General features: G+C 72.6%; 50 protein-coding genes (2 of these 50 only partly in view). 22 read left to right on the top strand and 28 right to left on the bottom strand.

Annotated features, from left to right (window positions below; all coding sequences use genetic code 11):
• Positions 1–1,019: the 3' portion of an acyltransferase gene (locus ASG05_RS06590; protein ID WP_056259075.1), read on the top strand. Its footprint begins 151 nt before the window's first position; only the last 1,019 of its 1,170 coding nucleotides appear in the window; its start codon lies beyond the left edge, outside the window; it ends in the stop codon at positions 1,017–1,019.
• A 49-nt stretch (positions 1,020–1,068) separates the two neighbouring features.
• Here ASG05_RS06590 and epsC read toward each other — a convergent pair whose 3' ends face one another.
• From epsC to ASG05_RS06560, 6 genes are all read right to left on the bottom strand, one after another.
• Complete coding sequence (gene epsC / locus ASG05_RS06585) at positions 1,069–1,620, bottom strand: serine O-acetyltransferase EpsC (RefSeq protein ID WP_056259072.1); 552 nt, start codon at positions 1,618–1,620, stop codon at positions 1,069–1,071.
• Position 1,621: 1 nt separating this feature from the next.
• Positions 1,622–2,560 carry a cysteine synthase A gene (cysK, locus tag ASG05_RS06580; protein WP_056259070.1) on the bottom strand — a complete coding sequence of 313 codons (939 nt, stop codon included), beginning with the start codon at positions 2,558–2,560 and terminating at the stop codon, positions 1,622–1,624.
• 169 nt (positions 2,561–2,729) lie between these two features.
• Positions 2,730–3,392 carry a hypothetical protein gene (locus ASG05_RS06575; RefSeq protein WP_157490107.1) on the bottom strand — a complete coding sequence of 221 codons (663 nt, stop codon included), beginning with the start codon at positions 3,390–3,392 and terminating at the stop codon, positions 2,730–2,732.
• 616 nt (positions 3,393–4,008) lie between these two features.
• A complete protein-coding gene (locus ASG05_RS06570) occupies positions 4,009–5,706 on the bottom strand; it encodes an FAD-binding oxidoreductase (RefSeq protein ID WP_369814043.1) in 1,698 nt (565 codons plus the stop codon).
• A complete protein-coding gene (locus tag ASG05_RS06565) occupies positions 5,703–6,683 on the bottom strand; it encodes a lysophospholipid acyltransferase family protein (protein WP_082486511.1) in 981 nt (326 codons plus the stop codon). Before ASG05_RS06565 ends, ASG05_RS06570 begins: the two co-directional genes overlap by 4 nt.
• Positions 6,680–7,459, bottom strand: coding sequence for an SDR family oxidoreductase (locus tag ASG05_RS06560; RefSeq protein ID WP_056259065.1), 780 nt, complete (start codon positions 7,457–7,459; stop codon positions 6,680–6,682). Before ASG05_RS06560 ends, ASG05_RS06565 begins: the two co-directional genes overlap by 4 nt.
• 98 nt (positions 7,460–7,557) lie before the next feature.
• Here ASG05_RS06560 and ASG05_RS06555 point away from each other — a divergent pair, with 98 nt between their 5' ends.
• From ASG05_RS06555 to ASG05_RS06540, 4 genes are read left to right on the top strand one after another with little or no spacing between them, the layout of a single operon-like run.
• Positions 7,558–8,379, top strand: coding sequence for a hypothetical protein (locus ASG05_RS06555; protein ID WP_056259061.1), 822 nt, complete (start codon positions 7,558–7,560; stop codon positions 8,377–8,379).
• The gene (locus tag ASG05_RS06550; RefSeq protein WP_056259058.1) at positions 8,376–10,709 is read left to right on the top strand and encodes an SDR family oxidoreductase; all 2,334 of its coding nucleotides are present in this window, start codon (positions 8,376–8,378) and stop codon (positions 10,707–10,709) included. The genes ASG05_RS06555 and ASG05_RS06550 overlap by 4 nt, the downstream gene beginning before the upstream one ends.
• Positions 10,710–10,730: 21 nt before the next feature.
• Complete coding sequence (locus tag ASG05_RS06545; RefSeq protein WP_056259055.1) at positions 10,731–11,558, top strand: hypothetical protein; 828 nt, start codon at positions 10,731–10,733, stop codon at positions 11,556–11,558.
• A complete protein-coding gene (locus ASG05_RS06540) occupies positions 11,555–11,902 on the top strand; it encodes a LysR family transcriptional regulator (RefSeq protein ID WP_056259049.1) in 348 nt (115 codons plus the stop codon). Before ASG05_RS06545 ends, ASG05_RS06540 begins: the two co-directional genes overlap by 4 nt.
• Positions 11,903–11,957: 55 nt before the next feature.
• Here the strand turns inward: ASG05_RS06540 and ASG05_RS06535 are convergent, their stop codons facing one another.
• The 6 genes from ASG05_RS06535 to ASG05_RS06510 form a co-directional block, all read right to left on the bottom strand.
• The gene (locus ASG05_RS06535; RefSeq protein ID WP_056259225.1) at positions 11,958–12,296 is read right to left on the bottom strand and encodes a hypothetical protein; all 339 of its coding nucleotides are present in this window, start codon (positions 12,294–12,296) and stop codon (positions 11,958–11,960) included.
• A gap of 42 nt (positions 12,297–12,338) precedes the next feature.
• On the bottom strand, positions 12,339–13,505 hold the full coding sequence (locus tag ASG05_RS06530; RefSeq protein ID WP_056259048.1) for an RtcB family protein: 1,167 nt from the start codon (positions 13,503–13,505) through the stop codon (positions 12,339–12,341).
• A 430-nt stretch (positions 13,506–13,935) separates the two neighbouring features.
• Positions 13,936–15,144: a GAF domain-containing protein gene (locus ASG05_RS06525; protein ID WP_056259047.1), complete on the bottom strand. Its 1,209-nt coding sequence runs from the start codon at positions 15,142–15,144 to the stop codon at positions 13,936–13,938.
• A gap of 130 nt (positions 15,145–15,274) precedes the next feature.
• The gene (locus ASG05_RS06520) at positions 15,275–15,874 is read right to left on the bottom strand and encodes a hypothetical protein (RefSeq protein ID WP_056259044.1); all 600 of its coding nucleotides are present in this window, start codon (positions 15,872–15,874) and stop codon (positions 15,275–15,277) included.
• Between the two features lie 142 nt (positions 15,875–16,016).
• Complete coding sequence (locus ASG05_RS06515; RefSeq protein ID WP_056259042.1) at positions 16,017–16,583, bottom strand: type 1 glutamine amidotransferase domain-containing protein; 567 nt, start codon at positions 16,581–16,583, stop codon at positions 16,017–16,019.
• Positions 16,584–16,702: 119 nt separating this feature from the next.
• A complete protein-coding gene (locus ASG05_RS06510; protein ID WP_235491431.1) occupies positions 16,703–17,602 on the bottom strand; it encodes a sugar-binding transcriptional regulator in 900 nt (299 codons plus the stop codon).
• Positions 17,603–17,792: 190 nt separating this feature from the next.
• Between ASG05_RS06510 and ASG05_RS06505 the strand changes: the two genes are divergently transcribed.
• Together ASG05_RS06505 and ASG05_RS06500 are read left to right on the top strand one after the other, a co-directional pair.
• Entirely contained in the window at positions 17,793–19,541 is a 1,749-nt protein-coding gene (locus ASG05_RS06505) for a glycerol-3-phosphate dehydrogenase/oxidase (RefSeq protein ID WP_056259036.1), read from the top strand.
• A gap of 215 nt (positions 19,542–19,756) precedes the next feature.
• On the top strand, positions 19,757–20,416 hold the full coding sequence (locus tag ASG05_RS06500; protein WP_056259032.1) for a GntR family transcriptional regulator: 660 nt from the start codon (positions 19,757–19,759) through the stop codon (positions 20,414–20,416).
• A gap of 38 nt (positions 20,417–20,454) precedes the next feature.
• Here the strand turns inward: ASG05_RS06500 and ASG05_RS06495 are convergent, their stop codons facing one another.
• The 11 genes from ASG05_RS06495 to hxlB all read right to left on the bottom strand — a co-directional run bounded on the left by ASG05_RS06495 (position 20,455) and on the right by hxlB (position 33,595).
• A complete protein-coding gene (locus ASG05_RS06495; protein ID WP_056259031.1) occupies positions 20,455–21,495 on the bottom strand; it encodes a CNNM domain-containing protein in 1,041 nt (346 codons plus the stop codon).
• On the bottom strand, positions 21,492–22,874 hold the full coding sequence (locus ASG05_RS06490; RefSeq protein WP_056259028.1) for a hemolysin family protein: 1,383 nt from the start codon (positions 22,872–22,874) through the stop codon (positions 21,492–21,494). Before ASG05_RS06490 ends, ASG05_RS06495 begins: the two co-directional genes overlap by 4 nt.
• 195 nt (positions 22,875–23,069) lie before the next feature.
• Positions 23,070–23,846 (bottom strand): GntR family transcriptional regulator, encoded by a 777-nt coding sequence (locus ASG05_RS06485; protein WP_235491427.1) that lies wholly within the window; start codon positions 23,844–23,846, stop codon positions 23,070–23,072.
• On the bottom strand, positions 23,827–25,491 hold the full coding sequence (locus ASG05_RS06480; RefSeq protein ID WP_056259026.1) for an ABC transporter ATP-binding protein: 1,665 nt from the start codon (positions 25,489–25,491) through the stop codon (positions 23,827–23,829). Before ASG05_RS06480 ends, ASG05_RS06485 begins: the two co-directional genes overlap by 20 nt.
• Entirely contained in the window at positions 25,475–27,418 is a 1,944-nt protein-coding gene (locus ASG05_RS06475) for a gamma-glutamyltransferase family protein (RefSeq protein ID WP_056259017.1), read from the bottom strand. Before ASG05_RS06475 ends, ASG05_RS06480 begins: the two co-directional genes overlap by 17 nt.
• A 7-nt stretch (positions 27,419–27,425) precedes the next feature.
• Positions 27,426–28,313, bottom strand: a complete 888-nt coding sequence (locus tag ASG05_RS06470; protein ID WP_235491426.1) for an ABC transporter permease — start codon at positions 28,311–28,313, stop codon at positions 27,426–27,428.
• Positions 28,310–29,263 carry an ABC transporter permease gene (locus ASG05_RS06465; protein ID WP_056259014.1) on the bottom strand — a complete coding sequence of 318 codons (954 nt, stop codon included), beginning with the start codon at positions 29,261–29,263 and terminating at the stop codon, positions 28,310–28,312. Before ASG05_RS06465 ends, ASG05_RS06470 begins: the two co-directional genes overlap by 4 nt.
• Before the next feature lie 4 nt (positions 29,264–29,267).
• Complete coding sequence (locus ASG05_RS06460) at positions 29,268–30,983, bottom strand: ABC transporter substrate-binding protein (protein WP_082486508.1); 1,716 nt, start codon at positions 30,981–30,983, stop codon at positions 29,268–29,270.
• A gap of 192 nt (positions 30,984–31,175) precedes the next feature.
• Positions 31,176–32,123, bottom strand: a complete 948-nt coding sequence (locus ASG05_RS06455) for a hypothetical protein (protein WP_056259010.1) — start codon at positions 32,121–32,123, stop codon at positions 31,176–31,178.
• Between the two features lie 151 nt (positions 32,124–32,274).
• Complete coding sequence (gene hxlA, locus ASG05_RS06450; RefSeq protein WP_043597635.1) at positions 32,275–32,898, bottom strand: 3-hexulose-6-phosphate synthase; 624 nt, start codon at positions 32,896–32,898, stop codon at positions 32,275–32,277.
• A gap of 79 nt (positions 32,899–32,977) precedes the next feature.
• On the bottom strand, positions 32,978–33,595 hold the full coding sequence (hxlB, locus tag ASG05_RS06445; protein WP_056259007.1) for a 6-phospho-3-hexuloisomerase: 618 nt from the start codon (positions 33,593–33,595) through the stop codon (positions 32,978–32,980).
• Positions 33,596–33,775: 180 nt separating this feature from the next.
• Here hxlB and ASG05_RS06440 point away from each other — a divergent pair, with 180 nt between their 5' ends.
• Positions 33,776–35,632, top strand: coding sequence for a GAF domain-containing protein (locus ASG05_RS06440; protein ID WP_157490106.1), 1,857 nt, complete (start codon positions 33,776–33,778; stop codon positions 35,630–35,632).
• Between the two features lie 84 nt (positions 35,633–35,716).
• Here ASG05_RS06440 and ASG05_RS06435 read toward each other — a convergent pair whose 3' ends face one another.
• Positions 35,717–36,550: a DUF817 domain-containing protein gene (locus ASG05_RS06435; protein WP_200936772.1), complete on the bottom strand. Its 834-nt coding sequence runs from the start codon at positions 36,548–36,550 to the stop codon at positions 35,717–35,719.
• Between the two features lie 538 nt (positions 36,551–37,088).
• The gene (locus tag ASG05_RS06430) at positions 37,089–37,403 is read right to left on the bottom strand and encodes a hypothetical protein (RefSeq protein WP_056259003.1); all 315 of its coding nucleotides are present in this window, start codon (positions 37,401–37,403) and stop codon (positions 37,089–37,091) included.
• Between the two features lie 334 nt (positions 37,404–37,737).
• Between ASG05_RS06430 and ASG05_RS06425 the strand changes: the two genes are divergently transcribed.
• From ASG05_RS06425 to ASG05_RS06400, 6 genes are all read left to right on the top strand, one after another.
• The gene (locus tag ASG05_RS06425; protein ID WP_056259000.1) at positions 37,738–38,526 is read left to right on the top strand and encodes a DeoR/GlpR family DNA-binding transcription regulator; all 789 of its coding nucleotides are present in this window, start codon (positions 37,738–37,740) and stop codon (positions 38,524–38,526) included.
• A gap of 71 nt (positions 38,527–38,597) precedes the next feature.
• Positions 38,598–39,566, top strand: coding sequence for a 1-phosphofructokinase family hexose kinase (locus ASG05_RS06420; RefSeq protein ID WP_056259208.1), 969 nt, complete (start codon positions 38,598–38,600; stop codon positions 39,564–39,566).
• Positions 39,567–39,599: 33 nt separating this feature from the next.
• Positions 39,600–41,681 carry a fructose-specific PTS transporter subunit EIIC gene (locus tag ASG05_RS06415; protein WP_056258998.1) on the top strand — a complete coding sequence of 694 codons (2,082 nt, stop codon included), beginning with the start codon at positions 39,600–39,602 and terminating at the stop codon, positions 41,679–41,681.
• A gap of 137 nt (positions 41,682–41,818) precedes the next feature.
• Positions 41,819–42,586, top strand: a complete 768-nt coding sequence (locus ASG05_RS06410; RefSeq protein ID WP_157490105.1) for a hypothetical protein — start codon at positions 41,819–41,821, stop codon at positions 42,584–42,586.
• Positions 42,587–42,760: 174 nt separating this feature from the next.
• Positions 42,761–43,498: a gamma-glutamyl-gamma-aminobutyrate hydrolase family protein gene (locus ASG05_RS06405; RefSeq protein WP_056258993.1), complete on the top strand. Its 738-nt coding sequence runs from the start codon at positions 42,761–42,763 to the stop codon at positions 43,496–43,498.
• 39 nt (positions 43,499–43,537) lie between these two features.
• Positions 43,538–44,737: a Fic family protein gene (locus ASG05_RS06400; RefSeq protein WP_056258990.1), complete on the top strand. Its 1,200-nt coding sequence runs from the start codon at positions 43,538–43,540 to the stop codon at positions 44,735–44,737.
• 147 nt (positions 44,738–44,884) lie between these two features.
• Here the strand turns inward: ASG05_RS06400 and ASG05_RS06395 are convergent, their stop codons facing one another.
• The 3 genes from ASG05_RS06395 to pdxA form a co-directional block, all read right to left on the bottom strand.
• Positions 44,885–45,679: an SDR family oxidoreductase gene (locus tag ASG05_RS06395; RefSeq protein ID WP_056259205.1), complete on the bottom strand. Its 795-nt coding sequence runs from the start codon at positions 45,677–45,679 to the stop codon at positions 44,885–44,887.
• A gap of 283 nt (positions 45,680–45,962) precedes the next feature.
• Entirely contained in the window at positions 45,963–46,739 is a 777-nt protein-coding gene (locus ASG05_RS06390; RefSeq protein ID WP_056258987.1) for a DeoR/GlpR family DNA-binding transcription regulator, read from the bottom strand.
• A gap of 29 nt (positions 46,740–46,768) precedes the next feature.
• On the bottom strand, positions 46,769–49,084 hold the full coding sequence (gene pdxA / locus ASG05_RS06385) for a 4-hydroxythreonine-4-phosphate dehydrogenase PdxA (RefSeq protein ID WP_056258985.1): 2,316 nt from the start codon (positions 49,082–49,084) through the stop codon (positions 46,769–46,771).
• Between the two features lie 157 nt (positions 49,085–49,241).
• Between pdxA and ASG05_RS06380 the strand changes: the two genes are divergently transcribed.
• From ASG05_RS06380 to ASG05_RS06345, 8 genes are all read left to right on the top strand, one after another.
• The gene (locus tag ASG05_RS06380; RefSeq protein ID WP_157490104.1) at positions 49,242–50,819 is read left to right on the top strand and encodes an ABC transporter substrate-binding protein; all 1,578 of its coding nucleotides are present in this window, start codon (positions 49,242–49,244) and stop codon (positions 50,817–50,819) included.
• A 2-nt stretch (positions 50,820–50,821) separates the two neighbouring features.
• Positions 50,822–51,757, top strand: a complete 936-nt coding sequence (locus ASG05_RS06375; protein ID WP_056258983.1) for an ABC transporter permease — start codon at positions 50,822–50,824, stop codon at positions 51,755–51,757.
• Positions 51,754–52,791 carry an ABC transporter permease gene (locus ASG05_RS06370; protein ID WP_082486507.1) on the top strand — a complete coding sequence of 346 codons (1,038 nt, stop codon included), beginning with the start codon at positions 51,754–51,756 and terminating at the stop codon, positions 52,789–52,791. The genes ASG05_RS06375 and ASG05_RS06370 overlap by 4 nt, the downstream gene beginning before the upstream one ends.
• The gene (locus ASG05_RS06365) at positions 52,788–53,672 is read left to right on the top strand and encodes an ABC transporter ATP-binding protein (RefSeq protein WP_056258981.1); all 885 of its coding nucleotides are present in this window, start codon (positions 52,788–52,790) and stop codon (positions 53,670–53,672) included. Before ASG05_RS06370 ends, ASG05_RS06365 begins: the two co-directional genes overlap by 4 nt.
• Positions 53,665–54,495 carry a dipeptide/oligopeptide/nickel ABC transporter ATP-binding protein gene (locus ASG05_RS06360; protein WP_056258978.1) on the top strand — a complete coding sequence of 277 codons (831 nt, stop codon included), beginning with the start codon at positions 53,665–53,667 and terminating at the stop codon, positions 54,493–54,495. The genes ASG05_RS06365 and ASG05_RS06360 overlap by 8 nt, the downstream gene beginning before the upstream one ends.
• On the top strand, positions 54,492–55,541 hold the full coding sequence (locus ASG05_RS06355; protein ID WP_082486506.1) for an aldo/keto reductase: 1,050 nt from the start codon (positions 54,492–54,494) through the stop codon (positions 55,539–55,541). The genes ASG05_RS06360 and ASG05_RS06355 overlap by 4 nt, the downstream gene beginning before the upstream one ends.
• 117 nt (positions 55,542–55,658) lie before the next feature.
• Positions 55,659–56,453 (top strand): HpcH/HpaI aldolase/citrate lyase family protein, encoded by a 795-nt coding sequence (locus ASG05_RS06350; protein WP_056258975.1) that lies wholly within the window; start codon positions 55,659–55,661, stop codon positions 56,451–56,453.
• On the top strand, positions 56,450–57,516 hold the 5' portion of the coding sequence (locus tag ASG05_RS06345) for an exo-alpha-sialidase (protein WP_369814042.1). Its footprint extends 313 nt past the window's final position; only the first 1,067 of its 1,380 coding nucleotides appear in the window; the start codon lies at positions 56,450–56,452; the stop codon falls past the right edge of the window. The genes ASG05_RS06350 and ASG05_RS06345 overlap by 4 nt, the downstream gene beginning before the upstream one ends.

Here is a 57,516-nt window from a genome sequence, read left to right as displayed (position 1 = left end):
TCGTGGGCGTCAACGTCTTCTTCGTCCTGTCGGGCTACCTGATCACCACGCTGCTGCTGCGTGAGCACGCGTCGACCGGCCGCATCCGGCTGGGTCGCTTCTGGGTGCGTCGCCTGCTGCGGCTGTACCCGACGCTGCTCGCCGTCGTGGTCGTCGGCGTCGCGCTGTGGTGGCTGGTCGGGGACTACCAGGGGTCGACCCTCGGCCCGATCGGAGCCGCCCTCATCGCCCTGACGTACACCGGCAACCTCGCCCGGGCGTTCTTCGACACCTCGCAGGGCGTCTTCGCCCCGATGTGGAGCCTCTCGATGGAGGAGCAGTTCTACCTCGTCTGGCCGCCCGTCCTCGTGCTGCTGCTCGCCCTGGCGGCGCGCCGCAAGGCCTTGGTCGCCGGCCTGTCGACCGTCGTCGTCGCATCCGCCGTGGCCACCTGGTTCCTCTACGACCGCCCGTCCGGAGGCGCGACCCCCGACATCTACTTCAGCCCGGTCCTCAACGTGGCCCCGTTGCTGATGGGCTGCGTCCTGGCCGTCGTGCTGCGGTCCGAGCGCGTCCGCTCGGCCCTGGCCGGCCGCTGGGGAGCCCTCGCCACCTGGCTCGGCCTCGCCGGGGTCGTCGCGTCACTCGTCGTGATCGGCTCGGGATGGCAGCAGAACGTCCTGACCTTCGCGGTCGCCCTGCCTGCCGTGGGCCTGGCCTCGATGCTGCTGATCGGCGGGCTCGTCGTGGCGTCGTCGCCCGTCGCCTGGGTGTTGTCGCTCGCACCGGTCGCCTGGTTCGGTCGTGCGATCTCGTACCCGCTGTACCTCTGGCACGTCGTGTTCATCGCCCTGATCGAGCCGTTCGTCCAGGGCGCCCTCGGCATCGTCCTCGTGCTCGCCGCCGCGATCGGGACGTCCGTCCTGTCGCACCACTTCGTGGAGAAGCCGGCCCTCAAGCTCAAGGGGCGCTTCGAGCCCCGCGAACCGCGCCGCGCCTCCTCGACGACCGACCGCGAGCCCGAGCTCACCCACGCCTGACCCGGTGTGCCGGTGCCGGTCCCGGGAGCAGACCCGGAACGTGACCCGGTCAGTCGGAGCGGGGCCTGGCCACCGCGGGCACGCCCACGGCGACCGACCTGGGCGGGACGTCTTTCGTCACGACCGCGTTGGCCCCGACGACGCTGCCGTCACCCACCGTGACGCCGCCGAGCACGGCGGCCCCGGCACCGATCATCACGCCGTCACCGACGGTGGGGTGTCGGCGGCCGAGCGCGCCTCCTCGTCCCTTGCCGCCGAGGGTCACGCCATGGAAGATCGTGCAGTCGTCGCCGACCACCGCGGTCTCGCCGATGACGACGCCCATGCCGTGGTCGATGAACAGGCGGGCGCCGAGGCGGGCCCCCGGGTGGATCTCGACGCCGGTCAGCGACCGCACGAGCTGCGAGAGCAGCCGCGCGACGAACCGCGAGCCGAGGAGGCGCGGCGTCGGCCCCGCGCGCCACAGTCGCGAGGTCACGCGGTGCGCCCACACCGCGTGCAGGCCCGAGTAGACCAGGGCGGTCTCGACGCGGCCCCGAGCCGCCGGGTCGCGCCTCGTGACGGTGTCGAGGTCCTCCCGCAGGCGGGCGACCAGTCGCACCTCAGGCGTCCGCGAGGTCCTGGAAGAGCACCGTCGACAGGTACCGCTCGCCCGTGTCGCAGACGATCGCGACGATGCGCTTGCCGGCGTTCTCGGGCCGCTTCGCGATCTCGAGGGCGGCGTGGACGATGGCACCCGACGAGATGCCCGAGAGGATGCCCTCCTTCGTGGCGAGGTCGCGGGCGACGCGCAGGGCGTCGTCGAGCTGCACGGGGAACACCTCGTCGATCTGCGAGCGGTCGAGCACCTCGGGCACGAAGTTCGCCCCGATGCCCTGGATCTTGTGCGGCCCGGCCTTGCCCTCGCTGAGCAGGGGCGAGTCGGCGGGCTCGACGGCCACCACCTTCACGCCGGGGACCTGCTCGTGCAGCACCTGGCCGACCCCGGTGATGGTGCCCCCGGTGCCGACGCCGGCGACGAAGAAGTCGATCGCGCCGTCGGTGTCGCGCAGGATCTCGGGCGCCGTGGTGCGCCGGTGGATCTCGGCGTTGGCCTGCGTCTCGAACTGTTGCGCCCAGATCGCGTTCTCGGTCTCGGCGGCGATCTGCTTCGCCCGCTCGACGGCGCCCTTCATGCCCTCGGGGCCGGGGGTCAGCACGATCTCGGCACCGTAGGCCTTCATGACGGTGCGCCGTTCGACGCTCATCGTCTCGGGCATCGTGACGATCACCCGGTAGCCACGCGCGGCACCGACGAGGGCGAGCGAGATGCCGGTGTTGCCGCTCGACCCCTCGACGATCGTGCCGCCGGGCTTCAGGTCGCCCGAGGCCTCGGCCGCGTCGACGATGGCGACGCCCAGGCGGTCCTTGACGCTGGCGCCCGGGTTGTAGAACTCGAGCTTGGCCAGCACCTCGGCCCCGCCCTCGACGGGCAACGAGTTGAGCTTGACGAGCGGGGTGTTGCCGAAGGCCGAGGTGATGTCGGCGTGGATTCCGGGCATGCGCGGGTCTCTTCCGTGAGCGGGTTCTGTGCGGACGAATCGATGCACATCCTATGCAGCCCCGCTGCGCCGCCCCCCTGTGTGTCGCCCGGCGACGCCCACCCGCCCCGCGCCGCCCCGCCCCGCCCCTCGCTCGCCACCACGCCAGGATGTGGGCACAGCACCATGCCTAAACCTGGCGGTGTGCCCACATCGTGGCGTTGTGTCGCGGCCTGAGCTCGAGGTCGAGGTCTCGGAGGGTTCTGGCGAGCGGAAGGCGACGGGCGACGTCGTCGGCGTCACATCGACCGATCGCGCGGATGCCACCGGACCGCAGCAGCCGCCGTTCACGGTCTTTCTCAGCCTTCACCACCGCCGACGGAACCTCGCCTGCGCGCATCGCCGCGTCGTCGTACTTCACCTTGCCGTCGAACTCGAGCGCCGCGTCACCGATCACGAAGTCGCAGCGACCCGCCAGCCCCTGCCCGTCGAAGAACTCGACCTGCATCGCGGGCTCCGGGGTCCCGAGCTCGAGGAGCGCCAGGCGACACAGCGACTCACCGCCGTTCTCGGCCCACGGTGTGGCGAACAGCGCGACCCGCCGAGCCGTGGAGAGTCCCCGCGTGCCGGGTGCCCGGGCCAGCCGTTCGACCAGCAGCTGACGCGCGTCCTCGGCCACGTCCTCCACGCGCGACCGATGTCGGGCGGCCGACGTCGGGTCTCGTCGAGCGGCCGAGGCGAAGCAACCGGCCCGGATCGCCGCGCGCCGCAGGACGGCATCGACGCAGAGCACGCCGTCGGCGAACGACGCCGTCCTGGACCTGTCGGCGGCCGTCCGTACGTCGTTCGTCACGGGGAGCCCGTCGACCTCGACGACGTCCTGAGCGTCGACTGGTCCGGGATGACGAACGACACGGTCGGTCACGTGCATCCGGTCGCGCGACGGATCGATCACATGGACCGGCCCGCGCGGCCAGCCCGCGCTCGGGAGCCCGTGCAGGGCGACCGCCGACGCGTGCGACACCACGGCACCCGTGGACAATCCCGCGAGGACGGCTCGCACCGTCAGGACGTGTTGTTGACGCGGGTCGAGCCGCACCCAGTCCGCCGTCACGACGTAGGCCCCTGGATGAACACGATGGAACACCCCGTGCCTGGCGTCACGACGGAGGGCGGAGCCGTGTCTGCTCTGCGAACCGTGAGTGGCCGCGAAGACGAGGGGCGGAAGGGAGGTGGGCACGAGGCCACCGTGACCGACCGGTCGCGTCCTCGGGGCGTGACCCGCGCCTCCTTGTGGATGCACGATCGGGGCGTTGGTCCTGTGCACGAGGTGATGCATCACGCACGACGCCACGAGATGGGCACAACACCACGACTAATCGTGGTGCTGTGCCCATCTCGTGGCGGGGTGCAGACCGGCGGCGGCGGCGGCAGGCCGGCAGCAGCGGCGCAGGAGGCGCGGCGCGGGACTACGCGCCGGTCACCTTGCCGGGGTTGAACACGCGCCCCGGGTCGGCCGAGTCGAACAGCCCCTGCATGACGGCCACGCCCTCGGCCGAGACGTCCTGGGCGAGCCAGGGCTGGTGCTCGAGGCCGACGCCGTGGTGGTGCGAGACGGTCGCGCCGGTGTCGATGAACGCCTGCTGGATGGCGTGCTTGACGACGTCGTACTCGGCCTCGGCGTCGGAGCCGTGCTCGAACGCGAAGGTGAAGTAGAGGCACGCGCCCGAGTGGTAGGAGTGCGACAGGTGGCCCATGATCCAGCCCTGCTTGCCGATCGAGTCGAAGGCCTGGTTCGCCGCGGCGTAGACGCGCGACGAGACGAGGCGCAGCTTCGACCAGGGTGCGGCGGTCTCGGAGACGTCCGCCGCGCCTCCGTGGTCCATGAAGAAGTCGCGCAGGTAGGGCGTGTCGAACTTCTTCTGGTCGTAGAGCTTGCCCGGCCCCTTGCCGACGCTCATGCCCTTGTTCGCCTTGACGATCTTGCCGACCGCCTTCTGCGTGTGGGCGACGTGCTCGGGGGTGCCCTCGTAGCCGATGAACGACAGGCACATCGCGTCGACGTCCCAGCCCTTCGCCTTGAGGATCGTCGGCAGCAGGTCGGTGACCTTCTGCGAGATGCCCTTGCCGGGCTTCGAGGTGGCGAACGAGAACGCCGTCTCGTGCGCGTCGCTGACGCGCGTGACCGACGGGCGTGCGTCGCTCTCGGCGATCGCCTGCATGGCGGCGAGGCCGTCGTGCCACGACGGGAACAGGTAGGCGAGGATCTCGCGCTTCTCGGGCAGGCGGTGCACCTGGGCCGTGACCTCGGTGATGACGCCGAGGCGCCCTTCGCTGCCGATGATCATCTCGCGCAGCGACGGGCCGGTCGAGGCGCTCGGCACGGCGCGGATCGACAGCACGCCGCCCGGGCGGACGACGCGCAGGCCCTTGGTGATGTCGGCGATGTCGCCGTACTTGTCGCTCTGCATGCCCGACGAGCGGGTGGCGACCCAGCCGCCGAGCGTCGAGTGGGTGAAGCTGTCGGGGAAGTGCCCGAGGGTCCAGCCGCGGGCGTTCAGCTGCTCTTCGAGGTCGGGGCCCTGGCCGCCGGCCTGGATGCGGGCGAGGCCGCCGTCCTCGTCGATGTCGAGCACCTGGTCGAGGCGGCCCATGTCGAGCGAGACGATCGTGCGCTCCTCCGTCGGCAGCGGTTCGAGGCTGCCCACGATGTTGCTGCCGCCGCCGAACGGGATCAGCACGAGGTCGCTGGCCACGGCCAGGTCGACGATGCGCTGGATCTCGTCCTCGTCGGCCGGGTAGACGACGACGTCCGGCACGCGGTCGAGACGGCCGGCGCGGATGCGGATCAGGTCGCGGATGCTCTTGCCGTAGGTGTGCACGACGCGGTCGTGGTCGTCGGTGACGACCTGTCCGTCGCCCACGATCTGGACGAGCGAGTCGAGCACCTCGGTGCCGACGCGCGAGGCGGGCACGTCGAGGTCGTCGAACGAGAGCCCGGTGTCGTGCCCCTGCGACAGCTCGACGCCGACGATCTTCTTGACGAAGGGCGCGAAGGCGGGCTTGTCGTCGTGGTGGAAGGCGACGCCCTCGACGCCCCAGCCCCACCACTTCATGTGCTTGACGCCGTCGACGGCGGGGCTCTTCTTCTGCTTGACGTCGGTCACGGGCGTTCTCCTTCGAGCGGGTCTGACGAGCCCAGGATGCGGGCGGTGTTGGCGTCCTTCAGACGCAGGATCTCGGTGCGCACGCGCGTCGAGAAGTCGGTGACGGACTCGCCGTCGTGGGGCCGCATCGGGTCGCCGAACGCGACGCCGACGGGCAGCCGCCCGGGCCGGGGCCAGCTGCGACCCCGGGGTTGTGCGATGTTCGCGCCGATCAGGGCGAGCGGCACGACGGGCACGCCGCAGGCCGACGCGAGTGCGGCGGCGCCGGGCTTGAACGTCGCCACGGTGCCGTCCTTCGAGCGGGTGCCCTCGGGGAACACCAGCACGGGGTAGCCGCGCTGCAGCAGCGACCGTGCGCTGACGGTGGGCTGACCCTGGCGCCCCCGGGCGGCCGCCTTGGCCGCGGCCCGCCGACGGGCCGAGCTCTGCGGCGTCGACCCCGCCGAGGCCCCGGACGAGGAGGCGCGGGTCGCGTCGGCCGCGGACGCCGCCGTCCCCGAGCCCCGCTGCACCGGGAACGCGTTGAAGAACAGCTCGGTCAGCTGTCGCCGCCACGGCACGTCGAAGAAGTAGTCCGCCGCGGCCCCGGTCGCGAGGTAGCGCGCGAGCTTGCGGGGCAGGGCGCCGAGGATGAGCGGGGCGTCGAGGTGGCTCGAGTGGTTGGCGACCACGATGAACCCGCCCGTGAGGCCCTCGACGCGATCGCGGTCGATGACCGTCACGTCGGTGATCGACCAGATGGTCGGCTTGAGCACCATGCGCTGGGCGACGTAGCGCGCCATCGCGTGGCGTCGCGAGCTGAACCGGTCGCGCACGTCGCTGGCCACGCCGCCGGCGCGCTGGGCCACGTCGCCCGCGCGCTGGGCGACGTCGCCGGCCCGCTGGGCCACGTCGGCGCGGACGTCGTCGACGCGCTGCGCGACGGCGTCGAGGCGGGCGTGATCGCGACGCCCGTCGCGGTCGTGCCGCACGCTCACCGACCCACCGGCTTGCGACGGCTCGACGAGATCGCCCCGGACGCGGCACGGACGGCGCCCTTCGGGGCGTGCCGGACCAATCCCATCAGCACCTTGTACCGAAGCGTGGGCATGGAGATCACCTTGCCTTTGTCGACGTCGCGCAGGCACGCGACGACCAGTTGTTCGGTGCTGAGCCACAGGGCGTTGGGTATCGACGACGACTTTATGCCGGCACGTTGATGGAACTCGGTCCGCACCCAGCCCGGCAGCAGGGCCGTGACGCCCACGCCGGTGCCCTTGAGCTCGACCGAGAGGCCCTCGCTGTAGGAGGTGACCCAGGCCTTGATCGCCGAGTAGCTGCCCATCGCCATGAGGCCTGCGGTGCTCGAGACGTTGACGACGTGCCCGTGCCCGCGCTCGCGCATCGACCGTGCCGCGGCACCCGAGAGCACGAGCACCGTGCGGCACATGACCTCGAACGCGAGGTCGTGGGCGGCGACGTCCGTCGAGGTCAGCGGGGTGTGCATGCCGAAACCGGCATTGTTCACGAGCAGGTCGACGGGACGGGCCGGATCGGCCAGCCGGTCGGCGACGCGGTCGACGTCCGAGCGGTCGCCGAGGTCGGCGGCGAGGACCTCGACGTCACGGCCGAGGGCGCGCAGCGCGGTCGCCGTCTCGTCGAGTCGGGTGAGGTCACGGGCGACCAGGACGATGTCCCAGCCGCGCGTGGCGAGTTGGCGGGCGAATTCGGCTCCGATGCCGGACGTGCCCCCGGTGACGAGCGCTACAGCCATGCCGCTTACGATACGGTGCTGAGAGCAGACTGCGCGCATCGAGACACGTTCGAGGCCCTTCTCGCCTCGTCCTTTTCTGCCCCGGAGGTCCACCCGTCATGACGACCAGAGATGACCCGCGCGCCGACCTCGACTTCGACATCCGCGAGTTCACCAAGACGGCCCAGGGCAACTGGCGTCCCGACCTCGACCTGTCCGGCTTCGCCGCCGCCCCCCTCGGTGCCGACGCCCTGCGCCTCGTCCGTCATCTCGGCCGGCTCGAGAGCGCCACGATGGAGAACCTCCGCAACCTGCTCGTCACGGCCACCCACAAAGACACCCGGGTCACCGCGTTCCTGGTGACGTGGGCCTTCGAGAAGTTCTGGCTGGCCGACGCCCTCGACGCCGTCCTCGAGGCCCACGACGAACCCCGCAACCGTGACGTCCCCGAGGGGGCGAAGCGTCACGCCGCCTCCGAGGCGACCGAACGCCGTGGGCCCATCACGCGGGCCCTCCAGGCCGTCACCGTCGGCTCGCCGATCGTGGCCGTCCACACGACGACCGGCGCCGTCGACGAATGGGTGCTCCGAGAGGCATACGATCGGCTCGACGAGCTCGGCGCCCACCCGACGCTGACGACCGTGGTCGAGCGAGCACGGGTCGTCAAGGCCCGTCACGAACGCTTCTTCGCGAGCGAGGCCGACTGGCGCCTGCGTGACTCGCGCCGCGCGGTCAAGATGACCCGCGCCTCCTTGCTGACGGCCGTCTGGCCGGTCGGCGCCGTCGAGCGCGCCGACTCCGAGCGCACCTTCTTCGACGCCACCGTGTTCGGCGGGGCCGAGGGCCACGTGCGCGCCGACCGCGTGGGCGCCCTCGTCGCCGACCTGCCGGGCATGGACCCCGCCGTCGCGGCGGCCGTGACCAGAAAGCTGACCGCATGAGCTCCACCCCCGGCCTCGCCCTGCCCGACCGGACCCCCGGTGCCACGCGGGTCGACCTCGGCGACGCGCACGTCCTGCTGACCGGCGGCACCGGCTTCGTCGGCCAGGCGATCCTCGAGCGACTGCTCGCGTCGCACCACGGCACGACCGTGACCCTGCTGATCCGCCCCAAGGCGGGCACCTCGGCCGAGGGGCGCCTCCGACACCTGCTGAAGAAGCCGGTCTTCTCGTCGTGGCGCGACGCCGTGGGACCCGAGGGCGTCGAGAAGGCCCTCACCGAGCGGCTCCGGGTGATCGAGAGCGGTCTGGGCGACCTGCCCGACCTGCCCGGCGACCTCGACGTCGTCATCCACAGCGCCTCGACGGTGTCGTTCGACCCGCCGATCGACCAGGCCTTCGAGACCAACGTGGGCGGAGCGGTCGGGCTGTACGAGGCCCTGGCGAAGACCGGCACCGACCCGCACGTCGTGCACGTGTCGACGGCCTACGTCGGGGGCATCCGCAAGGGGGTCTTCCCCGAGGCGTCGCTCGGCCACGTCGTCGACTGGCGTGCCGAACGGGCCGCCGCCGCCGACGCCCGTGCCCGGGTCGAGGCCGCCTCGCGCCAGCCCGAGACGTTGCGCGGGTTCCTCGCGCAGGGCCGTGCGGCGCACGGCAAGACCGGACCGCAGGCGGTCGCGGCCGCCGCCGAGGAGGCGCGGGTCGCCTGGGTCAAGGCGCGCCTGGTCGACTACGGGCGCACCCGGGCCGAGACCCTCGGCTGGACCGACGTGTACACGTTGACCAAGGCGTTCGCCGAGCGGGCCGCCGAAGAGCTCTGGGCCGACGCGGGGCACCGCCTGTCGGTCGTCCGACCGGCGATCGTCGAGAGCGCCCACCGCCACCCGTACCCCGGCTGGATCGACGGCTTCAAGGTCGCCGACCCGCTGATCATGTCGTACGCGCGTGGCCTGCTGCCCGAGTTCCCCGGGGTGCCCGACAGCGTGCTCGACGTCATCCCGGTCGACTACGTGGTGAACGTGATCCTCGCCGTCGCGGCCAACCCGGTCGAGGCCGGCAGCCCCCAGTACTTCCACGCCAGCTCGGGCGGCAGCAACCCGTTCTCGATCCTGCGCATGTTCGAGAACCTCAAGACCTTCTTCACCGCGAACCCGCTGCCGCGCGACGAGCACTCGTCGATCGAGGCCCCGCACTGGAACTTCCCCGGGGTGCGCAAGGTCGAGGGAGCCATCCGCACCGCCAACCGCGTGAACGACGTGCGCGAGGCCGTGCTGAGCCGCCTGCCGAGCACGCTGCGCACCCGGACGGCCCTGGCCACGGTGCAGACCCGTCGGGCCGACCTCGAGTCGTTGCAGAGCCTCACCGACCTCTACCGCCACTACGTGCAGTCCGAGATCATCTTCGACGACCGCCGCACGAGGGCGCTGCACGCCGGGTTGCCCGAGGGGTCGCCCGCCGACATCGGCTTCGACGTGACCGACGTCGACTGGGAGGCCTACTTCCAAGAGGTGCACTTCCCGTCGATCACCTCGATGACGCGGGCCTTCTCGGTGCGCCCCGCCGCGGCGGCCGTGGTCGCCGACACCCGGGCGCTGCCTCGACGCGACGACGTCGTGGCCGTGTTCGACCTCGAGGGCACGGTGCTCGCCAGCAACATCGTCGAGCAGTACCTCTGGGTGCGCTCGGCCGGCTTCCGCAAAGCCGCGTGGCCCGGCGAGGTCGCGAGCCTGCTCACCTCGCTGCCGCGGTACCTGCGCGCCGAGGGCCGCGACCGGGGCGAGTTCATCCGCACCTTCTCGCGCCGCTACGAGGGCATGCCGGTCGCCCGCCTCTCGGGCGTCGTGCGGTCGAAGGGCTACGCCGACACCGTCCTGCGCCACACCCTGCCCGACGCCCTGGCGCGCCTCGCCGAGCACCGCGCCGCGGGGCACCGCACGGTGCTGGTCACGGGCTCGATCGACACCCTGACGACGCCCCTGGCGCATCTGTTCGACGAGGTCGTCGCCAGCACGATGCACCAGCGCGGCGGGGTCTACACCGGCTACCTCGCGCAGCCGCCGCTGGTCGACGAGGCCCGTGCCGCCTGGCTGCGGCAGTACGCCCAGGCGAACGACATCGATCTCTCGGGGTCGTACGGTTATGGTGACTCGTTCGCCGACCTCGCCTGGCTCGAGATGGTCGGACACCCGAACGCGGTCAACCCCGACAGCAATCTGGCACGCGAGGCGCTCCGAAGAAGATGGAGCATCCGCGACTGGACGCGCGGCGGCACCAGCAGCACGAGCGGCACCAGCGGCACCACAGCGAAAGGAGACGGAGGCAGGGCCTGAGCCCGCGCCTCCTGACATCACATGGCCTTCGACATCGACAAGTTCGCCGCGACCTCCGAACGACTGAGCTGGGACGACCTCGACCTCGACCACTTCCGCAAGAACCCGCTGTCGGCCGACTCGCTGCGGACCCTGCGCTACATGGCCGACGTCGAGTACCACACGGTCTGCTACACCCGTGACCTGTTGACGACTCCGTCTCACAAAGAGAACGAGATGACGACGTTCATGACGATGTGGAACCGCGAGGAGTTCTGGCACGGGGAGGCCCTCGCCGCCATCCTCGAGGTGCACGGCATCACCGTCGACTACGACCAGTTGCGGGCGAACCGCCTGAAGCTCGGCTGGCGCGAGCGCCTCGACCCGGTGAAGCAGGGCCTGCTCGGCAAGATCGTCGGCTCGGACTTCGTCGCCGTCCACATGTCGTGGGGCGCCGCCAACGAGTACTCGGCCGTCTCGGCCTACAAGCGCATGGCCGAGCTCGAACAAGACCCGGTGCTCGCCGAGCTGCTGAAGCGCATCGCCAAGCAAGAGGCCCGCCACGTGGCGTTCTACGTCTCGCAGGCCCGTGAACGTCTGCTCGCGAGCAAGAAGGCGCAGAAGCTGACGCGCTTCCTGCTGTCGAAGGTCTGGGCCCCGGTCGGCTCGTCGATCATGGAGGTCGACGACGTCAAGTTCGTCTTCGGCCAGCTGATGAGCGGCGAAGAGGGTCGCAAGGCGGCCGTCAAGCTCGACCAGAACATCTCGAACCTGCCCGGCATGAGCGGCCTGACGATCTTCCAGAAGGCCCTCGACGGTCTCGGCATCCGTGCCGACTCCCCCGCCGGCGGTTCGGTCGCCACGGCGTGAAGACCAGCCACCTGCGGCACTTCCTGGTCGCCGCCGAGGTGCTGCACTTCCCCGTGGCAGCCGACAAGCTCGGCATCTCACGCCAGAAGCTCGAGTCGTCGATCGAGGCGCTCGAGCTCGAGTTCGGGGCCAAGCTCTTCGACCGTGACGTCGCGCCGTACCGGTTGACGAAGGCCGGCAAGGCTGCGGTCGTCGTCGCCGAAGACGAGCTCGCGAGCCCGTCGACCCCGACGCCGCCGCCTCCCCCGCCCGCCGGCGGCAAGGCCAAGGCGTCCAAAGGCAAGGGGCGCACGCCCGCCGTCAAGGGTCAGCCGAAGCCGTTCAAGAAGCGCCAGGGCCGCTAGGCCCGCAGCCCGCCACGAAATAAACACTGCGCCATCGGATTGCGTGGCGCGGTCTTTAGTTCGTGGCGGCGTCAGGCCCGACCGTGGCGAACCAGTCGGCGTACCGCGTGTTCCGTGCCATGCGGCGGGTCTCGTCGGGAGCGTCGTCGTCCCACCACACCGGGCCGCGTTCGCCGAGCGAGGTCTTCGCCGCGTCGACCCGGGCCCGGGCGGCCTCGACGGCGGCAGCGTCGTCGTCGGCCAGCGCCGTCTTCTTCGCACGCCGCGCCTCCATCAGTTCGTGGACGATGGAGGCGCGGGTCGCCTCGTCGAGGCGAGGGTCCGTCCGTCGCCACAACCGGCCGCGCACCACGAGGTACCGCCCGTCGGGCGTGACCAGCGGTGCAGCACTCATGGTCCGAGTCTGCACCGCCGGCCCCGCCCCCGGGCGCCGGTGTCAGTCGCCCTTGACGTTGACGATCTGCCGCAGCGTGTGGCGGATCGTCACGAGCGACGCGGCGTCGGCCATCACCTGGTCGATCGGCTTGTACGCCGCGGGGATCTCGTCGAGGAACGCGTCGGTGTCGCGGTACTCGATGCCCGTCATGGCCTCGCGCAGCTGCTCGTGCGTGAAGGTCTTCCGGGCGGCGCTCCGCGAGTAGGCACGACCCGCACCGTGCGGGGACGACTGCAGGGCGACCGGGTCGCCCCGGCCCTCGACCACGTACGACGCGGTGCCCATCGACCCCGGGATCAGCCCCGGCTCACCGGCGCGGGCCGAGATGGCGCCCTTCCGCGACAGCCAGACGTCCTTGCCGAAGTGCCGCTCCTGCTGCGTGAAGTTGTGGTGGCAGTTGATGCGCTCCTGCTCGTCGACGGGTGCTCCGACCCAGTCGGCGAACTGCCGCACGACGCGGTCCATCATCTCCTCACGGTTCAGCAGCGCGAACCGCTGGGCCCACCGCAGCTCGTCGACGTACCGGTCGAACTCGGGCGTGCCCTCGACGAGGTAGGCGAGGTCGGGGTCGGGCAGCGTGATCCACCACCGCTTCATGGCCGCCTGGGCGACCTTGATGTGCGTCTGGGCGATCTTGTTGCCGACTCCCCGGCTGCCGGAGTGCAAGAAGAGCCACACGGCGTCGGCCTCGTCGAGGCTGACCTCGATGAAGTGGTTGCCCGAGCCGAGCGTGCCCAGCTGCAACTGCCACGTCTTCGCGTACGACGACGGGTCGAAACCCGCGGCCTCGGCCAGGGCGGTCAGCTCGGCGACGCGCGGCTCGGCCGTCGCCACGATCTTCGCGTTGGCGCGACCGGCGGACGTCGGCACGGCGCGCTCGATCGCCTCGCGCAGGGGCTTCCGGTCGGCGGGCAGGTCACCCGCGACGAACTGCGTCTTCACGGCGATCATGCCGCAGCCGATGTCGACCCCGACGGCGGCCGGCATGACGGCGCCGAGCGTCGGGATGACCGACCCGACGGTGGCGCCCAGCCCGAGGTGGGCGTCGGGCATCAGGGCGAGGTGCGGGTAGATGAACGGCATCGTCGACGTCGTCCGTGCCTGCTGCTCGGTGTTCGCCTCGAGCAGGCTTGCCCAGCTGAACAGCCGGGACGTGATCTTCTCCATGGTCCTTTCGATTCTGTGAGGGGGTCGTCGTCCGGGGCGGGCGGACGTTCCCTCGTGCCGCGGCCGTCGAGCCTGCGGTGTCGAAGAGACGGAGAACGCCCCGGGCCTCGTGGGCTCGGGGCGTCGGGTGACGTCGTCGGGCCTAGCGGAGGGGGTCGAGAGAGAGCCAGCGTCGCCCGCGGAGGGGCGTGCCCTCGACGGGCTTGCCGTCGCATGGCTGCTGGTTCAGGAGGCGCGGCGTGCGTTCGTACGACATCGCGGCCTCCTCTCGTGCTCTGTCTCGTCGTTCCGACGTCTCCGCACCGTCGATCGGCGCGGAAGACCGAACTTACATCCCGGGCGTGTCGCGTGTCCAGTGCCCGTCAGCCTCGAGCGGTCGACCGGTGCTGCCGGACGAGCAGAAGATGTACATCTTCGTGTACATCGAAGGTCAGGCGCGGGCGACGACCTGCCGGGCGAGTTCGCGCTGCACGCTGAGGGCGAGTTCGCGCAGCATGACGAGGTCGACGCTCTCGATCGTGCGGGGCTCGGGGTCGGCGACGCAGAGGGCGCCGATGCGGACGCCGTCGGGGCTCTCGACCGGGTAGCCGGCGTAGAACCGCGCCGGCGCCTCGACGCCGAAGCGCTCGTCCGCCCAGGCGTCCTCGACGACGAACGGCTGACCGCCGGCCACCGTGTGGGCGCAGAACGACAGGGCGGCCGGCATCTCGCGGTCACCGCCGCCGACCAGCGCCTTGTTCCACGTGCGGTCCGCCGTGACGAGCGAGAACGCGGCCCCGCTCGCGCAGAGCAGGGTCCGTGCCCGCTCGACGATGTCGTCGAAGCGCTCCTCGGGGTCGGTGTCGAGCAGGCCGAGCGCCCGGATCGCCTCGACGCGGTCGACCTCGGCCTGGGGGGCGTGTCGGCGTGCCCGTGCCACCCCGCCGCCGGCGGACATCTGGGCGTCGAGCATGGGCGCGAGCAGCTCGGCCTGCGCCTCGCCCCAGCGCGCGTACTTCGCGATCAGCTGGTCGCGGTCGTCGTGGCCCGAGAGCGGCGACGGCGGCATGAGGACGTGCACGCGGGGATGCGTCGAGCAGACGTCGCGGATGACCTCGTTCAGTGCGGCCGCGTGTCGGTCCACCAGACCCCCGCAGGCGATGCGGAACACGGTGACCTCGCTGGGGGCCTGGATGCCCGTCACCAGCACGGGGCTGCTGGCGCCGCCGGTCTCGGTCTCGATGTGCACGAGCAGGTCGACGAAGGCCCGTCGCCACTTCGTGAGGTCGGTCATCTCGAGGGCGTCGTTGATGCCGGTCACCACGACCACGGCGTCGTAGCGCGTGAGGTCGCGGTCGGCGAGCACGCGGCGGGCGGTGGGCGTGCGCATGGCCGGGTCGGCGAGCACGTCGACGTCGACGCCCCGGCCCGTCGACTGCGAGACGGCGCGTGCGAGGTGCCCGGCGAGGCCGAGGTCGTGGCTGCGGACGCCCCACCCCACGGCGGGTCCGCTGCCGAACAGCAGGACGCGGTCGGGGCTGACTCCCGGCGCGTGCGCCCGGGCGACGCCCTCGGGCTTCGGCAGCCCGAGCCGACGGTCGAACCACCGGTTGCGCTGCCGGATCACCCCGTGCAACGCGAAGGTCACGAAACGGTTCATGCCGGGCTCCTCCCACGACGGTGGCCTGATCGACGAGGGCTCTGCGTGGTGAGGGCCGAGCGGTGTCGTTCCATGGTGGTCGTCGCCGTGGCGGGCGGCCAGCCCCAGGTCGGGGGCCGATGCGCGGGCGTCAGAACGACCGCGGCGCGTCGGACCCCGGAGGGGGCTGAGCGAGCAGGCGCGCGATGTCCTCGTCGACGAGGGCCCGGAGGCGCTGGTCGCGTTCGTCGTGGTACGCCGGGTCGACCGCCTCGACCGCCGACACCTTCGTGACGATGACGGCACCGACGTCGCCCCATGCCCGCTCGACGGCCGCGGCGACGATGCCGCCGACGAACTCGTCGTCGGACTGCAGGTCGTCGAGCCTCTCGGCCACGGCCGTGTAGGTCTTCTCGCGGAACCACAGCGTGTCGTCGTCGCCCCGCCGGTAGTCGTGCTGGTGGCGAGACCGGCCCTTGGCCTTCAGAGCCTTGGCCCGCTCGCCGCCGATGCGCTCGTTCTGCTCGCGCTGCTCGGCGGAGAGCCGCCCGAGGATCGTCCGCACGGCCTCGCGGGTGCGCTCGTGGTCGAAGTGCTCGTGGTCGCGCAGGGCGCGGATCACGATCGAGTTGGCGACCGACACGACCGCGGCCGCCCGTGAGATCAGGACGCCCTCGGACACGGCACGCTCGAGGGCGACGGGGTCGGGCGTCGCGGGTTCCGAGGGGGTGGCGCGCGTCTTGCCGAACATCGTCGCGCCCCTTTCTCGACCGGTCGGTCGCCGCGGCGACCGGGTGCGGGCCGACGACCGGCCCGAACCCCCATTAAAGACCCGTGCGAGTGCCCGTCGTCCCCCGGGGCACGACGGGCACCCGCACGCAGCGGGACGGACCCTAAGCGGTCTCGGCCAGGGCGGTCGAGACCTCGCGGACGAAGTCGTCGAGGTCGTCGGGGTCGCGCGAGGTCACGAGCGTGAAACCCTGCTCGACGTCGGTCACGACCGAGCGGTCGACCCAGGTGCCGCCCGCGTTGCGGACGTCGGTCTGCAACGACGCGAACGACGTGAGCTCCTTGCCCTCGACGAGTCCGGCCTCGATCAGCGCCCACGGGCCGTGGCAGATGGCCGCGATGGGCTTGCCGGCCGCCGCGAACGCCTTGACGAGGTCGACGGCGTCGCTCTCGGTGCGGAGGGTGTCGGCGTTGATGGTGCCGCCGGGCACGAGCAACAGGTCGTGGTCGGCCGCGTCGGCCTCGGCGATCGTCGTGTCGGGCCGGACGGACTGGCCGGGGTCCTTGTCGCCGACGAGGGTCTCGACCGGCTCGGTCGACACGCCGGCGACGACGACGGTCGCGCCCTGCTCGCGCAGCTTCGCGACGGGGACGACGAGCTCGTCCTGCTCGACGCCGTAGTTGGTGACGATCGCGAGGACGCGACGTCCGGTGAGTTCGGTGCTTGCCATGGTGATGCTCCTCTCGGGGCCCCGCGTCGGGGCCCGGTGTGCGACCGCTCCCGTCTACGCGTGCGGGCTGGGTCGCGGCTGGCCCGCTGTACCCCGACCGCGCCTCCTGCCCTCGAGCGTCAGCTCGCGAGGAGGGCCCGGGCCGTCCCCTCGTCGAGGATGAGGTCGGTGACCAGGCCCGCGGCGAGGGCCCCCCGGACGCTCACGACCTTCGCCTCGCCGGCGACGACGCAGACGCGCCGCGGCGTCCGCCGGATGGTCGCCAGGTCGGGCCCGGTCGCCCGCTGGTTCAGCTCGATGTCGGCCGACGAGCCGTCCTCGCGGAAGAACACCGTCGCGACGTCGCCGACGACGTGGTCGTGGACGAGGCTGTCGTGGTCGCTCTGCTCGAGGTAGCCCCCCGAGTAGACGTGGCTCGGCACGTGCGCCTCGCGCGAGCCGACGCCGAACACGACGAGGTCCATCTCGCCCTGCAGCGACAGGACGCGGCGGGTGCTGCGCTCGCTCCACAGCGCGCGCTTGGTGGCGGGGTCGTCGAAGAACGCCGGCACCGGGAACTGCTGGATCAGCGCGCCGTACGCGTGCCCGAAGCGGCGGAGGATCTCGCTCGCGTACTCGATGCCGGTGGTGCGGGTGTTGGCCGCTCCGTTCAGCTGCACGAAGACCGTGTTGTGCGTCGTCTTGGGCACCAGGTACCGGCTCACCGCACTCACGGTCGAGCCCCACGCGACGCCCACCACCATGTTCGAGTCGACGTACTGCGTGAGCGTTCGTGCAGCCGACAGCGCCACCCGGTCGAGGCGGTCCACGTCGCTCGTCTGGTCGGGCACCGGGACGACGTGGGCGACCACGCCGAACCGGCGGTGCAGGCCGTCTCCGACCGAGGTGGGCTGGTCGAGGGGGGACTTGATCTGGATGTCGACGAGACCGGTCTCGCGAGCCGACTTCAGGAGGCGCGACACCGACGACCGGGACGTCTGCAGCTCGTGCGCGATGGCCTCCATCGTGAGGTCCTGCATGTAGTAGAGATGCGCCGCGCGCAGCGCCTCCTGCGTGCGTTCGGACTGATCGCCAGCGACCACGGAGACCTCCTTGCACGTTCGTGCAGATACGTTGCACCTTGTGTGCATCGGGACGACGATGAATCTACCGGCCCGCACGACGAGTCGGCCACCACCACCAGACATCGCATCGAAAGAAGCAGTGACCATGTCGAAGAAGACAGACACCATCCGTCCCAACGTGCAGCGCATCGTCGACCGCCCGACGGCACAGGTGCTCGTCGTCGGCGGTGGCATCAACGGCATCGCGACCTTCCGCGACCTCGCCCTGCAGGGCGTCGACGTCGTGCTCGTCGAGCGCGCCGACTACGCCTCGGGTGCGTCCGCGGCCTCGTCGCACATGATCCACGGCGGCATCCGCTACCTCGAGAACGGCGAGTTCCGCCTCGTCCGCGAGAGCGTCGAAGAGCGCAACGGGCTGCTCAAGATCGCCCCGCACTACGTCAAGCCGCTGCAGACCACGATGCCGATCTTCTCGACGTTCAGCGGCATCATGAACGCCCCGCTGCGCATGCTCACGCACAAGCAGCGCTCCACGAAGGAGCGCGGCGCGCTGCTCATCAAGGTGGGCATGACCATGTACGACTCGTTCTCGCGCGACGGCGGCTCGGTGCCCCGGCACAAGTTCCTCGGGCGCAAGAAGGCCCTGGCCGAGATGCCCCACCTGAACAAGTCGCTCAAGTACACCGGCACCTACTACGACGCCTCGGTCCACGAGCCCGAGCGCCTGGCCCTCGACGTGCTGAAGGACGGCCTGGCCGCCGGCGACAACGCCCGCAGCGCCAACTACCTCGAGGCCGTCGGCACCGCCGACGGCGGCGTCACCCTGCGCGACGTCGTCACCGGAACCGAGTTCACCGTGAAGGCCGACGTGGTCGTCAACGCCTCGGGCCCCTGGACCGACCTCACCAACAAGGCCTTCGGCGCCGAGTCCCAGTACATGGGCGGCACCAAGGGCTCGCACATCGTCGTCGACAGCCCCGAGCTGCTCGAGGCCACCAACGGCCGCGAGATCTTCTTCGAGAACAACGACGGCCGCATCGTGCTGATCTACCCGCTGAAGGGCCGCGTGCTGATCGGCACCACCGACCTCGAGGCCGACATGGCCGAACCCGCCGTCTGCACCGAAGAAGAGGTCGACTACTTCTTCGACCTGGTGAAGCACGTCTACCCCGACATCGAGCTGAACCGCGACCACATCGTGTACCGGTACTCGGGCGTGCGCCCGCTGCCGAAGCACGACGACCTCGCCGCCGGCTTCGTGTCGCGCGACTACCGCATCGTCGAGACCGAGGTCGCCGAGCTGCCCGGCACGACGGTGCTCAGCCTCGTCGGCGGCAAGTGGACGACCTTCCGGGCACTGTCGGCCCACCTCTCCACCGAGGCGACGACGAAGCTCGGCGTGACCCGGTCCGTCGACACGACGGGCATGGCGATCGGCGGCGGCAAGGGGTTCCCGACCACCGACGGCGCCCGCACCACCTGGATCGCCGCCCACGCCGACGGACTCGACCGCGACCAGGTCGACCGCCTGCTGACCCGCTACGGCACCCGCGCCTCCGAGGTCATCGAGGTGCTGCTCGACCAGCCGTCGCAGGCCCTCGAGGCCGAGCCGACGCTCACCACGGCCGAGATCGCGTACTTCGCCGAGCACGAGGACGCCGTGCACCTGGCCGACGTCGTCCTGCGCCGCACGAACCTCGCGTTCGTGGGCGGCGTGACGATCGAGCTGCTGACCGAGATCGCGGACGTCATGGCCGACTCGCTCGGCTGGACGCCCGAGCAGCGCGACGACGAGATCGAGCAGACCGTGACGACGCTGCGCGACGCCCACGGCGTCGAGGTCGCCTCACAGCACGTGCCGGTGGCGGCGCCCGCCACGGTGGCCGCCGAGTAACGACGCCGACCCGAGCCCCGAAGCCCCGCCCCTCCACCGAGGGGCGGGGCTTCGTCGCCCCGGCTTCGTCGACCTGGCTCGCCCCCCCTGGCTCGCCCTCCTGGCTGCCGGGAGGCAGAATTGACATTCCACTGTCGCTGCCCATCGGGCAACGAAAGCCGAAAACGTATTAGTATGTCGGCTGGGCACCCCGCCCCAGACCACCAGGAGGCCGCATGCCGATCCCCGTCTCTCCCCCAGCCGCCGAGCGGCAGCTCTTGCGCGACACGGTCCGCAGCCGCATCCGTGACGCGATCATCGACGGCACGCTCGAGCCGGGCGAGCGACTGCACGACGACGAGCTGATCGCCTGGCTGCAGGTCTCACGCACCCCCATCCGAGAGGCCCTCGGTGACCTCGTCCGTGCCGGGCTCGTCGAGATGGCCCCGAACCGCTACACGAAGGTCGCCACCCCCAAGGCCGAAGAGGCCGTCGAGGCGGTGCAGACCCTGGGCGTGCTCTTCGCGGGTGCCGTCCGTCTCGCCGTGCCGAACCTGACGCCCGAGGTCACGGACGACATCGTGCGGGCGATCGACGTCTGCCTCGACGACCTCGCCCGCGAGGACGGCCCGGCCCTCAACGCCCACGCCGTCGCCCTGTTCTCGACCTACGTCGAGCACTGCGGCAACCCGGCCCTCGTCAAGGTCTGCTCCGACGTCACCGACGGCCTCGCCTACAAGCTGCGGGTGCCGAACATCGTGCAGGTGCTGCACTGGGACTCGATGGCCACGTCCTTCGTGGCCCTCCGCCGGGCGACCGAGGCGGGCGACCCGGTCGCGGCCGAGGCGGCAGCGGCCGAGCTGCACGCCCTGCCCGGCCCGCACACCCTCACCTGAGACGGCACCGGCACCGGCACCGGCACCGGCACCGTCGATCAGGTCACGGTGACGTCGTCGACCTCTCCGACGAGCTCCTCGATGATGTCCTCCAAGAACAGCACCCCGGTGGTGACGCCGTCGGGCGAGACCGATCGGGCCACGTGGGCGCCGACCCGGCGCATCGAGGCGAGGGCGTCCTCGAGGTCGGTGTCGCGGCCGACCGCGCCGAGGCGACGGATGCGCTTCTCGGGCACGGGCGACCCGAACGACTCGTCGTCGGTGAGGTCCATGACGTCCTTGAGGTGCAGGTAGCCGGTGGGCTGACCCTCGCCGTCGGTCAGCACGTAGCGCGAGTACCCCCGGGCCGCCACGGCCCGCTGCACGTCCGCCGGGGTCGACCCCGGTGCCAGGTGCACCATCTCGTCGAGGGGCACCTCGACGTCGCGCACCTTGCGGGTGGTGAACTCGAACGCGGCCGACAGGGTGCCCGACGAGTCGGTCAGGGTGCCCTCTCGCGTCGACTGCAGCACGATCGTCGCGACCTCGTCGAGGGTGTACGAGCTCGTCGCCTCGTCCTTCGGCTCGACCCGGAAGAGCCTGAGCACGCCGTTGGCGACGGCGTTCAGCGACCAGATGACCGGCTTGAAGACGGTCGCCACGAAGACGAGCGGCGGTGCCAGGATCAGCGCGGCCCGGTCGGGCACCGAGAACGACAGGTTCTTCGGGATCATCTCGCCGACGACCACGTGCAAGAACGTGACGAGCACGAGCGCCACGACGAAGGCGACCACGCCGATCGCCTCGGCCGAGAGGCTGGTGAGTCCGAGCGGGATCTCGAGCAGGTGGTGGATCGCCGGCTCCGAGACGTTCAAGATGACGAGCGAGCAGACGGTGATGCCCAGTTGGCTGGTGGCCAGCATGAGCGTCGCGTGCTCCATCGCCCAGAGCGTCTTCGCCGCCGCCTTGCTGCCGGCCTCCGCACGCGGCTCGATCTGCGAGCGGCGGGCCGAGATGACGGCGAACTCGGCGCCGACGAAGAACCCGTTGACGACCAGCAGCACGACGAGCCAGACGATGCCGGGCAGGTACTCGCTCATCGGGTGACCCCTTCTCTCAGTGAGGCGACCACGCGGTCGTGCTCGGTGGTGGGCGCGACGGCGTCGAGGCCGCCCGCGGGGTCGGGCGCCGGGACGAAGCGCAGGCGCTCGAGGCGCCCCTGCGCGACGCGCTCGACCCGCAGGCTGCCGCTGCCGCTCTCGAGGGCGACCTCGTCGCCGACCTCGGGCAGTCGGTCGAGCCGGTCGATGACGAAGCCGGCGACGGTCTCGTAGTCGCCGTCGTCGGGAACGCGGATGCCCGCCCGGTCGGCCAGTTCGTCGGGCCGCAGGGCACCGTCGAAGAGCACGGTGCCGGCCTGGCGCACGATGCCCACGCGGGCGCGGTCGTGCTCGTCCTCGAGCTCGCCGACGAGCTCTTCGACGACGTCCTCGAGGGTGACGAGCCCGGCGGTCCCGCCGAACTCGTCACGGACGACCGCGAGCTGCAGGCCGCCGTGGCGCAGCAGGCCGAGCAGCGAGTCGGTGCCCATGCTCTCGGGCACGAACCGCGCCTCCTGCATCAGCGAGGTCGAGCCGACGGAGGCGCGCTCGGCGAGCGGGACGGCGAACGCGTGCTTCACGTGCACGACGCCGACGATGTCGTCGCTGTCGTCGCCGATCACCGGGAACCTCGAGAACCCCGAGGCGAGGGCGGCCTCGACGACGTCGGCGGCCGTGCCGGTCGCGGCGACGGTCGTCATGCGGACGCGAGGGGTCATCACCTCGGAGGCGTCGTGCTGCGAGAAGCGCAGGGTGCGGCCGAGCAGGGTCGCGTGGTCCTGGTCGAGCCGGCCCTCGAGCGCCGACCGACGCACGAGCGAACTGAGCTCTTCGGCCGAGCGGGCCCCCGACAGTTCTTCCTTCGGCTCGATGCCCATCGCGCGGATGGCGGCGTTGGCCGTGTCGTTGAACAGCACGATGAGCGGCTTGAACACCGTCGTGAACACCACCTGGAACGGGACGACGGCCTTGGCCGTGGCCAGGGGCAGCGCGAGGGCGAAGTTCTTCGGCACGAGCTCGCCGACCACCATCGAGAAGAGGGTGGCGAGCACGATGCCCGCGACGCTGCCCACGACCGGCACGGCCCCGGCGGGCACGCCCACGGCGTCGAGCGGGCCGCTCAGCAGCGAGCTGATGGCCGGCTCGAAGGTGTACCCGGTCAGCAGCGTGGTGAGCGTGATGCCGAGCTGCGCACCCGAGAGGTGCGTCGAGGTGATGCGCAACGCACCGATCGTGGGACCGAGGCGTTTCTCGCCCCGGTCGCGCCGCGCCTCCAGCTCGCTCCGGTCGAGGTTGACCAGCGAGAACTCGGACGCGACGAAGAAGCCGGTGCCGACGGTGAGCACGAGGCCGATGCCGACCATGACCCACTCATTCATGTCGCCCCTCCCCGTCTGTGACGACCGCACGAGCGGTCAGGCGCGGGAGAGGCCAGGGCATGTGAGAGGGAGGTTCGTCCATGACCGAGAACAGTAAGCAGCGACGCCGCCCGTCACCTGAGAACGTGCAGCCCGTGCACGCCCGGGCTCCAACGGCCTCGATCGACGACCGGCGGCGAGCCGGGGAGGCGCGGGTCAGGTCGTCGAGGACGCCGGCGCCGTGCTGGCCGACGCCGCGATCGTCGGCGGCAGGGCGGGCGGGGTGGCCCGCAGGTCGGCCACGCGGTCGGCGGGTTCGGTGCGGGCGAGGAACCCGATGCGCGACTCGCGGACGTGCCAGCCCATCAGCTCGGCGGCCGCCGCCTCGTCGCCCGCGTCGATCGCCGCGAGGATGCGGCGGTGGTCGGGCCACAGCCGCTTGCCGCGCGAGAACGTGTCGAGGGCGTAGAGCCACTCGATCTTGTTCGAGAGCTGGCGCAGCAGGGTGCCGAGCGTGGCGCTGCCGCTCAGGCGCGCGACGCCGACGTGGAACCGGTCGTTGAGCTCGACCAGCCGGTCGAGGTCGCCCGCCTCGACGGCCTCGTCACCGTCGTCGAGCAGCTGTCCGAGCTCGCGGCGGGTGCGCCACCAGTCCTCGGGCGGGCTGGGCTCGCCGAACAGCTCGCGGGCCCGCAGTGCGGCCCGCCGCGCGGTCGAGATCTCGAGCGCCTCGCGCACCGCGAAGAGGTCGTCGGCCTCGTCGACCGGGATCGCCGCGACCCGACTGCCCACGTTCGGCGTCGACACGACGAAGCCCTCGGCCTCGAGCGCGCGCAGCGCCTCGCGCACCGGCACCCGCGAGACCCCGTGACGGCGGGCGACCGACGCCTCGGTGATGCGGGTGCCCGGCACGAGGCGGCCGTCGACGATCTCTCGGCGGAGGGCGTCGACGAGCACGACGGGGGGCGTGCCCTCAGAGGGCGAGGCTGGCACCGGGGATGGCTCCCAACAGTTCGGTCGTGTACTCGGCACGGGGCGACAGGAAGATGTCGTCGACGCTACCCCGCTCGACCACGGCACCCTTGCGCATCACCACCACGTCGTGGGCGATCTGCCGCACGACCGCGAGGTCGTGGGTGATGAACAGGTAGCTCAGGCCGAGTCGTCGCTGCAGGTCGCCGAGCAGCTCGAGGATCTGCTCCTGCACGAGCACGTCGAGGGCCGAGACGGCCTCGTCGCAGATCAGCAGCTCGGGCTCGAGGGCGAGCGCCCGGGCGATCGCCACGCGCTGCCGCTGCCCGCCCGACAGTTCGTTCGGCCGGCTCTGCGCGACCGAGCGCGGCAGGGCCACCTGGTCGAGCAGCTCGGCGACGCGCTGCCGACGGGAGGCGCGGTCGCCGACGCCGAAGATGCGCAGCGGCTCGTCGACCAACCGCTCGACGCTGTACGACGGGTCGAGCGAGCCGTAGGGGTCCTGGAAGACCGGCTGCACCCGACGCCGCAACGCCCGACGTGAGGCACCACGGCTCGCCGTGATGCTCTCGCCGTCGATCAGGGCCGACCCGCTCGTGGCCGACTCGAGGCCGAGCACGATGCGGGCGACGGTCGTCTTGCCCGAGCCGGACTCGCCCACGATCGCGGTCGTCGTGCCGCGCGGCACCTCGAACGAGACGTGGTCGACGGCGCGCACCTGCTCGCCACGGCGACCCCGGAGGCGGAACTCCTTGACCAGGTCGGTGACGGTCAGGATCGGGTCGACCCGCGCCTCCTCGGCGTCCGTCGCCGTCTCGAGCACGGCCTCGCCGCGACGCAACGCGGTGGCCGAGGCCAGCGTCGGCGCGGCCGCGACCAGGCGCTTCGTGTACTCGTGCTGCGGGCGACGCAGGATCTGCTCGGGCGTGCCCTGCTCGACGACGCGGCCCTCGAGCATCACGACGATGCGGTCGGTGCGGTCGGCGGCGAGCCCGAGGTCGTGCGTGATGAACAGCAGCGACGTGCCCCGGCTCTCGACGAGCGTCTGCAGGTGGTTCAGGATCTGCCGCTGCACCGTCACGTCGAGCGCACTGGTCGGCTCGTCGGCGATCAGCAGCTGGGGCTCACGGGCCAGGGCGATCGCGATGAGCACGCGCTGGCGCATGCCGCCCGAGAACTCGTGCGGGAACTGCCCCGCCCGACGCGCGGCCTCGGGGATGCCCGCCTCGGTCATCAGGGCGACGACGCGGCGCTGCACCTCGTCGTGGCCCCGCAGGCCGTGGGTGCGCAGGGCGTCGGCGATCTGCGCACCGACCTTCATCGACGGGTTGAGGTTCGTCGAGGGGTCCTGCGGCACGAGGCCGATGCGGGCGCCGCGCACCTGGCGCATCGGCGCCTCGGACGCCTGCGCCAGGTCGAGGGAACCACCGTCGGGCCCGGCGAGCACGATCGTGCCGCCCGTGATGTGGCCGGCACCGGGCAGCAGCCGCAGGATCGCCGCGACCACCGTCGACTTGCCCGAACCGGACTGGCCGACGATCGCGACCCGTTCGCCGGGCCGGACGTCGAGGTCGACGCCGTGCACGGCGGGGGTGTCGCCGAACGAGACGCGCAGGTCGCGCACGCTCAGCAGCGGTGGGGTCGTGTTCTCAACGTCCTGCGGCATAGGCCTGGGCTCCTCGGGGGTTGGCGGCGGCGGAGAGCACGCCGGTCTCGGGGTCTCGCGACACGCTCGACAGCCGGCCGAGCGACCAGTCGCCGGCGCGGGTGACGACGTGGCCGCGGGCGACCAGGGCGTCGATGACGTCGTCGCCCAGGCGGTCCTCGACCACGACGCCGCCGGGCGTCCAGGTGCGGGGCCAGAAGCTGCCGGGGAACGACGTGGTGTGCAGGGCCGGGGCGTCGATCGCCTGCTGCGGCGTGTAGCCGCCGACGATCGTGCGCAGCAGGTAGAGCAGCTGCCACTGGTCCTGCTGGTCGCCGCCGGGCGAGCCGAGGGCGACCACGGGCTGACCGTCCTTCAGCACGAGGGTCGGGGTCAACGTCGTACGCGGGCGGGTGCCGGGTTCGAGCGTCGACGCCGTGCCCTCGTCGAGCCACGACATCTGCAGGCGGCTGCCGAGGCAGAAGCCCAGCTCGGGGATCGTCGGCGACGACTGCAGCCAGCCGCCCGACGGCGTCGCCGAGACGACGTTGCCCCAGCGGTCGACCACGTCGAGGTGGCACGTGTCGCCGCGGGTCTCGCCGGTCGGCTCGGTGAACGGCTCGGCCAGGCGGTCGGCAGGAGGCGCGGTGCCGGTGGGCGGGGCGTCCTCGGCGGGCGCGGTGGCCGCGGCGGTGGACGCGGTCGGGGTGCTCGGGGTGCCCGACGCGCTCGGGGCGGCGACCGTGGGCTCGCCGACGCCGGCGGGCGCCTCGCTGAGGGCGGGCGGCAGGTACTCGGTGCGCATCGTCGGCAGGGCGTACGGCTCGCGGCCGGGGACGTCGCCGGGACGCAGCTCGTGCGAGGCCCGCTCGCCGATCGACGCGCGCCGCTCGTCGGCGTAGGCGGCCGACAGCAGGGTGTCGAGCGGCACGTCGCCCGGGCCGTACCAGGCCTCGCGGTCGGCCATCGCGAGCTTCTGCGCCTCGACGATCGTGTGCGCGCCGTCGGCGGTCGACGGGTCGAGCAGGTCGTCGTCGAGCGGCTCGAGCAGCGCCAGCACCTGCAGCAGGGCCGGACCCTGGCCCCAGGCGCCGGTCTTGGCGACGGTGTGACCCCGGAACTCGACGGTGGTCGCGGGCTCGGTCGTCGCCCGGAAGGCGGCGAGGTCGGCGGCCGTGATGACACCCGCGTGGTCGGTGCCCGACGAGTGACGGTGCGGAGTGCGGACGAACGCGTCGATCGCCTGCGCGACGTGTCCGCTGCCCCACTCGACCCGCGCCTCCTCGATCTTCGCCTCACGGGTGGTGTCGGGGCCGAGGGCCTCGCCGGCCGCGACCAGCTCGTCGAGGACGGCCGCGTAGGCCGGGTTGGTCAGCAGGTCGCCCTCGCGGGGCACCTCGCCGCCCGGCATCCACTGCGCGGCCGACGTCGGCCAGTGCTCGGTGAACAGGTCGGCCACGGTCTCGATGGTCGAGGCCACGCGCGCCACGATCGGGTGGCCGTCGCGCGCGTAGCCGATCGCGTACGCGAGCACGTCGGCGAGCGACCAGGTGCCGTGCTCGGCCAGCAGCTTCAGCCAGGCGTCGACGGCACCGGGGACGGCGGCGGCCAGGGCTCCCGAGCCGGGGACGAGCTCGAGGCCCTCGGCCACGTAGTGCTCGCGCGTTGCCGCGGCGGGGGCGGGCCCCTGCCCGACGAGCACCGTCGGGGCGTCGGGCGCCTCGGCGGTGGCGTAGATCGCGGTGAGGTCGCCCCCGGGGCCGTTGAGGTGGGGCTCGACGACGTGCAGCACGAAGGCTCCGGCGACCGCGGCGTCGAAGGCGTTGCCGCCACGCTCGAGCACCGACTGCGCCGAGGCCGTCGCCAGCCAGTGGGTCGACGACGTCATGCCGAAGGTGCCCCGCAGGTCGGGGCGGGTGACGAACTCGTCGGGGGTGGTGTAGCTCACGAGGGGTTCACTTCCGGTCGCTGGCGGTGGGGTCGAGGGCGTCGCGCAGGGCGTCGCCGAACAGGTTGAAGCCGAGGCAGATCACGGCGATCGCGAGCCCCGGCACGACGGCCGCGAACGGCGCCTTCGCCAGGTACTGCTGCGCGTCGCTCAGCATGATGCCCAGACTGGCCGTCGGCGGCTGGATGCCCAGCCCCAGGAACGACAGCAGGGCCTCGCCGATGACGGCGACCGGCATGATGACCGTCGCCTGCACGATGATCGCCGAGACGCAGTTCGGCAGCACGTGCTGGAAGATCACGCGCAGGCCGGTGGCGTCCATCGTCGTCGCGGCGAGCACGAAGTCGGTCGACTTGATGCGCAGCGTCTCACCGCGCACCACGCGGATCATCGTCGGCACCTGCGCGATGCCGAGGGCGACCACGGCGTTCGTCAGGCTCGGGCCGCTGATCGCGGCGAGCGCCACGGCGATGATCAGGAACGGGAACGCCAGCATGACGTCGGTGAGGCGCGAGATGACGCCGTCGAGCCAGCGCCAGTAGCCGGCCAGCAGGCCGAGCGGCGTGCCAACCACCACGGCCAGCAGCACCGAGAGCACGCCCACCTGCAGCGAGACGCGGATGCCGTAGACGGTCCGCGAGAGGATGTCGCGGCCGAGGTCGTCGGTGCCGAGCAGGTAGCCGACCGTGCCGGGCACCTGGAACGGCAGCTCGAAGTTCACCCGGGTCGGGTCGTAGGGCGCGAGCAGCGGCGCGGCGAGCCCGGCGACCAGGACGACGAGCAGCATCACGCCGCCCGCGATGCCGAGCCGGTTGCGCCGCAGCCCCCGCCAGACCCGACCCCGGGCCGAGCCGAGGCCGGCCCCCTGGGCGGTGGGTGTCTCGATGACGGTCACGATGCGCCTCCTACCCTGATGCGCGGGTTGATGACGGAGTACAGGACGTCCACCGCCAGGTTGATCACGATGTAGCCGACCGTGATGATCAGCACGACGGCCTGGATCACCGGGTAGTCGCGGGTGAAGACCGAGTCGAGCGTCAACTTGCCGAAGCCCGGCAGCGCGAAGATGCGTTCGGTGACGACGGCGCCCGAGATCAGGCCGCCGAGCTGCAGGCCGACGATCGTGACGACGACGATCATCGAGTTGCGCAGCCCGTAGCGCATCAGCACCCGGCCGCGGCCGAGGCCCTTGGCCCGGGCGGTGCGCACGTAGTCGGTCTTCATCGTCTCGATCATCGAGGCCCGCGTCTGCCGCATGATCACCGCGGCGAGGCTCGTGCCGAGGATCAGCGCCGGCAGGGTGAGGTGGTAGAAGGCGCTCGCCGGGTTCTCGGCGACCGGCACGTAGCCCGACGCCGGGAAGAGGCCCAGGCCCGCCGCGAGCCAGAGGATCGCGAGGATGCCGAGCCAGAAGTTCGGCACCGACAGACCGACCAGGGCGGCGGCGTTGGCCATCCACTCGGGCCAGCGGCCGCGGTACCGCTCGGCGACGACGCCCAGCGCGACGCCCACGACGACCGCGACGACGATCGCGTAGAGCGCCAGCCACAACGTGACCGGCAGGGTCGCGCCGATCAGTTCGGTGACGGGCGTGCCCGTGCGGGTCGACTCGCCGAAGTCGCCTCGGAAGAAGTTGCCGACGAACCGGCCGTACTGCACGATCAGCGAGTCGTCGAGGCCGAGGTCGGCGCGGATCGCCGCGACGCGCTCGGGCGTCGCCTCTTCACCGGCGAGTGCCAGGGCCGGGTCTCCGGGCAGCTGGCGCACGCCCCAGAACACGACGATCGAGGCGATCACCAGCGTGACGGCCGACTGCCAGAGCCGGGTGAGCAGGTAACGGGTCATCGGGTCACTCCCCCTCGACGAACGCGGCGTCGCTGAGGCGCACGACGCCGTCGGCGTACGTGGACACCCCGGCGACCTCGTTCGTCAGCGCGGTCAGGCTTCGGGTGCGGTACAGGTAGATCAGCGGCTCGTCCTCTTGCACCTGGGTCACGACCTCGCCGTACAGCGCGGCACGCTCGTCGACGTCGATCGAGGCGGCGGCGTCGGCCAGCAGCTCGTCGACCCGCGCGTCGCTGTAGCCCGAGTAGTTGTTGCCACCACCCGTCCGCAAGAAGTTGACCATGTTGCCGTTCGGGTCGACGCGGCCCGACCAGCCGAGCTGCAGCGCGTCGAAGTCGCCACGCGACTGCACGTCGAGCAGGGTCGAGTACTCGACCGGCGTGATAGACAGCCGGAACCCGCCGTCGGCCACCTGCGCCTGCAATGCCTGCGCGAGGCGCAGCGTGTCGGCGTTGTTGCTGACCTGCATCTCGATCTCGTACGGCGTGGTCACGCCCGCCTCGGCGAGGAGGCGCTTCGCTCCCTCGGGGTCGTAGCCCGGGCAGTCGTCGCTGGCGGCCGTGGCGAACGGACTGGTCGGCGGGATCGGCGAGCAGGCGGTGTCGTTCCAGCCCCCGAACACGCTCTGCACGAGCGAGTCGCGGTCGATCGACATGGCCAGCGCCTGGCGGACGCGCACGTCGCTCGCCAACGGGGTGTCGATCTGCACGGGGTCGGTGCCGACGCCGTCCTGGTTGCCGATGTTGACGGTCAGGCCCTGGTAGCCGAACGAACCGACCTGCAGCACCGTGAGGCCGTCGTCGGCCATCAGGGCGTCGACGTCCATGGTCGACATCGAGTCGGCCACCTGCACGTCGCCGGCCCGGACGTTCGCCGCCCGGATGCTCGCGTCGGTGATGATGCGGTACGTGATCGTGTCGAGGTGCACGTCGGCGGCGTCGTAGTAGAGCGGGTCGCGCTCGACCGTGATCGAGGTCTGCGGCACCCGGTCGACGAACTTGAACGGCCCGACGCAGACCGGGGCGTCACCGAAGTCGTCACCCTCGGCCTCGAGCGCGGTCGGTGACATGATCATGCCCGCCCGGTCGGCGAGCGCCGCGGTCAACGGAGCGAAGGGACGCTCGTACGTCAGCCGCACGGTGTCGTCGTCGAGGGCCTCGACGCCGGTCACGGGGCCGAGCTCGCTGGCCCGCGACGAGTCCGGCTTGTCGAGGTGCCGACGCAAGGTCGTGACGACGGCCTCGGCGTCGAACGGGGTGCCGTCGGCGAAGACGGCGTCCGTGCGCAGCGGGATCTCGACCGTGAGCCCACCGTCCGACAGGGTCGGCAGCTCGGTCGCCAGGAACGGCACGAGGTCGCCCTCGGCGTCGATGTCGTAGAGCTTCTGGCACATCGTCTCCATCACGTACCGCGTGTACAGCGACGACGACGTGGTGGGGTCGAGGGCGTCCGGCTCGGCCGAGAGCGCCATGACGAGGTCGCCGCCCTCGACGATCGCCTTGTCGCCGATCGGAGCGGTCGTGACGTCCTCCTTGACCGGCGGGTTCGTGCCGGCCGGCTGCTGCGGGACGCAGCCCGTCAGGGCGAGCGTCGCCGCGGCGGCGAGGGCCGACAGCGCGAGGGCCCGGCGGCGGGTCGTGCCCGCGGCGCGAGTCGTGCTCGCGGCGCGGAACGCGCTCGCGGCCTCCGCGGTGCGGGTCGGGCGGGGTGGGCGGGCCATTTGGCCTCCGATGCTCGGGCGGTATCGGTCTGTGCGACGCGGATTGAATACAATCGCGCCGCACGCCCCAGTTTTGTATACGAATTGTTTCGCGCGGGTAAAACGTCTGCCGGGCTGCCCCGGGCCGCGCCTCCGGTCCCGTCAGCGCACCGCCACCTGAACGTCGCACCGCCGAATGTGGCGGTGCGACGTTCATCTGGCGGTGCGAAGAGGCAGCCCGACTCGCACGAGTTCGGCCTCGAGCAGCTCGGGGTGCACCAGCTCGTTCCAGACGGCGCGTCCGAAGCCCCTGACCTCCGGGCGACCACGGATGCGGTCCTCGCGCATCTTCTCGTCCACGACGACCTGTTCGGGCGCCCGTCCGCCGCGCCACCGGGCCTTCGTGTACTTGGACAGTCCGTCGAACTCGAGGACGATGCCGAACTCGGGCCACCAGAAGTCGACGACGTCGCGGCCCCCGGCCCACGGAAAGGCTCGCTGCAGCACCGGTGCCGGCGCCCCGAGGCGATCGAGCAGCACTCGGCACCACGACTCGCCGGCCGACTCGGCCCCCTCGTGGGCGAAAGCCAGCGCTCGCCGGGCTCCTGCGCGACCGCGGAGGGTCGGACGGGCGTCGAGGACGGTCTCCAGTTCCGCCCGCGACGCGGTCCCCTGATGGAGCACCCCGTCGAAGGCCACGTCGCCGTCGCGGAAGGACGAGGCGAGAGCGAGGTCGACGGCCGTGCGCGCCGGCGAGGTGACCCGCAGGGAGTCCACCACCCGCACGTCAGCAGGGTCGAGGGGCCCCGCGTGGCGGACGACGCCGGGCGAGGTCTGGGTCGAACGCCGGAGGGGGTCGATGACGTGGACCTTGTCGGGCCACGTTCCGATGGTCGGCACGTCGAGGACGGCAGCTGCGGACAGGTGCGACACCACGACCCGCCCGTCCAACCGTCCGAGCACGGCTCGGGTCCGCAGCACGTGCTGACGGCGGGGGCTCAGCCCGCGCCACGCGCGAGCCTCGACGTAGGTGCCGAGGGCGAGGGCGACGTACTCGCCACGTCGAGCACGTCGTCGCAGCGCCGCGGCCTCACGACTGTGTGCTCCGACGGAGTCGACGCGGAAGAGAGGAGGAAGGGGCACGACGATCGGTTCGCTCACCCCGGCACTGTGCCCTAGATCACGCCCGTGCCTCGAGAGTTGTCCACAGGCCACCGGTCGCACCGCCACATGAACATCGCACCGCCACATTCGGCGGTGCGATGTTCACCTGACGGTGCGGTGACAGGCGGGCCGGGCCGCCCGCGGGGGGCTACTTGATGGCGGCGCGGATCTCGGCGGCGGCACCGGCGACGTCGTCGGCCGAGTAGATCGCGGCACCGGCGACGGCGACGTCGGCCCCGGCGTCCTGCACCGAGCCGACCGTGGCGGCCTTCACGCCACCGGCGACCGAGAACGGCACGCCAGACGCCTTGCCGGCCTCGAGCAGCTTCTCGAACGTGAAGCCCTCTTCCGCCTGCTCGTCGAGGCCGGCGTGCATCTCGACGAACTCGGCACCGAGCGCGACGACCTCCTTGGCGCGGGCGGCCTTGTCGCCCACGCCGATCAGGTCGACGACGATGCCCTTGCCGTGCGCCTTGGCGGCCTTGACGGCACCGGCGATCGTGCTGTCACCGGCGACGCCGAGCACGGTCACCAGGTCGGCGCCGGCCTTGAACGCCTCGCCGGCCTCGAGCTCGCCGGCATCCATCGTCTTGAGGTCGGCGAACACGATCTTGTCGGGGTGCGCCTCCTTGATCGCCGTGATGGCTCGGAAGCCCTCGGCCTTGATCAGCGGGGTGCCGAGCTCGATGATGTCGACGCTCGGGGCGGCGGCGGCCGCCAGCTCGAGGGCGGCGTCGGTGGTCAGGGTGTCCATGGCGAACTGCAGCTTCATGTCGTTCTTCTCTCTGTGGATCGGATGGTCGGTTCGGAAGGGTCTGGAGGCGCGGTGCCCGTGAGGAGGCGCGGCGCGGCTACTCGAGGTTGGCGTGCCGCGGCCACAGCTCGTCGGCGTCGGCGCCCGAGCGCTTCCACAGGGCGTGGAAGACGGCGTCGCCGAGCAGCACGACGGCCTGCTCGAACAGGCCGCCGGCGTACTGCGCCGACGCGGTGCCCGAACGGTCCTGCTTGTCGGCGGCGGGGACGACGAGCACGGCCTCGGCCAGGTCGGCGAGCGGCGAGTCGACGGCGGTGGTGATCGCGGCCACGCGGGCCCCGGCGTCGACGGCCGTGCGGGCCGCCGCGACGATGCCGGACGTGGTGCCCGAACCGCTCGCGGTGAGCAGGACATCGCCCTCGCCGATGGCGGGCGTCGTCACCTCGCCGACGACGTGCACCTCGAGGCCGAGGTGCATGAGCCGCATGGCCGTCATGCGCAGGGCGAGGCCCGAACGGCCGGCCCCGTGGACGAAGACCCGTTCGGCGTCGTCGACCAGGTCGGCGAACGCGTCGAGCTGGCCCGAGGTGTCGTCGTCGCCGGCGTCGGCGTCGAGCACCGCCGAGACGGCGGCGTCGACCTCGTCGGCCACGAGCTCGAGGGCGGTGGCGACGGAGCCCTGGTCGTCGGGGGGCGTGCTGTCTGTGGGAGTCACGGGTACCACCCTGCTCGCACCGCGCCTCCCGGCGTCCAGGTTCGAGCCCGACCGGCGGCGGCCGGCCTGCGACCAGAAGGGGGGCCACCGCGCACCCGCACTGGGGGCAGCCCGACGTGGGCCCGCTGCCTAGCCTGGATGCGGGGGACGAGACACCGCGAGACACCCGAGGAGCACCACGTGACCAGGACGGTCGACACACCCGCGCACCCGACGCGCAGCTACGAACGACTGCGGCCGGCCATGCGCCTGTTCTACCTGTGGACGCTCTCGCGCTCGCGCCACGTGCCCTCGCCCCGCGGGCGCCCGACCTACCGCGCGGACTCCCCCGACCCCGACACCGTGCTGCTGATCGGCACCGGCCCGACCCACGGCTTCGGCGTGACCAGCCACGAGCAGGCGCTCACCGGCCAGATCGCCAAGGAGACCTCGAAGGAGACCGGGCGCGCGTGCTCGGTCGACTACATCGGCGACGAGATGATGAACGCCGGCTCGGCCCGCTCGTGGATCGGCGACCACGACCTCAGCCTGTACGACACGGTCGTCGTGATGCTCGGACTCAACGACGCGGTCATGCTGACCCCGCTCGACTCCTGGCAGCGCGACGTCTCGGCGCTCGTCACCGACCTGACCCGCCGGGTGCACCCCACCGCCCGCATCGTGCTGGTCGGGGTGCAGCCCGTGCGCTCGGTCACCCGCTTCGACAACGCGTTCGGCTCGGTCGCCGACCGGCACGCCGCCCGCATGAACGAGATCACCGAGCGGATCGCCACGGCGCACCCGTCGACCTCGTACTTCCGCCTGCCCGCGGGCGAGCTGCAGCCGGGCCGCCCGCACGGCTGCGAGACGATGTACCGGCAGTGGGGCGCCGTGGTCGCCGACCGGGTCGCCCCGACGCTCGACGTGGTCCGCCGAGGCGAGACGGTCGAGCACATCGGGCGCACCTCGGTCGCTCCGGTCGTGCCCGAGCGGGTCGCCGCCCAGCTCGAGGGGGCGCGGCGCCTCGCGGCGTCGGTGGCTGCCCCCGCACCCGCGGTCGCACCCGCGCCGTGGACGGTCGCACCCGCGTCCCCGGCCGTGTCCGCGGCACCGTCCCCGGCCGCGGTCGCGACGCCGACGGTCGACCCGGTCGCAGCCCGACTCGAGCACGCCCGGGGCGAGGTCGCCCGGCTCGAGCAGGCCCGGGCCGAGGCGGACCGTGCCGCCACCGCGCCGGCCGCACCGGCGCTCGCGACCGACGCCGCGCCTCCTGCGCTCGCGACCGAGGGCGTGCCCACCGCCCGCCCGCGGCGAGCGCTGCCCGAGCCGACCTTCGAGTGGTCCGGTGCCGAGAAGCTGGTCGAGCTCGCGAGCACCGGCGGCTCGGACACGCTGCAGGACCTGGCCCGCCTCGCCGAGAAGGAGTTCGGCGTCGACGTCGCGGTCGTTTCACTGCTCGACGGCAAGAAGCTCTACTACGCCGTCAACACCGAGCTGCTGCCGGTGTCGATCCCGCGTGAGCTGACGTTCTGCGACGTGACCGTGGCGGCCGACGCCCCCGTGATCGTCGAGGACGCCCGCAAGGACGACCGCTTCAAGGACAACCCCTACCTCGACCTGAACCACGGCTACTTCTACGCCGGCCACCCGATCCACTCGTCGTCGGGCGAGGCCATCGGCACGTTCTGCCTGCACAACACGCGGCCCCGCAAGGCCAAGAGCGTGTCGAGCGAGAAGCTGGCCGAGTTCGCCCGGCTCGCCGAGCTCGAGCTGCAGAGCTACGAGACGGCCGAGGGTGGACACGACCTGCCGACGATGTACGAGACCCGGGAGGCGGCGGTCGCGGCGGCCCTGTCGGGTCGCGCCCCGCAGGCGGCCGCGCTGGCACAGGGCGTCGCCGACGCCGCGGACGCGGTCGCGCCGGGCGTCGCGCCGGGCGTCGCGCCGGGCGCCGCGCCCGTCGCTGCGCCGAGCGTCGCGCCCGCGGCCCCCGCCGCACCCGCCCCCGCGCTCGCTTCGCCCGCCCCCGCGCGCGTCGGCCGCCACGCCGCACCCTGACGCAGGCCCCCGGCGAGGTCGCACCACGTCCGCGTCGTCGAACCACCCCCGAGCGTGGTGCCACGACGCGACGGCGGTGCGACCTCACGCCCCCGAGGCCGCCTGGGCCGTCGAGCCGCCCTTCCGCTGCTTCAGCCAGAGCACCAGCATGAAGCTGAAGATCACGAGCACCATCCACGAGCCGATCTTGCTCGGGTGCACGAGGCTCCAGCCGTCGGCCTGCGAGGCGTAGGTCCAGGCCCCGAGCAGCGTCGCGACGTTCTCGGCGACCCAGATGAACAGGCCGATCAGGGCGAACGACACGAGCAGCGGCATGCGGCGGTCGACGCCCCGCACGCGGAAGGTCACCGACCGCCGGGCGATCAGCACCGCGGCGACGCCGAGCAGCGCCCAGCGCAGGTCGGTGATCCAGTGGTTGGTGAAGAAGTTGACGTAGAACCCGACCGCGACGGCCATGGTCGCCACCATCGGTACCGGGTCGATGCGGAGGTCGAGCCGACGCCACGCCTGACAGATGTAGCTCGCGACCGCCGCGTACATGAATCCGCTGTAGAGCGGCACGTCGCCCAGGCGCAGGACCCCCGGCTCGGGGTACGACCACGACCCCACGGCGACCTTGAACACCTCGAGCCCGAGCCCGAGGACGTGGAAGACGCCGATGACGAGCAGCTCGTCGCGGGTCTCGAGCCGCGTCGCGACGAGGAGCACCTGCACGAGCACGCACCAGATCAGCAGGGCGTCGTAACGCGGGACGACCACGTCGACCACGCGGGTGACGGCGAGCCCGGCGAAGATCGCGACCGCGAACGCGCACGAGAGGGCCTGGGCGCGGCCGAAGGCCAGGAGGTCGAGCAGGCCCTCGCGCGTGCGGGCCACGCGACCCAGGCGGTGACGCGGGACGATCTCGACGGCGGACACCGTGCCTCCTCGGTTCGTCGTCGATGCGGGCCGAGTGGGCGCACCGTCGCCCCGACGGGTGCGACCCCGTCCACGCTACGGACCCCGAGGAGGCGCGGCGTCCGTCCCGAGGACCACGCGCCTCCCCCGCGGGTCGCGTCGGCGATCGGGCCGACGACGCCCCCGCGGACACGCGAGAGCCCCCTCACCGTGGGGCGAGGGGGCTCTCGTGGGGTGCTCGTCGGCGTCCCGCGCTGCGGGTCGCTGGTACGCACCGTCGACGGGCCGGGCGTCAGCCCGTCCGAAGTCGTGCACCGGGCCGGGGCCCGGGGGGTCAGATCTGGTCGTCGTCGACCAGGCCCGCCACGAAGGGGTACCGGTCGGCCACGTACTCGTGGAGGTCGGGGTGGACGAGGGTGTCGAGGGAGGGAAGCGAGGGGGTCATGGTGGGGCCGTTCAGTCGAGGTCGTCGGTGTCGTCGAGGGCGGTGTCGAAGTACGACACGTGGTCGCCGTCCTGGTCGGCGAGGATGCGCTGGGCGAAGGTCATCGAGCCTGCCTCAGGCCGACATCGCGTGGGCCGGAGCGGCCACGAGGAAGTCGGCGTAGGTGGGCTCGTCGACCGGCGTCACGGCCGAGACGGCGGCGGCGACGGGCGCCGCCAGCGCGACGGCGGCGGCACGGGCGCGGCGACGACGCGGGTACGTCTCGATGCGGGCGGCCGGGACGCGGGGGTCGCGACGGTAGAGGCCGGAGTCGACCCGACCGGTGCTGACGCGGGTCGCCGTGGGGCGAGCCGAACCGACCGTGCCGCGGACGAGGGAGACGAGCTGCTCGTGGCCGAGGCCCTGGAGCGAGGCGCTGCTGATGTTCATGTTCTTCTCATTTCTGATGACCCTGCGCCATCTGAGGAACCTGCTGGAACTGCGGGGACCGCCCGTGAAGTCGGTGCCCGTACCGCCGTGAACCGGTACGTCGACAACTCTGACAGGTGAGTAGCTAGATGATCTAGCCAGATCGACGAAAGTGCGCATTGCGGACATGCCTGATCGGCGAGGGCCCTGATCTGTGTTCTTCTTCGTTTTTCTGGTTTTGTCTTGTTTTCGGGTCGGAAGAGCCGTACAGTCGGCGCAACGACGGCGAGAGACACCGCCGGACGGTCATCAGCAGCACGACATCAGCAGCACGGCGAGACGACGAGGAGGTCGCATGTACGCCACCGAACGCCACGAGTCGATCGCCGAGGCCCTGCGCTCCGCCGGCCGCGTGTCGGTCAGCGACCTCGCCCTGCGTCTCGACGTCACGGCCGAGACCGTCCGCCGCGACCTCGACGCCCTCGAGCAGTCCGGGCTGCTGCAGCGCGTGCACGGCGGCGCCGTCGTCGCAGGCCGCTCGAGCGTCACCGAGCTCAGCCTCAGCGAGCGCGAGACCCGGCACAGCCCCGAGAAGACCTCGGTCGCCCGGGCCGCCGCCCACCTCGTGCCCCCGACCTTCACGGGCTCGATCGCCCTCGACGCCGGCACGACGACGGCCGCCGTCGCCGCCGAGCTCGCCCGGTGGACGCCCGCGACCCCCGGCACCGTGCTCACCGTCATCACGAACGCCGTGCCCATCGCGGCCCTGCTGCAGCACAGCCCGCACGTCGACCTGCACCTGCTCGGCGGCCGGGTCCGCGGCCTCACCAGCGCGGCCGTCGGCACCAGCACGGTCGAGCAGATCCAGGCGCTCCGCCCCGACATCGTCTTCGTCGGCGCCAACGGCCTCAGCGCCGGCTTCGGCCTCTCGACCCCCGACGAGTTCGAGGGCGCCGTCAAGTCGGCCTACGTGCGGGCCGGCCGCCGCGTCGTCGCCGTCGTCGACCAGACGAAACACGGCGAGGAGGCGCTGGTGCGGTTCGCGCGCCTGACCGAGGTCGACACGGTGGTCACCGACGCGGCCCCGGCCCCCGACCTGGCCGACGCCCTCGAGCTCGCCGACGTCGAGGTGATCGTCGCATGACCGCCGACGCCCCCACGCCCCGCCCCCTCGTGATCTCGCACGACCCCGTCCCGCCGCCAGGAGGCGCCCGCATGATCCTCACCGTCACCGCGAACCCGTCGCTCGACCGCACGATCGAGCTGCCGGGCGCCCTGCAGCGCGGCTCGGTGCAGCGCTCGGTGAGCACCACCGACGAGCCCGGCGGCAAGGGCGTCAACGTCTCGCGGGCCCTCGCGGCGTCCGGTGCCGAGACCGTGGCCCTGCTGCCCGGCGCCCTCGACGACCCGGTGCTCGCCGCCCTGCGCGAGCGCGGCGTGCCGACCGTCAACCTGCCGATCGCCCAGCGCCTCCGGGCCAACGTCACGCTGACCGAACCCGACGGCACGACCACGAAGATCAACGAGCTCGGCCCCGACCTCGGCGCCCACGTCGACGAGCTCACGGCCCTCGTCGTCGAGCACGCGGCACTCGCCTCGTGGTTGGTGCTCGCGGGGTCGCTGCCGCCCGGCCTGCCGACGACCTGGCTGGCCGACGTCGTCCGAGCCGTGCGCGCCTCCTGCGGTGACGCCGCCCCGCGCATCGCGGTCGACTCGTCGGGCGAGCCGTTCGCCGCGCTGATCGCCTCGGGCGTCGGCGTCGACCTGGTCAAGCCCAACGCCGACGAGCTCGCCGAGATCGTCGGCGGCGACCCCGAGGCGTACGAGGCCGACCCGGCCTCGGCCGTCGCCGGAGCCCGACGCCTGCGCGAGCTGGGCGTCGAGACCGTGCTGCTCACCCTCGGCAGCGCGGGCGCCCTGTTGATCGACGACGAGGGGTCGTGGTTCGCCGCCGCCCCCGTCATCACCGCCCTGAGCACGGTGGGCGCCGGCGACTCGTCGCTGTCGGGCTACCTGCTCGCCGAGACGACCGGGGCCCCCGCCCCGGCCCGACTCGCCCAGGCCGTCGCGTCCGGGGCCGCCGCCGCGGCCCTGCCCGGCAGCATCGTCCCCCGCCTCGACCAGACCTTCCCTGACGACATCGACGTCGTCCCGGTGGCCCCCGCGGCCGTCGGGCACCTCTGAGCAGCGTCGCCCAACCCCAAGGAGCAGAACAGCATGTCATCCCTCATCAGCACCGACCTCGTCGGTCTCGACGAAGACCTGGGCGGCACGTCGACCGACGTCATCCGCGCCCTGGCCGCGCGCGTCGCGGCCTCGGGCCGCGCCGGCTCGGCCGACTCGCTCGCCGACGACGCCATCAAGCGCGAGGCGTCGGTCGGCACCGGCGTCCCCGGCGGCATCGCGATCCCCCACGCCCGGTCGGCCTCGGTCACCGAGCCGACGCTCGCCTTCTCGCGTCTCGCCCGCACGGTCGGCTTCGGCGCCCCCGACGGCGACGCCGACATCGTCTTCATGATCGCGGTGCCCGAGGGCGCCGACGGCGACCACATGACGGTGCTCTCCACCCTCGCCCGTGCGCTCATCCGCGACGACTTCACCGCCTCGCTGCGGGCCGCGAAGACGCCCGCCGACATCGTGAAGCTCGTCGACGACGAGGTCAGCGGCGAGGTGGCCGAGACGCGCGGCGCCACCGCGACCTCCGCGGCCGGCGCGACCGGCGCCTCCTCGTCCGACGGCGGTGCCCGTCGTCCGAAGCTCGTCGGCGTGACCGCCTGCCCCACCGGCATCGCCCACACCTTCATGGCCGCCGACGCCCTCGTCGCCGCGGCCAAGCGCCTCGGCGCCGACCTGCAGATCGAGACGCAGGGCTCGTCGAAGGTCACCCCGCTCGACCCCGCCGTCATCGCCGAGGCCGACGCCGTCATCTTCGCCGTCGACGTCGACGTGCGCGACCAGGGCCGGTTCGCCGGCAAGCCCGTCGTGCGTGGCCCCGTCAAGCGCGGCGTCGACGCTCCCGACGCCATGGTGAAGGAGGCCCTGGCCGCCGCCACCGACCCGCGGGCGACCCGGGTCAGCGGCTCGACCGCGTCGGGCCCGGCCATGGCGCAGGGACGACAGGGCTTCGGCTCGTCGCTCAAGCGCTGGCTGCTGACCGGGGTGTCGTACATGATCCCGTTCGTCGCCGGCGGCGGCCTGCTGATCGCCCTGGGCTTCTTGCTCTCGGGCTTCGGCATCGCCCTGACGGCCGACGGCAACACCGTCAACAACGCCGTCTTCACGCTGCAGAACTTCTCACTGCTCAACCTGCCACCCGAGGGCCTCGGCTACTACCTGGGCGCCGCGGCGTTCCAGATCGGTGGGGCCTCGATGGGCTTCCTGGTCGCCGCCCTGGCCGGTTACATCGCCTACGCCATCGCCGACCGACCGGGCATCGCGCCCGGCTTCGTCGCCGGTGCGATCGCCGTGTTCATGAACGCCGGGTTCCTCGGCGGTCTGGTCGGCGGCCTCCTGGCCGGTGCGGCCGCGTACTTCATCGGCACCTGGAACGTCCCCCGCTTCGTGCGCGGCCTCATGCCGGTGGTGATCATCCCGCTGCTCGCGTCGATCTTCGCCTCGGGCCTGCTGCTGCTCGTGCTCGGTGGGCCGATCGCGGCCCTGATGGCCGCGCTCACCGACTTCCTCAACGGCCTGAGCGGCACGGGAGCCGTGTTGCTCGGCGTGATCCTCGGCCTGATGATGTGCTTCGACCTCGGTGGCCCGGTCAACAAGGTGGCCTACGCCTTCGCCGTGGCCGGGCTGTCGGCCGGCACGGTCGACAACCCCGCACCGTGGATGATCATGGCCGCCGTGATGGGCGCCGGCATGGTGCCGCCGCTCGCCATGGCCCTCGCCTCGACCGTGCTGTACCGCAAGGGCTTCACCCAGGTCGAGCGCACCAACGGCGGCGCGGCCTGGCTGCTCGGCGCCTCGTTCATCTCGGAGGGCGCGATCCCCTTCGCCGCCGCCGACCCGCTGCGCGTGATCCCGGCGAGCATGGTCGGAGGCGCGGTCACCGGAGCCATCTCGATGGCTGCCGGCGTCACGTCGCAGGCCCCACACGGTGGCGTGTTCGTCTTCTTCGCCATCGGCAACTTCGGCATGTGGGTCGTCGCGATCCTCGCCGGCACGGTGGTCAGCGCGCTCGTGCTGGTCGCGCTGAAGAAGTTCGTCCGTCGCACGGACGTCGCGACCGAGGTCGCGGCCGAGGACGCCGAGATCGGCTCGCTCAGCGGAACCCGCACGCCCGCCGTCGCGTAGCACCGGGGCGACCACACGAGGAGGCGCGCTCCGGGGAGACCCGGAGCGCGCCTCCTCGTCGTCACCGGACCGCGGGCGGACGGCCGCGTCCTCTACCCTGGCGTGAGCAACCGATTGGACCCCACGCCGTGACCGACATGAGCCTGAGGCTCCCCACCACCCATTTCCGTGCCGTGTTCGACCTGGGCCAGCGCCCGGCCGCGCAGACGCCGCTGCCGACCGCGCTCGGCAAGCCGAACCTCTACGCCGAGTACGACGACGACGACCTGATCACGGCGCTCTACGTCGGCTACGAGACCGGGCAGGTGCACCTCGAGACGACGCCCTCCGGCGACGTCGAGCACCACTTCCACCTCGCGAACGGCGACGACAGCGACCTCAGCCCGTTCGGCGTCGCCGACACGCGCGTTCTGGTCGAGTGGTCGACCCGGTTGATCGTCGACCTGCACCGCCGCATGCCCGACCTGCTCGACGAGGTCGACGAGGCCGCCGCCTGGCACGACGCCGGCTTCGACCTCTACGTCTGCGAGGTCGAAGAGGCACGCAAGCTCGACCTGGTCGAGGTCGACATCGAGGGCGAGCTGCTGACCCTGCCCTGGCTCGGCTCGGGCGCCGTCGAACACGACCACATCGAGGGCGACGACCACCCGATCGCCCTGACCTGGACGCCGCAGGGCGCGTCCGACGGCGTGGCGATCGCCGAGGCCTGGCTCGACCCGCGCACCGACCAGCCCGTCACGAAGGCCCTGCCGGGCGTCGACTGGGAGGCCGTCGGCTGGGGCCGCAACGAGGTGCTGCCCTGGCTCGAGGCGATCTACATGAACCACCACGTGCTGCCCGACGCGGCCGGCACCATCTTGACCGGCGTGCTCGAACGGCTGGGCGGCATCGACGGGACCGACTAGCGACCCGTCGTGCACGGCTCCACGCCGCATGTCGTGCACGACACCCGGTCTCGTCGCGGTGCGGTGCACGAAACGCGGTGTGGTGCGCGGCGTGCGGCCCGGGCCGCCGGGGCCGCGGGGGCGGCGGGGGCGGCGCGAGCCGCAGGGGCCGCGCGACGCTGCCAGGATGGCGGGATGAGCGACTCGCCCGCACCGCGCCTCCTGACGCTGTTGGTCCTCGACGTCACCGACGAGGCCCGTGACGACCCCGCGTTCGAGCGCGAGCTCGACGACCTGTCGACCTCGGTCGTCGCCGCGGCCGAACAGGTCGGCTTCGCGGTGAGGCGGGTGCCGGCGAACCGGCTGGGCGACGTGCGCGCCGCCCTGGCCGACGCCGACGCCGTGCTCGTCACCGGCGGCGAGGACGTCGACCCGAGCCACTACGGCGGCCCCGCCGACTACCCCGGCCGCGGCCAGACCTTCGCCGAGGCCGACCGGGTGCAGTTCGACGTCGTGCGCGGGTCCGTCGAGGCGCGGCTGCCGCTGGTCGGAATCTGTCGGGGCATGCAGGTGGTCGACGTCGCGCTCGGCGGCGACCTCGTGCAGCACCTCGAGCACCCCGGCCACGTGAACCCCGACGACGTCTCGGACAGCATGGTCGACCACCCGGTCCGCCTCGCCGACGGCAGCACGCTCGCGAGGATGCTCGGCACGACGTCGCTGGTCGTCCGCAGTTCGCACCACCAGGCGGTCGGCCGGCTCGGCGACGGGCTGCGGGCCGTCGCCTGGGCCGACGACGGCACGGTCGAGGCCGTCGAGCACGACTCGGCGCCGGTGTGGTGCGTCCAGTGGCACCCGGAGGACCGCGGTGCGACCGGCACGGTGCTGACCGACCTGCTCGTCGCCGCGCGCGACGCGGCGTTCGTGCACTGAGGGTACGTTTGGTCGGCCAACCATGGCTAAGGTGGATCCATGTCCACGGTTGCCGCCTCGTCCTGGCCGCGGGTCGGGTACGAGAGCCACCCGTGGGACGACGACGAGAACGCCCCGCTCTCACGAAGGGCGCGCCTGCGATCGCGGGGGCCGTACCAGGCGGCCGTGACACCGGCGATCGCCGGGGTGACCGCGCCGAGACTGCCGGACGACCTCGTGGTCGACTGCGAGGACGCCGTCGCCGAGCTCGCCCGGTTCGACACCGAGGTGGGGGCCTTCACCGCCCCCTTCGCGGCGATCCTGCTGCGGAGCGAGTCCGCGTCGAGCTCCGAGATCGAGAACCTCACCGCCCTGCCCCGCGGCATCGCCCTCGCGGCCCTGGGGCGCAAGGCCGGGACGAACGCCCGACTCGTCATCGCCAACGCCCGCGCGATGGAAGCCGCCGTCGCCCTCGCGGACGACCTCGACGACACGGCCGTGATCGCCATGCACGAGGCCCTCCTCGGCGACGAGCAACCGCACCACACGGGTTGTTGGCGCGATCAGCAGGTGTGGATCGGCGGCTCGGGAACCAGCCCGCACACGGCCGACTTCGTGCCACCCCACGCCGAGCGGGTGCCCGCGGCCATGAGCGACCTGCTCGCGTTCGCCCGCCGTGACGACCTGCCCGCGCTCGTGCACGTCGCCCTGACCCACGCGCAGTTCGAGACCATCCATCCCTTCCCCGACGGCAACGGCCGCACGGGTCGAGCGATCGTCCACTCGATGCTGCGTCGGCTGGGCGTCATGCGTCAGGTGACGGTGCCGGTCTCGGCCGGTCTGCTGCGAGACGCCTTGGGGTACTTCGACGCGCTCGGGGCCTACCGCGACGGAGACGTCGAACCGATCGTGCGCGCCTTCACCCGGGCCACGGGCGAGGCGGTCGACAACGGTCGCTCGCTCGTGACCGACCTCACCCGGCTGCGCGTGCAGTGGGACGACCTCACGACCGCCCGCGCGGGGTCGGTCGGCCGACGACTGCTCGACGTGCTGCAGCGCCAACCCGTCGTAGACGTGCCGTCGGTCGCCCGCGAACTCGGCGTCGCGACGAACAACGCCCGGGCCGGCATCAAGCGACTGGTCGACGACGGCATCGTCCGGCCGATCGGCGAGGCGCGACGGGGACGACTGTACGAGGCGCCGGACGTGCTCGTCGCCCTCGACGCCTTCGCAGTGCGAGCCAAGCGCGGGCGAGGGTGAGGCGGGGCACGACGACCTTGGTCTCGGGCTCGACGACGGCGGGCTCGAGCGTGAGGACGGCGGTCTCGGGCTCGACGACGGCGGGCTCGGGCCGGGCGACGGCGCTTTCGGGCTCGACGACCTCGGGCTCGGGCCGGGCCGGCGGCTCTAGCGCTCGCGCACGATCAGCGACGACGCCGCGGTCACGAGTCGCCGCGGCAGGAACCGGTGCGCCTGCGCGCCGATCGCGTTGCCGAGCCCGCTGACGACGACGGCGCGACGACGACGCACGGCCCGCAGGGCCGCGGTGACGACCTGCTCGGGCGTCTGGCGCCCGCTCGTGAGGAAGTCCCGTCCGGTCGCGGCGAAGAACCCGGTCTCGGTCGCGCCGGGGCAGAGGGCCGTGACGGTGACCCCCGACCCGCGGACCTCGGCGTGCAGCGCCTCGCTGAACGAGAGCACGAACGCCTTCGTCGCGCCGTAGACCGCCATCGTCGGGATCGGCTGGAAGGCCGCGGTCGAGGCGACGTTCACCACCGTGCCGCGTCGGCGCTCGAGCATGCCCGGCAGCAGCGCGCGCGTCAGCGCGACCACCTGCGAGCAGTTGAGGTGCACCTGCGCCTGCTGCGCGTCGGCGTCGGCCTCGGCGAAGGCGCCGTGCGAGCCGACGCCCGCGTTGTTGACCAGCACGTCGATCGGGCGGTCGCCCACCGCGGCCAGCACGGTCTCGACCCCCTCGGGCGTCGCGAGGTCGGCGACCACGGTCGTGAACGCCCCGGAGGCGCGGGTCGCCACGAGTTCGGCCCTCACCTGCTCGAGGCGGTCGCCGCTGCGCGCCACGATCACCACGTCGTGGTCGGGCGCGAGCCGACGGGCGAACTCCGCGCCGATGCCGCCGGACGAACCGGTGACGAGCGCGGTGGGCAGGGCCGAGATGTGCGGGGCGGCGGCGGGGGCAGGCATGTCGACCATCCTGCCCGACGAGGTCGCACCACCGTCGCGTCGTCGAACCAGCCTCCGGGCTGGTTCGACGACGCGAGCGCGGTGCGACCTCCGCGGGGCACCACGTCGGGTCCGCAGGCCCGTGAGCCGAGTCCGTGCCGACATCGCACCGCCGAGTGAACGTCGCACCGCCGAATGTGACGGTGCGACGTTCACTCGGCGGTGCGACAAGGGCACGCGGGGCGCGGGGCGGGACGCGCGCTGGCGGGCGGCGCGCCAGCCGGCGAGCGGCGCGCAGCGCGCGTCAGCCGGCGGGCGCGACGACCACGTCGACGCCGGCGGCCTCGAATGCGGCCAGGGCCTCGGGCGTCGCGGTGGCGTCGGTCACGAGGGTCCAGCCGTCGGGCAGCTCGGCCCGGGCGTGGAAGGTCGCGCGGCCGAGCTTCGACCCGTCGGCCAGCACGTAGACGCGCTCGGACTGCCGGCACATCAGCTCTTTGAGGCGGGTCTGGACGAGGTCGGCCTCGACCACGTGGCCCGAGGCGAGCACGCCGTCCGCCCCGAGGAACACCCGGTCGAAGGTCATGCGCTCGAGGGCGGCCTCGGCGAGCGGCCCGACGAAGCCCTGGCTGGCGGGGCGCAGCGTGCCGCCGAGGCACTCGAGGTGGATGCCGTCCGAGTCGGCGAGCTGCTGGATGACGGCGATCGAGGTGGTGGCGACCGTCGCGACCAGACCCGAGCGCGCCTCCCGGGCCAAGGCCGCGACCGACGACCCCGCGTCGAACAGCAGCGTCTCGCCGTCGCGGACGAGCGTGCGGGCGTACCGGGCGATCTCGGCCTTCGCCACCCCGGCCTCGCGGTTGCGCTGGCGGAAGGTCGGTTCGGCACCGGGGGCGCCGAGCGGCATGGCGCCGCCGTAGGTGCGGGCGATCTCGCCCTGGCGGGTCAGCTCGGCCAGGTCACGTCGGATCGTGGACGGGGTCACCTCGAAGCGACGGCTGAGCTCGTCGACGCTCGCCAGCCCGGTGGTGTGGGCCAGCTCGACGATGTCGCGGCGTCGCTCTCGCGCGGTGGTGCTCATGCGGTGACCGTCCTGATCGTGGGGCGGGCTCAGGCCGACGGCGCTCCGACCCGGGCCGCGTCGGCCGGGCTGGGCGACATCTCGACCGCCTGGCGCAACGCCTCGATCATGCTACCGACCGCGACGACGCCGGTGCCGGCGATGTCGAAGGCCGTGCCGTGGTCGACCGAGGTGCGGATGACGGGCAGTCCGACGGTGATGTTGACGCCGGCCTCGATGCCGAGCACCTTGACGGGGCCGTGGCCCTGGTCGTGGTACATCGCCACGATGAGGTCGTAGTCGCCGCGACCGCCGAGGAAGAACGCGGTGTCGGCGGGCAGCGGCCCGACGGCGCGGATGCCGTCGGCCTGCAGCACCTCGATCGCGGGGGTGATCTTCTCGGCCTCTTCTCCGTAGCCGAACAGGCCGTTCTCGCCGGCGTGCGGGTTGATGGCGCAGACGCCGATGCGCGGGTCGTCGACGCCCGCCCGGCGCAGGGCCTCCCAGCCGCGGCGCACGGTGCGCTCGACCAGGCCCGGCTCGATCTTGGCGATGGCGTCGATCAGCCCGATGTGGGTGGTCACGTGGATGACCTTGATCTTGGGCGTCGAGAGCATCATCGACACCTCGCCGACGCCCATGAAGTGGGCGAGCAGCTCGGTGTGGCCGGGGAACACGTGGCCGGCCTCGTGCAGCGCGGCCTTGTTGAGCGGTGCCGTGCAGATGCCCTGCACGGCACCCGCCATGCCGAGCTCGCACGCGATGCGGATGTACTCGTACGCGGCGTGGCCCGCCTCGGCGGACACGGCCCCCCAGGGCAGGTCGGCCGAGAGCAGGTGCGGGTCGACGACGTTGATGCGGCCGGGCGTGAAGACGGCGTCGGCCGGGCCGTCCACCTCGACGATCTCGGCCTCGACCCCGAGGGCCGCCGCGCCGAGCCGCAGTCGGTGCGCGTCGCCGACGACGACGGGGCGGGCGTCGCGGTAGGCGGCCTCGTCGAGCAGGGCGCCGACGGTGACCTCCGGCCCGACGCCGGCGCCGTCACCCATCGTGACGGCGATGAAGGGCCGGGTGTCGGGGGTGGTCGTGGTCATGGGGTTCTCCGTTTCGTGGGGGCGCCGGACGCGGCCGACTCCGGTGAGGTCGTGGGGGTCGACGCCGGTGCGCGTGCGGCGCACCAGGTCGACGAGGTCGGCGAGCACGGTCGACCCGCCGAAGCTGCCGGGCTTGGTGGCGACCAGTCGGTCGTCGTCCGTGCGGCTGAGCACGGCACCGTGCTCGACCTGGGCGAGCGGCCGCAGGGTGGTCGTGGCGAGCCGGTCGAGGACGGCCCGCGCGGTCTCGCCACCGGTCAGCACGAGGTCGACCTCGACGTCGGCGGCGACGCGCGCGACGACGGCGGCGAGCGCGGCCGACGCGGCGGCCGGGTCGGCCAGGCGACGCCCGGTGACGGCGAGCACGGCGAGGGGCGAGAGGGCCAAGGAGGCGCGGGCCGCGTCGACGAGGTCGCCCCCGTCGTCCGCCGGGTCGAGCACGTGCACGTCCGCACCGGTCGCGGCGAGCACGTCGACGTGGCCCCGGGCCACCTCGGCGGCCGAACCGACCACGACGAGCACGGGTCGCTCGGGCCCGGCCCACCCGCGGGGCCCGGCGCCCACGGAGGTGCCCAGGTCGCCCGCGGGCCCGCTCGCGGGTGCCACGGCGTCGGCCAGGGCCGCGGCGAGCGCCGCGCTGCCGGCCAGGGCGACGGGTCGGCGCGCGCCGGGCCGCTCCGCGAGCCGGAGCACGGCGTCGACCACGGCGGAGAGGTCGTCGTCGGTCTCGGCGTCGACGAGGGCGAGGGCTCCCCCGCCGAGCGCGTCGTCGAGGCACCGGGTGAACGCGGTCGGGCCCGAGCGCACGACGTCGAGGCCGACGAGCACCGTCGGGTGGTCGACCAGGTCGTCGAGGGCCCCGGGGGCGCGGCGTGGTTCGAGGTGCCAGAGCCCGCTCTCGGCGAGTGGCCGACCGTCGACCAGGGGCCGCCCGTCGACGACGGTGCGGCCGAGCGCGGGCAGCGCCCCGGCGACGACGACGTCGTACCCGCGGGCGGCGAGGGCCTCGAGCTCGGGCCCGACGTGACCGCGCCAGAGCGAGTCGGTCTTCTTCAGGACGAGGGTGCCGACCGGCAGGGGCAGCGCGTCGATCGCGACCCGCGCCTCCTCGGCGGTGCCCGCTCGGGTGCCGAGGTCGACGACCGTCACCGCTGCGGGCGGGCCCGTGGGCACGCCGAGCGAGACCGTGGTCTCATGGCCGCGCAGCCGGAACTGCTCGGCGGTCTCGGCGGCGCCGGACAGGTCGTCGGCGATGACGGTGATCGGGGTCATGATGCGGTCATCCTGACACGGCTGCGCGTTTCGCGCCAGCAGTCTTGCGCGGAACGCGCAGTGGTGGCACAGTGTCCCTCAGCCCGGACGAGGGCCTCGCAGCGCTGCGGTACCGGGCGTCGGTCGACCTCGTCGAACCCCTTGGATCGAGAGGTCGATGATGACCGTTCCGTTCGCGGACCACGAGATGTCGCGCCGCACCCTGCTGAGATGGGGTGCCGCGGCCGGCCTCTTCGTGACCACCACCAGCCTCGCCGGCTGCGCCGGTCCGACCGGCCTGCCGGGCCCGGGCACGCTGACGCTGGCCCTCAACCGCTCGCTGGTCAGCCTCGACAACAAGCTGAACCAGTTCGACGCCGCCGTCACCGTGCAGCGTGCCGTGCGCCAGGCGCTCACGCGCATCGGCCCCGACATCACCCCCGAGCTCGTGCTCGCCGAGTCCTTCGAGCCGACCAGCGACACGCAGTGGACCGTCCGGCTGCGCGAGGGCGTCCGCTACTCGGACGGCACGCCGGTCACGGTCGACGACGTCGCCACGGCCCTGCAGATGTACGAACAGGTGCAGGGCTCGTTCGTGGCCAGCTTCTTCCCCGAGTTCCCGACCGTGACCGCGATCGACGAGCGCACCTTCACGCTCGACTCGTCGCAGCCGATCCCCGTGCTCGACGCCCTGATGAGCAACATCCTGATCACCCCGGCGGCGGCCAACAAGCCGGAAGAGCTGCAGGACGGCGTGGGCAGCGGCCCGTTCGTCGTCACGCGCTTCAACCGTGGCGCCGGCACCTACAGCCTCACGCGCAACGAGCAGTACTGGGGCGAGGCACCGGGCGTCGAACGGGTCGAGGTGAGGTTCTTGCCCGAGGAGTCCAGCCGCGTCATCGCCCTGCGCAGCGGCGAGGTCGACGTGATCGACTCGATCACCCCCGACTCGGCGACACAGTTGCAGGGCCTGCCCGGCATCGCGCTCGACGAGGCGTCGAGCCTGCGCATCAACCAGATCTTCTTCAACTTCCGCAAGCCCGAGGGGCACCCGTTGGCCGACGCCCGGGTGCGCGAGGCGCTCAGCCACGCGATCGACGGCCGCGCCCTGGTGCGCGACGTGCTGACCGATTCGGTGACGCAGGCCGACGGCGTCGTGCCGTCGAGCCTGCTCGGCTACGCGAAGACCGGCGAGTACACCTACGACCCCGACCTGGCCCGCAGCACGCTCGCCGAGCTCGGCGCGAGCGACCTCACCTTGCGCATCATCTGGGAGACCGGCGAGTTCGCCGGCGACACCTTCATCATGGAGGCCCTCGTCGAGATGTTCGGCGCGATCGGCGTGCGGACCACCCTGCAGCAGTTCGAGCCGGGCGGCGACATCTTGCAGTGGCGTCAGGGCAAGGCCGGCGACTGGGACCTGCTCGGCAACGGCTTCTCGGCCCCCACCGGGCTCGCGCTGACCATCTTGCAGGGCATGTACGCGGGCACCGCCGAGAAGGAGCAGACCCGCGACACCTACCAGGGCTACGTGAAGCCCGACGTCACCGAGGCCATCGCCCGGGCCTCGACCGAGCCCGACGCGACCCTGCGCCAGCAGCGGCTCGCCGAGGCGCAGCAGGCGGCGTGGGACACCTGGCCGTGCGCCTGGGCCTTCGTGCCGAAGTCGGTGCTCGCCCGCCGCGAGCGCGTCGAGGGCCTCGAGCTGGCGTCGTCGAACTCGTACCCGCTCTCGACCGTCCGACTGGGGGCCTGACCGTGGCGACCTACGTCCTCAAGCGCCTCGGCCAGGGCCTGCTCACCGTGTTCCTCACGGTGTCGACGGTCTTCGTGCTGATCCGCCTCGCACCCGGCGACCCGGCCGTCGCCTACGCCGGCCCCCTCGCCACGAACGAGCAACTGGCCGCGGTGCGCGAGCAGTTCGGCCTGGACGACCCGCTGCTGCAGCAGTACGGAGTGTTCCTCCAGCAGCTGTTCACGGGCAACCTCGGCACCTCGTACTCGTTCCAGGCACCGGCCGTGCAGGTCGTGCTCGAACGGCTGCCGTACACGCTGACCCTGTCGTTCGCGGCGATCCTGCTGGCCGCGGTCGTGTCGATCCCGCTCGGCGTCTGGATGGCCCGCCGCACCGACACCCGCAGCGAGACCGGCGTCAACGTCGTCGCGATCGCCGGCCAGTCGATGCCCGACTTCTGGACCGGCATCCTGCTGCTCAGCGCCTTCGCCGTGGTGATCCCGGTCTTCCCCGCCTCGGGGTTCGCGACCTGGGGCGGCCTCGTGCTGCCGACCGTGACGATCGCCATCTTGCAGGTGGCCCTCATCTCGCGGCTCGTCCGGCGCGAGATGGCGACGAACTTCTCGGCGCCCTACCTCACCGTGGCCCGCTCGCGCGGCGTCTCGGAGCGTGCCCTGACCTGGCGCTACGCCATGGGCAACTCGGCGATCCCCGTCTTCACGGCCCTCGGCACCCGCTTCGCGGCGATGCTGAACGGCGTCGTCGTGGTCGAGGTCGTGTTCGCCTGGCCCGGCGTCGGGTCGCTCATCGTGCGGGCCCTCGAGACCCGCGACTACCCCCTCATCCAGGCGACCGTGCTGGTCACGTCGCTGCTCGCCGTCGGCGTCCAGCTGCTGATCGACCTCGCCTACCCCCTGCTCGATCCGCGCGTGCGGCTCGGAAAGGCGAGTGCCGCATGAGCCACCTCGACACCGCCGGACGCCCGTCCGGCCCGACGACGGCCGGCCGTGCCGGTGCCGCGACCGCCCGCACCGCCGGTGCGGAAGCACAGGAGGCGCGACCCACCGCGGTCACGCCGCGCCTGCTCAAGAGGTCCGAGGCGGCCAGGCGGTCCTCCGCCGCACGGGTCAAGCTGTGGGTCGGCGCGATCTCCGCCCTCGTGGTGATCGTCCCGATCGTGCTGGCCCAGGCCCTGCCGCTGCCCGACGCGAACGGCCAGGACCTCGGCAACCGCCTCGCGCCTCCGTTGACGGCCGGTCACCTGTTCGGCACCGACCAGCTCGGCCGCGACCTGCTGTCGCGGGTGCTGCACGGCGGGCAGGTCTCGCTCGCGATCGGCGTGCTCGCCGTCATCGTCTCGGGCGCCATCGGCGTCGTGCTCGGCTCGATCGCCGGCTTCTACGGGCGCTGGGCCGACACGCTGATCAGCCGCCTGCTCGAGGCCCAGATGTCGCTGCCGCTGCTCATGATGCTGTTGCTCGTCGTGGCGCTGTTCGGCCCGTCGATCCCGGTGATCACCTTCGTCATCGCGATAGCGCAGTGGCCCGAGGTCGCGCGACTGACGAGGTCGCTCGTGCTCGTCGAACGGGAGAAGCCCTACGTGTCGTCGGCGAGGACCCTCGGCCTGAACCGCTTCACCATCTTGCTGCGCCACGTCGTGCCCAACGTGATCAAGCAGGCGACCCTGGTCGTGCTGCTGCTGCTCGCCCAGGCGGTGCTGCTCGAGAGCGCCCTGAGCTTCCTCGGGGCGGGCCCGCAACGGCCGTTCGCCACCTGGGGCCGGATCATCTCGGACGGCCAGGACTACGTCACCACCGCGTGGTGGATGGTCACGATCCCTGGCCTGTTCATCGTGCTGCTGGTCGTCGGGGTGAACCTGCTGGGCGACGCCCTGCGGGACCGGCCGCGCCGGTCGGCGGCCTCGCGCCTCCGTAAGTTCGTCGGGCTGCGGCCCGGCGCGTCGGCGACCGAGAAGGACGGAACCCTCGCATGAGCCCCACGACCCCCGCCGCGACCGACGCCGACCTGCTGCTCGAGGTGCGCGACCTGCAGATCGAGCTGATGACGACGAACGGCGTCGTGCGCGCCGTCGACGGCGTCTCGTTCCACATCGCCCGCGGCGAGACCGTCACGATCATCGGCGAGTCCGGCTCGGGCAAGTCGACCACCGCCATGGGCGTGCTGCAGCTGCTGCCCGCCGACCTCGCGGTCGTCTCGGGGCACGTGCGCATCACGGGCCTCGACGTGCTCGCCGACGCCTCGGCGGTTCGGACGGTGCGCGGGCGAGCCGTCGCGCTGATCCCCCAGGACCCCATGACGGCTCTCAGCCCCGTGCGGTCGATCGGCTCGCAGCTCGGCGAGGCGATCCGCATCGCGGGGGCGGCCAGCGGGCGCGCCGCCGTCACCGCCCGGGCCGTTCGCCTGCTCGAACAGGTGCACATCCCCGACCCGACGGCCCAGCTGAAGAAGTTCCCGCACCAGCTCTCGGGCGGCATGCTGCAGCGCGTGCTGATCGCGATCGCGCTGGCCTGCGAGCCGCAGCTGATCGTGGCCGACGAGCCCACCAGCGCCCTCGACGTGACGGTGCAGGCCGGCATCCTCGACCTGTTGCTCGAACTGCAGGAGCAACGCGGCATCGGCCTGCTGATGATCACCCACGACCTCGGCGTCGCCCGCCTGGTGTCCGACCGCATCCACGTGATGAAGGCGGGCGTGTTCGTCGAGTCGGGCGACGTCCGGCAGATCGTCGAGCACCCGGCCGAGCCCTACACCCAGGGGCTGCTCGCCGCCGTGCCCACCCTGGGCGCCTGGGACGAGACCCCCGCCACGACCACGACCAGCAGCAGCGACCGCCCGGAGGCCACCCGTGTCTGACACCATCCTCGAGGTCGACGACCTGGTCGTCGACTACGGCAGCGGCACGAGCGCCCACCGCGCCGTCGACCACGTGTCGTTCTCGGTGCGCCGCGGCAGCACCTTCGCCATCGTCGGCGAGTCGGGCTGCGGCAAGTCGACGATCGCCAAGGCGGTCATGCGGCTGCTGCAGCCGACCAGCGGGCGCATCGTGCTCGACGGCACCGACCTGGCGACCCTGTCGGAGGCGCGGCTGCGGCCCCTGAGGCACCGGTTCCAGATGGTCTTCCAAGACCCCTACGGCTCGCTCGACCCGCACCTGAGCGCCCGCGACATCGTCGCCGAGCCGCTGCGGCTGAAGGGCGTGCGGTCGGCGCAGGACCGCGCCACCGAGGCCGCCCGCCTGATCGACCGGGTCGGGCTGCCCTCGACGGCGCTCGACCGCCGCCCGCACGAGTTCTCGGGCGGCCAGCGCCAACGCATCGGCATCGCGCGGGCACTCGCTTCGAGCCCCGACCTGCTGATCTGCGACGAGGCGACGAGCGCCCTCGACGTGTCGGTGCAGGCCCAGGTGCTCGAGCTGCTGCGCGAGATCCAGGTCGACACGGGCATCACCTACGTCGTCATCTCGCACAACCTCGGCGTCGTGCAGCAGATCAGCGAGAGCGTGCTGGTCATGAAGCAGGGGGCCGTCGTCGAGCAGGGCGCCACCGCCCAGGTGCTCACCTCGCCCGCCGAGGACTACACGCGCCGCCTCCGCCGCGCGGCCCTCGACCCCGCCACGATGACCGGCGTCAAGCCGCGCCACGTCGTCCGCAGTCTCTCGTTGGGAGCCACCGCATGACCCGGACCGACTCCGGAACCACCACGTCCACCGACGGCGATGCCGTCGCCGCCCCGGCCACCGACACGGCCACGACGGTCGACGGGACCGGCACCCGCGCCGCGCCTCCCCGGCTCGTGCTCGGCACGATGACGTTCGGCGACACCGTCGACGAGGCCACCGCCGGCCGCATGCTCGACACGGCGCTCGACGCCGGCGTCAGCTGGATCGACACCGCCAACGCCTACGTCGGCGGCGTGACCGAGACGATGCTCGGCCGACTGCTGGCCGGGCGCCGCGACGACGTCGTGCTCGCCTCGAAGGCGGGCATGCCGCACGCCGACGCCGACGGGCTGCCGCCGCTCGCGGCCGCGGCCCTGCGGGCGAGCGTCGAGGCGAGCCTCCGGCGCCTGGGCACCGACCGGCTCGACCTCTTCTACCTGCACCAGCCCGACCGGCTGACCCCGCTCGACGAGACCCTGTCGACCGTCGCCGCCCTGGCCGACGAGGGCAAGCTGCTCTCGCTGGGCGTCTCGAACTACGCCGCCTGGCAGATCGGCGACGTCGAACGCGTGGCCGACGCCGTCGGGGCACCGCGCCCGGTCGTCGCGCAGCAGCTCTGCAACCTCGTGGCCCGACGCCTGGACGACGAGTACCTCGAGTTCGCGAGCGTCCACGGCATCGAGACGATGGTCTACAACCCGCTCGGCGGCGGCCTGCTGACCGGTCGCCACCGGTTCGACGAGACCCCCGCCGACGGTCGCTTCGGCGACTCGGCCCTCGCCGAGATGTACACGAAGCGGTACTGGGACGCCGGGCTGTTCGCCGCGATCGACCGCCTGTCGGGCGTCGCCGCCGAGGCCGGGGTCTCGCTCGTCGAGCTCGCCCTGCGCTGGGTCGCCCACCGGCCGGAGGTCGGCTCGGTGCTGCTCGGCGGGTCGCGCCCCGAGCAGCTGACCGCCAACGTCGAAGCGATCGCCGCCGGACCGCTGCCGGCCGACGTCGTCGCCGCATGCGACGACATCGGGCGGTCGCTGCGGGGGCCGATGCCTCCGTACGCTCGGTGACCCGCGCCTCCTGGCCCGCGCCTCCCGACCCGCGCGTCCCGACCCGCACCCCCTGACCCGCGCGTCCCGCCCCGCGCCTCCCGCCCCACCCGCACGAACCGCACGAGAGAGAGCCCCATGAGCACCGCCAGCGACTTCGCCCGCACGATCCGCCACCGTGAGAAGGCGGTCGGCTACTGGGTCACCCTCGACGCGCCGCCGGCGACCGAGCGCATCGCGCGGCTCGGCTACGACTACGTCTGCCTCGACGCGCAGCACGGCCTCTTCGGCTACCGGGGCATGATGACCGGCCTGCTCGCGATCGACGCCGGGCAGACCTCGGCCGGCCTGGTGCGGGTCGAGGCCAACGACATCACGCCGATCGGCAAGGCCCTCGACGCCGGGGCGGCGGGCATCATCGTGCCGCTCGTCGACACCGCCGACGACGCCGCGGCCGCCGTGCGCAGCGCGAAGTACCCGCCGCACGGACGCCGCTCGTACGGGCCCATGCGCTCGAGCCTGCGCATCGGACCCGTGCCCGCCGAGGCGAACGACACCACGATCGTGCTCGCCATGATCGAGACGCCCGACGGCCTCGCGAACGTCGAGGCGATCGCCGCCACCCCCGGGCTCGACGGGCTCTACGTCGGACCGAGCGACCTCTGCATCGCGGTCGGCGGCGCCTACCCCGGCGACCCGGCCGTGCAGGAGGCCTTCGACGCGGCGCTCGTCCGCGTGGCCGCCGCGGCCGAGGCGGCGGGCATCGCCGCGGGCATCCACACCCCGCACGGCGACGTCGCCCGGCAGCGCCTCGCGGCCGGCTACACCTTCGCCACGGTCGCCGGCGACCTCAACCACCTCGAGGCCGCGGCGCGCGACCACCTGCAGCGCGCGCTCGCGATCGACGACGCGACCCCGGGAGGCGCGGCGTGAGCACCGACGACACGGTCACGGCCGAGGGCGATCCGGCCACGGTCGGCACGGCGTCGGGCGACACGGCCTCGGGTACCACGGCGACCGGCGGCGCCGTCGCGGATGCCCCGGAGCGGATCGTCGCCGACGGCCGACTGCGGCCCGACGCGGACGGGCGCGAGTGGGCGTACCTGCCGACGGCCACGGTCCAGTCGCACGCGGCGAACCTCGCCGAGCTGCCCGACGGCCGCCTGGCCTGCGTCTGGTTCGGCGGCACGCAAGAGGGCGTGTCCGACATCCACGTCTGGTCGTCGACGCTCGACGCCGGCACCTGGTCCGAGCCCGTCGGCCTCAGCGACGACCCGGCGCGCTCCGAGCAGAACCCCGTGCTCTTCGTCGCCCCCTCGGGCGACGTCTGGCTGCTCTACACGGCGCAGCGCGCCGGCAACCAGGACTCCGCCGAGGTGCGCCGCCGGGTCTCGACCGACGGCGGCACCACCTGGGGCGAGCCGTCGACGCTCTTCGCGGCGGACGAGACCGGCGGCGTCTTCGTGCGCCAACCGCCGCTCGTGACCCGCGGCGGCGACCTGCTCGTGCCGGTCTTCCGGTGCGTGACGACCCCCGGGCGGGCGTGGGTGGGCGACCACGACACGAGCTCGGTCATGACCTCCCGGGACGGCGGCGACACGTGGGGTGAGGTCGCCGTCCCGGGCAGCACCGGGGCCGTGCACATGAACGTGCACGAGCTGCCCGACGGGTCGCTGCTCGCGCTGTTCCGCAGCCGTCGGGCCGACGCCGTGCACGAGTCGCGCTCGACCGACGGCGGCCGCAGCTGGTCGCCGCCCGTGCCGACCGAGCTGCCCAACAACAACTCGTCGGTGCAGTGGGTGCCGCTCGCCGACGGACGACTCGCGATCGTCTACAACCACCGGCGTGCCGACGCCACGACCGAGCGCCGGCTCGGGCTCTACGACGAGATCGACGAGTCCGGCATCGTCGAGCAGGCCGTGCTGCCCGGGGCGGCCGTCGACGCCGATGCCGACGGCGGCATCGACGCCGACGCCGACCGGGAGGCGCGGGTCGG

Origin of the sequence: Frigoribacterium sp. Leaf186, assembly GCF_001423905.1 — a bacterium.
Taxonomy (GTDB): Bacteria; Actinomycetota; Actinomycetes; order Actinomycetales; family Microbacteriaceae; genus Frigoribacterium.
This window is presented reverse-complemented; position numbering and strand designations above follow the sequence as displayed.

What these genes read in the sequence shown, in the direction of transcription:
- cysK (WP_056259070.1), bottom strand. Translation starts at nt 2,560, where the DNA reads ATGCCCGGAATCCACGCCGACATCACCTCGGCCTTCGGCAACACCCCG.
- ASG05_RS06560 (WP_056259065.1), bottom strand. Translation starts at nt 7,459, where the DNA reads ATGGCTGTAGCGCTCGTCACCGGGGGCACGTCCGGCATCGGAGCCGAA.
- ASG05_RS06555 (WP_056259061.1), top strand. Translation starts at nt 7,558, where the DNA reads ATGACGACCAGAGATGACCCGCGCGCCGACCTCGACTTCGACATCCGC.
- ASG05_RS06550 (WP_056259058.1), top strand. Translation starts at nt 8,376, where the DNA reads ATGAGCTCCACCCCCGGCCTCGCCCTGCCCGACCGGACCCCCGGTGCC.
- ASG05_RS06545 (WP_056259055.1), top strand. Translation starts at nt 10,731, where the DNA reads ATGGCCTTCGACATCGACAAGTTCGCCGCGACCTCCGAACGACTGAGC.
- ASG05_RS06535 (WP_056259225.1), bottom strand. Translation starts at nt 12,296, where the DNA reads ATGAGTGCTGCACCGCTGGTCACGCCCGACGGGCGGTACCTCGTGGTG.
- ASG05_RS06530 (WP_056259048.1), bottom strand. Translation starts at nt 13,505, where the DNA reads ATGGAGAAGATCACGTCCCGGCTGTTCAGCTGGGCAAGCCTGCTCGAG.
- ASG05_RS06525 (WP_056259047.1), bottom strand. Translation starts at nt 15,144, where the DNA reads ATGAACCGTTTCGTGACCTTCGCGTTGCACGGGGTGATCCGGCAGCGC.
- ASG05_RS06520 (WP_056259044.1), bottom strand. Translation starts at nt 15,874, where the DNA reads ATGTTCGGCAAGACGCGCGCCACCCCCTCGGAACCCGCGACGCCCGAC.
- ASG05_RS06515 (WP_056259042.1), bottom strand. Translation starts at nt 16,583, where the DNA reads ATGGCAAGCACCGAACTCACCGGACGTCGCGTCCTCGCGATCGTCACC.
- ASG05_RS06510 (WP_235491431.1), bottom strand. Translation starts at nt 17,602, where the DNA reads ATGCAGGACCTCACGATGGAGGCCATCGCGCACGAGCTGCAGACGTCC.
- ASG05_RS06505 (WP_056259036.1), top strand. Translation starts at nt 17,793, where the DNA reads ATGTCGAAGAAGACAGACACCATCCGTCCCAACGTGCAGCGCATCGTC.
- ASG05_RS06500 (WP_056259032.1), top strand. Translation starts at nt 19,757, where the DNA reads ATGCCGATCCCCGTCTCTCCCCCAGCCGCCGAGCGGCAGCTCTTGCGC.
- ASG05_RS06495 (WP_056259031.1), bottom strand. Translation starts at nt 21,495, where the DNA reads ATGAGCGAGTACCTGCCCGGCATCGTCTGGCTCGTCGTGCTGCTGGTC.
- ASG05_RS06490 (WP_056259028.1), bottom strand. Translation starts at nt 22,874, where the DNA reads ATGAATGAGTGGGTCATGGTCGGCATCGGCCTCGTGCTCACCGTCGGC.
- ASG05_RS06480 (WP_056259026.1), bottom strand. Translation starts at nt 25,491, where the DNA reads ATGCCGCAGGACGTTGAGAACACGACCCCACCGCTGCTGAGCGTGCGC.
- ASG05_RS06465 (WP_056259014.1), bottom strand. Translation starts at nt 29,263, where the DNA reads ATGACCCGTTACCTGCTCACCCGGCTCTGGCAGTCGGCCGTCACGCTG.
- ASG05_RS06460 (WP_082486508.1), bottom strand. Translation starts at nt 30,983, where the DNA reads ATGGCCCGCCCACCCCGCCCGACCCGCACCGCGGAGGCCGCGAGCGCG.
- hxlA (WP_043597635.1), bottom strand. Translation starts at nt 32,898, where the DNA reads ATGAAGCTGCAGTTCGCCATGGACACCCTGACCACCGACGCCGCCCTC.
- ASG05_RS06430 (WP_056259003.1), bottom strand. Translation starts at nt 37,403, where the DNA reads ATGAACATCAGCAGCGCCTCGCTCCAGGGCCTCGGCCACGAGCAGCTC.
- ASG05_RS06425 (WP_056259000.1), top strand. Translation starts at nt 37,738, where the DNA reads ATGTACGCCACCGAACGCCACGAGTCGATCGCCGAGGCCCTGCGCTCC.
- ASG05_RS06420 (WP_056259208.1), top strand. Translation starts at nt 38,598, where the DNA reads ATGATCCTCACCGTCACCGCGAACCCGTCGCTCGACCGCACGATCGAG.
- ASG05_RS06415 (WP_056258998.1), top strand. Translation starts at nt 39,600, where the DNA reads ATGTCATCCCTCATCAGCACCGACCTCGTCGGTCTCGACGAAGACCTG.
- ASG05_RS06410 (WP_157490105.1), top strand. Translation starts at nt 41,819, where the DNA reads ATGAGCCTGAGGCTCCCCACCACCCATTTCCGTGCCGTGTTCGACCTG.
- ASG05_RS06405 (WP_056258993.1), top strand. Translation starts at nt 42,761, where the DNA reads ATGAGCGACTCGCCCGCACCGCGCCTCCTGACGCTGTTGGTCCTCGAC.
- ASG05_RS06400 (WP_056258990.1), top strand. Translation starts at nt 43,538, where the DNA reads ATGTCCACGGTTGCCGCCTCGTCCTGGCCGCGGGTCGGGTACGAGAGC.
- ASG05_RS06395 (WP_056259205.1), bottom strand. Translation starts at nt 45,679, where the DNA reads ATGCCTGCCCCCGCCGCCGCCCCGCACATCTCGGCCCTGCCCACCGCG.
- ASG05_RS06390 (WP_056258987.1), bottom strand. Translation starts at nt 46,739, where the DNA reads ATGAGCACCACCGCGCGAGAGCGACGCCGCGACATCGTCGAGCTGGCC.
- pdxA (WP_056258985.1), bottom strand. Translation starts at nt 49,084, where the DNA reads ATGACCCCGATCACCGTCATCGCCGACGACCTGTCCGGCGCCGCCGAG.
- ASG05_RS06380 (WP_157490104.1), top strand. Translation starts at nt 49,242, where the DNA reads ATGATGACCGTTCCGTTCGCGGACCACGAGATGTCGCGCCGCACCCTG.
- ASG05_RS06370 (WP_082486507.1), top strand. Translation starts at nt 51,754, where the DNA reads ATGAGCCACCTCGACACCGCCGGACGCCCGTCCGGCCCGACGACGGCC.
- ASG05_RS06365 (WP_056258981.1), top strand. Translation starts at nt 52,788, where the DNA reads ATGAGCCCCACGACCCCCGCCGCGACCGACGCCGACCTGCTGCTCGAG.
- ASG05_RS06355 (WP_082486506.1), top strand. Translation starts at nt 54,492, where the DNA reads ATGACCCGGACCGACTCCGGAACCACCACGTCCACCGACGGCGATGCC.
- ASG05_RS06350 (WP_056258975.1), top strand. Translation starts at nt 55,659, where the DNA reads ATGAGCACCGCCAGCGACTTCGCCCGCACGATCCGCCACCGTGAGAAG.